We start from the raw sequence: 57,671 nt of genomic DNA, 5'->3' as shown, positions 1-57,671 counted from the left end.
TGCCATTGAGCAGATCGTTTCCTTTCTGCGGCATTCTGCACAAGGCTTAGAAGAGAGTAAGCAAGTCCTATATCTGTTGGGACCCGTGGGTGGCGGTAAGTCATCCTTAGCAGAGCGTTTAAAAGCGCTCATGGAAAAAGCATCGATCTATTGCATCAAAGGCTCGCCGGTGAATGAATCACCTTTAGGTTTATTTAATCCCGATGAAGATGGTGCGATTCTAGAAGAAGATTATGGTATCCCGCGCCGTTATCTACGCACCATTATGTCGCCTTGGGCGGTGAAGCGTCTGAAAGAGTTTGGCGGCGATATTACTAAGTTCAAAGTCGTCAAGCGTTATCCTTCCCGCTTGAACCAAATTGCCTTGTCCAAAACCGAACCGGGTGATGAAAACAACCAAGATATTTCTTCCTTGGTTGGTAAAGTGGATATTCGTAAACTTGAAGACTTCCCACAAAACGATGCGGATGCTTACAGTTATTCCGGTGGCTTGTGCTTATCCAATCAAGGCTTGATGGAGTTCGTGGAGATGTTCAAAGCACCGATTAAGGTGTTGCATCCACTCCTGACCGCTACGCAAGAGGGCAATTACAATGGTACGGAAAGTATTGGTGCTATTCCCTTTTCTGGTGTAATCCTCGCGCACTCCAATGAGTCAGAATGGCAAACTTTCAAAAACAATCGCAACAATGAAGCTTTTATTGACCGCGTATCAATCGTCAAAGTACCTTACTGCTTGCGCGTAACTGAAGAGATCAAAATCTACGAAAAGTTATTAGTGAATAGCTCGCTGGCGACTTCTGCCTGCGCCCCTGATACTTTAAAAATGTTAGCACAATTCATTGTGTTATCCCGTTTGAAAGAGCCAGAAAATTCCAATCGCTATTCTAAGATGCGCGTCTATGATGGTGAAAACTTAAAAGATATTGATCCGAAAGCAAAAACCATCCAAGAGTATCAAGATGCGGCAGGGGTGGACGAGGGTATGTCTGGCCTTTCCACTCGTTTTGCCTTCAAGATTTTGTCTAAGGTCTTTAACTTTGATGCGGTCGAAGTGGCGGCCGATCCGGTGCATTTGATGTATGTGCTGGAGCGGCAAGTGGAGAAAGAGCAGTTCCCAGCAGAAGTTCAAGCACGTTATATCAGTTTTATTAAGGAATACTTGTCACCCCGTTATGTCGATTTCATTGGCAAGGAAATTCAGACCGCTTACTTAGAGTCTTATTCTGAATACGGTCAAAACCTATTTGATCGCTATGTGACTTATGCCGATTTCTGGATTCAAGATCAAGAATATCGTGACCCTGAAACGGGGGATTTCCTCGACCGTTCCGCTTTAAATGCAGACCTAGAGAAAATTGAAAAGCCAGCAGGGATTAGTAATCCGAAAGATTTCCGCAATGAAATTGTTAATTTCGTCTTGCGTGCACGGGCGAATAATAATGGCAAAAATCCCGCTTGGACGAGCTATGAAAAATTGCGTCGAGTGATTGAGATGAAGATGTTCTCTAGTACTGAAGATTTGTTACCGGTTATTTCTTATGGCGCTAAATCTTCGGCGGAAGAACAACGTAAGCACGATAATTTTGTGGATCGGATGATGAAGCGGGGTTACACCGAGAAACAAGTGCGCTTGTTGGCTGAATGGTATTTGCGGGTACGTAAGTCACAGTAATAATGGACTGTCCAAAGGAGTGCCGTAATGGCCTATGTTGTTGACCGTCGTTTAAATAGCAAAAATAAAAGCTTAGTCAACCGACAACGCTTTTTAAAGCGCTATCACGAGCAAATCCGTGAAGCCGTCTCGGATGCTGTGAGTCGCCGCAATATTACCGATATGCAGCGGGGGGATAGTATCACTATCCCTAAGCGGGATATTTCTGAGCCAGTATTTCGGCATGGACAAGGTGGGCAACGTGATATTGTCCACCCCGGCAATAAGGAGTTCGTGCAAGGTGATCGGATTCAACGTCCGCCTGCAGGGGGCGGTGGTGGTTCGGGTTCAGGAGATGCTTCTGACTCAGGTGAGGGTGTGGATGATTTCGTCTTCCAAATCTCCCAAAGTGAATTTTTAGAGTATCTCTTTGAAGATTTAGCGCTACCGAATATGGTCAAGCGCCAGTTGGTTGGTAGTGATTCATTTGAAACCCAACGTGCTGGTTTTAGTGAAGTGGGCAGCCCGAATCAGATTAATATCGTGCGTACCATGCGTAGCGCCCAAGCACGGCGGATTGCTTTAAGTGGTAAAGCGCGGCGGCGGCGGCGTGAGGTGCTAGCTGAGTTAGCTGATTTGGAAGAGCAAGAGGAGCCGAAAAGTGAAGAGGAGCGTTTAGCCCTCGAAGAAGAGCTAAGCCGCCTCAATTTTCGCTTAAATACCGTTCCTTTCCTTGATGATTTTGATCTGAAATATAATCTGCATATTCGTGTGCCTAAGCCGTCACCCAAAGCGGTGATGTTTTGCGTGATGGATGTATCGGGTTCGATGACTCAGGATATAAAAGAAACGGCGAAACGCTTTTTCTTTTTGCTGTATTTATTCTTGCAGAAGAATTATGAGCATATTGATGTGGTGTTTATTCGCCATCACACCCAAGCGCAAGAAGTGGATGAAGAAACTTTCTTCTATTCGCGTGAAACTGGCGGTACAGTGGTATCTAGTGCTTTGAATTTAATGTCAGACATTATCAACGAACGCTATTCACCGAATGAGTGGAATATTTATGGGGCACAAGCCTCTGATGGGGATAACTGGCAGGAGGACAATCAGCGCTGTCAAAAAGCCTTAGTCGATGGCATTTTACCGAATGTGCAGTATTTCACTTATATTGAAATTGGTGATCGTGACCCACAAGGCTTATGGCATTTGTATCAGCATCTAGAAAGCGATTATGCAGATCGCTTTGCCATTCAGCGGGTGCGGGATAATTCAGAAATTTACCCCGTATTTCGTGAGTTATTTAAGAAAACTATGACGGTTGATTAATTTAGCCTAGATGATTTTTTAGGAAGCAGCGCTAGCAACTAGCGCTGTGTAAGACTCTTTGTAGGAATAAATCAGTTCGTTCAGATTGCTTGTTTAGTGCTGGTTTGAGATCATTTGTTTAAAAGTATCTTTTAAGTTAAATCCGAACTAAACGCTAAGAGAGTTAGATTTGAGCAATTTTGAGTTAGTTTTAAGGTGTCCTGCTTGCCAGTCAGGTTGGCCAAACTTTCATATTGAGCTGCAATGTGCTTGTGGCTTTCAGGTAAAAGCTATTGAAGGTATTCCTATTCTCAGGGCTACTCAAGCAAATGAGCGTCTAGATTACTATTCAGGGCAAAAACTACTTAATCGGATTAATAGTAAGAATGTAGGCATACCACGAATCAATAATGCATTTGCTAGAAACGACTTGATGCTAGAGTTAGGTGCAGGTGTCGATGTATGTAATGCGCCAAATTTGGTCAAAACAGATGCTTTTATTTACTCCAGTCAACTTGACTATGTAGTTGATGCTCATTGCATGCCTTTTGAAGATAATAGTTTTGATTTTGTATTTTCCCTCGCTGTTTTTGAGCATCTCTATGCACCTTGGGTGGCCGCGAAAGAAATATTTCGTGTTTTAAGACCCGGTGGTAGAGTTTATATTTTGACTGCTTTTATGCAGCATATGCATGGTTATCCTTATCATTATTTTAATATGACAACGATGGGGTTAAGAGAAATTTTCAAGGATTTTGAAATTATCAAATGTATGCCTAGCCCTCACTGCCCGCTGACACAAATTGGTCATATCATGGATGATTTAGGGAAAATGACAGACGCACTACCTGCAAATCCGACTGCTCAAGAGCTAAAAATGCATTTGAGCAAAGCTTCGCAGCTCATTCCAATGGTGCAAGGCCAATTAATTAAGAAAGAGAGCAACTTTGATTTATGGCAGCAAATTGCTCCAGGAGTAGAGCTATTTGCGAGAAAACCAGCAGCGGAGATCTAAGTAGTCAGCTTTCTAGAGCACCCTAATACATACAAAGCTGGCTAGAACAACTTAGCCAGCTCTAATACGTAAACTGTTAGCGAATCCCTACTGTATTGAAAGCCTGTTTAACACTCATTACCGCTATGCTATCTGCACCATATAAATCCACAGCCACTTGTTTTAATGCGCTTCTGACATCTTTAAAGCTAGCCGTTGAAGATAGATAGAATAAAGCTTGATAGTATAAGTTTGTGGTGACCTCTGCACCTAAATCTTGGCTGATTAAGTAAGCGGCACGGTTGAGAATGCCAGAGTTAATGTGCACCCCACCCATATCGTTTTCAGCCATACAACGTCTGACTCGCAGTTGCTCATTGGTATGTGCGGGTTGTCCCCAACCGGTTAAAGCAGTTTCCAGTTTATAATTGTTATAAGTATATTCATCTGAACGGAAGCTCGGATCGTCCATGCGGCGCAGAGCATAATAGCCTTCTTTGCCAGCAGTGTTTTTTATTTTCATCACCGTTTCAGCGAGCAAATAAGGATGGGCATCACCTTTTTTTAGGCTGAACAACATAGACATGACATCAGACCAAGACTCATTAATAGCCCCCGGTTCATTGCAGTAAATTAAGTTAGTGGTGGCCTCGGAAACTGCATGAGTTAGCTCGTGTGCTACGACGTCAAAAGAACCCGCTAAGGGGCTAAAAAACTGGTCTCCATCCCCATACAGCATAGCTTGGCCGCTCCAAAAGGCATTATCCACGCCTTTGCCAATTTCTTCCTGATAATGTACTACGGAGAGTATCCCATCTACTAAAGCAAAGCCTGAGTCGGCGTACCAAGCATCCATGGAACCTAATCGGCGATAGAGATTTAAGGTCGTAATCGCTTTGGTATAAGCATCCACCGCACTAGGATCTTGCCAAACATTATCCGCATCTCTAAACAGGCGGTAATTACCACGTGCAAAATCATAGGTAGCATATTTCAGCTGTGGATGCTTACCTTGGTGACTGCGTAAAACATAAACACCTTCGCTATTTCTAGTGGTTTTGAACTTTCTGAGTTTACCATCCAAACCTTGACCTTCCCCAATTACTAGTTCGACAGTTTCACTATCACTATCGGTCAAAGGGCTTAAATCGGCTTTTAAACTGAAAAAAGCAGGTAAGGTGCTGGGTTTAAAAGCTTTGGCCAACTCAACCTGAAAGTTTGGCTGGGGCTTGGCAAAGCCACTCATACGATTTTCGGTCAGGATGACTTCACCGCTATGTGCATCAACCCAAACTTGATACTGAGCGCTAGGATGGGTTTGCGGCGGAAAGCGTAAGCGCCAAGCTAAATGCGCTGTCTCTTCCCAGTTTAAATAGACTAAATCGATTTTCTCAGGCTTTAGGTTTGCTATTTCTAAAGTTTGAGTTGCTAGCTGAATAGCGGTTGTTTTCTCAACCTGGGGTAAGGGCGAGATATTTAGATCGGTGACCAACTGATTGGCAATGGTACGTAATTGACTGTGCTGGAGGCGTGCAACTAATTTGCCGCCAACGACCTCTAAACCATTATACATTTGTTGATAACTAAGTAATTGTCCATTAGGGATTACAGCACTCTGCTTTAGAACTAAGCTTGATGCAAACTCTAAGCCTAGTAAGCTGCGATTTTTCTGAATAAAAGCGGCAACCAATTGTTGAGTGCTTTTGTGTTGAATAGTACTAAGTTGACCACTTAGATAGTTGGCTTGAGTGTGGGTGTCATTCCAAGTAATTTGTAGCTTAGGATCTTGATGGACGAGTTGTTGTAGTTCGCTCGAGGCATCGGCTGTAGCAGTGCTAAAATTGGCACAGAAAATGCTGGCGATTAACCATAAAGAATGTAGCTGAGGTCGTGCTGAGATGTTCTTGAGCATGCGAGGGGACCCCACCGGTTTTAGGGTTGGCACTAAAATGAACAACTTAATATGACCCTAATTTATTTACAAGTAAGGAGCTATAGTCAGAGTAGGTTCATCTGCTTAAAAATAAGCTAAAAGAAGAACTTAGCTAGCGGTATTTAAGGAAGCTAAAACCGATTGATATTTCACTACTCTCGACCAGTATCCTTTGCTAGAGTAGTTATAACTAGACTGCGTTAGCGGTAGATGCGCAGCAATTTCCCTACCTTGTAGGACTAAAAGATGAATAAAAATTATCTCTCAACTAGCTCCGAATGGACTTTTGAAACCATCGAGGCCTATGACCGTGAAATCGCACGCATTGCGCATGAGAAGTTTCGTTTAGATACTTATCCTAATCAAATCGAAATCATTCGTTCCGATCAAATGATGGATGCTTATGCTTCGATTGGCATGCCGGTTTTTTATAATCACTGGTCGTATGGCAAGCATTTTGTCAATGTAGAGCAGAACTATTCACGTGGACGCATGGGATTGGCTTATGAGATTGTAATCAACTCCAACCCATGTATTGCCTATTTGATGGAAGAGAATACCTTGACCATGCAAGCTTTGGTGATTGCACATGCCTGCTATGGACATAATTCTTTCTTCAAAGGTAATTATTTATTCCGTAGTTGGACGGATGCTGAAGCCATCGTCGATTATCTTTTATTTGCCAAAAATTATATCGCACACTGTGAGGAACGATATGGTGTACGCAATGTGGAGCTGCTGCTCGATTCTTGCCATGCGCTAATGAATTATGGCGTGGATCGCTATAAGCGGCCTACCCCGATTTCTGCTGCTGCCGAAGCTTTACGCCAGCAAGAGCGCGAGCAATATATACAACAACACATCAACGATTTATGGCGTACTCTGCCACGTAAAGCACAGGTCGATGAAGCGATTGAAATTCAAAAATTCCCGGCTGAATCTCAAGAAAATATTCTGTACTTCATTGAAAAGAATGCTCCCCTTTTAGAGGGCTGGCAGCGGGAAATTGTGCGGATTGTGCGCAAAGTAGCGCAGTATTTCTATCCACAGCGCCAAACTCAAGTAATGAACGAGGGCTGGGCAACTTTCTGGCATTACACGATTCTGCATGAAATGTACGATGAAGGCTTAGTCAATGAAGGCTTTATGATGGAGTTTCTGACTTCGCATACTAATGTGGTGATGCAGCCTGATTTTGATAGCCGCTATTATTCGGGTATTAATCCTTATGCGCTGGGTTTTGCAATGATGAAGGATATTCGGCGCATTTGTGAAAACCCAACCGATGAAGATCAGCGTTGGTTTCCTGATATTGCCGGTTCGGATTGGATTAGCACCCTCGATCATGTCATGCGTAACTACCGCGATGAAAGTTTTATCTTGCAATTCATGTCACCGAAAATCATGCGCGATTTTCATTTCTTTGCATTGCAAGATGATGATCGGCGTAATGTGATTGATGTCACTGCGATTCATAATGATGAAGGTTATCGTCTCCTGCGCGAGACTTTATCGCAGCAGTACAATCTCAGTTCACAAGAACCCGATATTCAAGTCGAAAGTGTGAATATCCGTGGGGATCGTTCTTTGACGCTCTATCATCATATGCATAATCGTCGTCCTTTGAGTAATGATTGCTATGAAATGCTGCGCCATGTACATCGTTTGTGGGGTTATGATGTGCATTTACATTCCGTCGAAACCGATGGGCGGCGGGTACGCAGTTATCACTTACAGGAAGGGCGTGAGTAATACTCGTCCCGGGTTTGGCTTAGGGCTACCGAGTTCTTAGGTAGTTCCAAGCTGGGATCGATGAGCTTATGAATTGAGCTTACAGCTTAATCCCGTAATGGAAATTTCAGGGCATACTCAGGTGTTTCTATCCCTGCTGGTAAATCAGTGGCCGGTATGGGTTCGCCATACACATGCGTTAACGGAATCACACCTGCCCAATATGGCAAATGCACGTCATCTTTATCATCTTTAGGGCCACCAATACGTACTTTGCAAGCAGCTTCATTTAAAGTAATACGAATCAAGGATGTGGCTTTTAATTCTTCTGGCAGATGCTCGCGATAGTCATCTTTGGAACCCGGAATAAGCGCATAAGTGATCTGATGCAATAGTTCAGCTTTTTCGGCTCCGTCTACGGCTTCCCCTCTACCATGTACCACTGCAGAACGATAATTTGCTGAACAATTCATCCCCGAACGTGCCACCACAATCCCATCAATCAAAGTGAAAGCGATACAAACTTCATGGCCTGCTGTAAGGTGTTTGATAATGCGTGAGGTGCGCGAGCCGTGTAGATAAATATGCTCATCAATGCGTGCTATCATCATTGGCAAAGCAAAGGGTTGCCCATCCACTGCGATGGAAACAGTGCCTACTAAAGCTTCATCAATGATCTTGTATAAAGTCGCTGCTTCATAATCGGCTCTAGCGGCTGTCTGTTTGACGGTTGCGCGCTGACTGGGCGCTTGATCGCGAGTTCTTGCCATGTTGTGCTCCAAATTAAAATTTCAGCTAGCCTAAAGGTTTTTATGGTTTAATGAAAAGAGCCATAAACTAACTATCGCTAGACCATAAATGCCGCTTAAACTTGCTCAACTCTCGCTTGATCGTGACCAAACTATACCTTTATCCCGTCAACTCTATGTGCAATTGCATCAGCAAGTGATACACGGCGAGGTAGTTTATGGTGAACGTTTACCGGCTAGTCGTGAATTAGCTGAAAGCTTAAAACTATCACGTGGAGTGATTGTAGAGGCTTATGAAATGCTACGAATCGACGGTTTAGTGGCAGGTTTTGGCAAAGGTGGGACGCAGGTCTGTTACCAGCAAGTACCACCCATGTTGGTGAAAACTAGCAAACGTATTTTGTCTTTATCCACCCGTGGCAAAACCATCACGCAAGCACGTCAATATACGCAAGCGCCAGCTTTGCCTTTAACCCCGGGCTTACCTGATTTAAGTTTATTCCCCCATCAACAATGGTTGAGCTTGAGTCGTGAAGCTTGGCAGCAAACGCAAGGCGTATATCAACGTGCCGGTGGATTAAAAGCTCTAAAACTCAGCTTGCGAAATTTTCTTGCTCAATACCGTGGTATTCAAGTAGATGATTTGAGCTGCTTATTGATTACAACCGGTTCTCAAGGTGCATTAAGCTTATTAGCAAGCTTGCTGACTGAAACCGGAGATATTGGTGTTGTTGAGCAGCCGGGATGGGCGGGTGCAGAAGGCGCTTTACGCCAAGCAGGGCTTAATCTGCACTATACTCGTTTAGATGCAGAAGGTGCTTTAGTTCCTCAAGATACTAAAGCGAAACTGGCGGTGCTGACTCCAAATGCACAATATCCCACGGGTTCGGTGATGAGCATGCAGCGCCGAGAGGCTTGGCTGCAATATAGTCAGCACCAGCATACCTGGTTGATTGAAGATGATTATGCTGCTGAATATAGCTATCAACAATACCCCACCCCTTCTTTACTGACTCATCCACATGCTGAGCAGGTCATTCATATTGGTACTATGAGTAAATTAATGTTGCCCGATTTGCGCCTAGGCTGGATAGTTCTACCTAAAGCTATTGCTAAGGAGGTTTGTGCCGCTCTCAATACTTTGGGCTTGCAGCCTGCCTATAGTATTCAGCAACAGCTTGCTTTATTTATACAATATGGCTATTTAGGGCAGCATTTAGCCCGCACTCGGGCGATTTATAATGAGCGGCGCAAATTCTCTACTGATCATTTACAGGAACACGCCAACGGTTTGTTTAAAATTGTGCCCTCGCAGAGTGGTATGAATTTAATATTAGAGCTGATACCTGAAGTTGATGTAGCTGGCCTGAGTCGTGCATTGAAGTCGGCTGCTTTAGGTTGTGCTGTGTATGTTGAGTCTAATCCGGTAAATACTAGTTCTAGAACTAAACTTGTGTTAGGACATGCTTGTTTGCTGGGGTATGAGCTTGAAGTCTGTGTAAATAAGCTCTTACAAGTGCTGAAGCTAAGTACAAGAACATAAAAAAAATGCTGCAAAAGACCTAAATTATTAGGTCTTTCATCTTGAAATTAGGGCTGGTTAAAATAACACCTGAATCACCGCAGCAACCAGCGCAAACATTCCCCAAACCATTAAGCCTAAGACGACGAAGAAAAATGCAACTAGAGCGATTAAGGTCAGGGTACTTTGTCTGGTAGTCTCTCTAGGATTTAATACATATTTACGCATTAAGTCGACATTACGTTGATTAGCTTTGAATGCAAAATCAAACAAATCCCCAAATATAGGGATAACACCGATGACACTTTCCAATAAAACATTTAAACCCATACGAGCAATAATAGCTCGAGGGACTTTTATTTTAACGGCCTGATATAAAATATAAGTAGAAAGTAATCCTGCTGATAAATCACCAATGCCCGGAAGCAAACCTAAGATGCCATCCAACCCAATTTTCCAAGAAGTACCTGGAACTTTTATGGAGTTATCCAGTAGCCAAGCTAATTTATCCAGCTTTTTACTGAGCAGCTCATTACTCATACAAGTTTCCTTTTAAAAAATGTTTATCACCAGCAAAAATTAAGGGTGCTTATGCAGAAAAAAAGACTTGAGTCTAATTTTAGTGCAAGTTTAGTTGAGTATAGGGTCGGCTAAAGCTTGGTCGAGGAGTTCAATCCAATGCACGACCGGAGTTTTAGCTTCACTCGCCAAATGCATCTGACAGCCAATATTAGCACTGGCGATTACTTGCGGTTGATTAGTCTGTAAATGTTCCAGTTTATTCGCTAATAATTGCTGTGCAAGTGCTGGTTGCAAAATAGAGTAAGTGCCTGCTGAACCGCAACATAAATGTGCATTGGCAACGGGGGTTAGTTCAAAACCAGCCTTTTGCAAAATGCTTTCAACCATGCCATTGAGCTTCAAGCCATGCTGCAAAGTACAGGGACTATGAAAGGCCACTTTTTGTAAATGTGCTGGAATATGCGTCGAGCCAAACTTACTGTCCGCGATCAGTTCACTGAGATCCTTGGCTAAAACCGACACGCATTCGGCTTTAGCGGCATAAGCGCTATCGTGTTTGAGTAGCTGCGCATAGGCTTTCAGCATTACGCCACAACCACTGGCACTAAACATAATCGCTTCTGCACCTGCTTCAATCAGTGGCCACCAAGCATCAATATTGCGGCGCATAAAGCTCAAGGCTTCTTCCGGTGCTGCTAAATGCTGACTGACTGCGCCACAACAACCCGCTTGCGGCACACTGACTAATTCGATCCCTAGTTTTTCTAAGACACGAGCAGCGGCGGCATTGGTGGACGGTGTAAGCACCGTTTGCACACAACCATCGAAAGCGAGCACTTTACGCGGCTGAGTTTTCGGTGACCATTGATAACGCTTACCTTGTTGTGCAGGGAGTTTCTTCGCCAAACTTGTGGGTAAGGCGGGCTTCACTAAATAGCCTAAGGCTAACAGCAGGCGGAAGCGTTGTGGGTAGGGAAGAATATTGCGTAGTGCTTTGCGTTGGAGTTGTTCTAGCCAAGGGCGCTCGGTTTGTTCCTCGATAATTTCTCGGCCAATATCCACTAAACGTCCATAGCGAACCCCTGAAGGACAGGTAGTCTCACAAGAACGACAGGTTAAACAACGATCTAAATGCGTACGTATAGTAGCAGTCGCTTCAGCGCCTTCAAGGACTTGTTTAATCTGATAAATGCGTCCACGAGGGCCATCTAATTCATCCCCTAAAAGCTGATAAGTCGGGCAAGTGGCTGTACAAAAACCGCAATGTACACAAGCGCGTAAAATCGCTTCGGCTTCTTGGCCTTGCGCACTATGCTTATATTTTTCGCTTAACTTAGTTTGCATCGTAGTCCCTTTTAAAGCCCAATATACAAGCGATTAGGATTGAAAATACCTCTCGGGTCAAAGGCTTGCTTGAGCTGGCGATGATAGCGCATTAGCTCAGAACTTAAAGCTTGGAAGCTGCTGGCAGTCGTTTGCGTTGGTTTAGCTGAGCGCCGAAATAAAGTTGCATGTCCACCGGCTTTAGTCACTAGTTCACGAAGAGATGCTGCGTCTAAATTACTGACCAACCAGCGCTGAGCGCCACCCCAGTCATAAATTTGCTCACCCTCTAGGGTTAATACAGCCGTATCGGCGGGTAAGGATAAACGCCAGAGATTTTGTTCAGTTTGGAAAAAAGCTAATTGCTGTTCACGCAACTTGAACCAGAAGTTTTCATGCTCTGGCAAAGGCTCACCGCCCATTATTTTCGCAGCTTGTTTTACCGAACCCTCACTCCCCGCTAAGCGTATATAAGCTTGTCCATCTACATAAGCACAAGCACTGAGTGGCAAAGGCAAGCGTGCATAAGCATTGGCTTGTTGTAGCATGTCTTTAGCACTTAAGGTTTTGATTAAAGTGAGTGTCGTTTCAGGTTTAGGTAATACGCGTACAGAAATCTCCAATAGCAGTCCTAAAGTCCCTAGAGCGCCTGCCATTAAGCGCGAAACATCGTAGCCAGCGACATTTTTCATGACTTGGCCGCCAAACTGGAGAATCTCACCCTTACCGTTAATGAGTTTGCAGCCCAAGATAAAATCGCGTGCAGCTCCTAAGTAGGGACGCGCTGAACCAGAGAAGTTGCAAGCTATTGTCCCGCCGAGGGTAGCGGTTGCAGCAAAATGCGGTGGCTCAAAGGCTAAGCATTGATTTTCAGCCGCTAAAGCAGTTTCTAACTCAATTAAGGGCGTGCCTGCGCGTGCTGTAATGACTAGCTCGCTAGGCTCATAATTCAAAATTCCATGATGGTTGGCAACTGAGAGAACTTCGCCTTGGCTAGGATTGCCATACCAAGCTTTGCTATTGCCTGCTTGGATATTTAACGCTCTACCTTGTGCATAAGCGTCTAATACCCGCGCTTGTAAAGCTGGACTTAAATCGTGCTCCTTCATTAAAAGCGCTCCAATTCAGCATGGGGCAGTTGTCCTTGATGCACATGCATTGCACCAAATTCAGCACAGCGTTGCAAAGTCGGTACGGCTTTACCGGGATTAAGTAAACCTTCAGGATCAAAGGCCGCTTTTACTGCATGAAATTGGGTGAGTTCTAAATTATTAAACTGCGCACACATTTGATTAATTTTTTCCATCCCAACACCGTGTTCGCCCGTGATGGTGCCGCCTACCTGAACACAAAGCTCTAAAATCTTGCCACCAAAGGCCTCAGCGCGTTCGAGTTCTCCCGGCTGATTCGCGTCAAACAGAATCAAGGGATGTAGATTGCCATCACCAGCATGGAACACATTGGCAACCGCCAAGCCAAATTCTTCGGAAAACTCATTAATCGACTGTAATACCTGTGGCAAGTGTTTGCGGGGAATTGTGCCATCCATACAGTAATAATCCGGCGAAATGCGCCCCACGGCAGGGAAGGCGGATTTGCGCCCTTTCCAAAAGGTAGCGCGTTCTTGAGCATCTTTAGCCGTACGCACTTCCGTCGCAGCACTTTGGAGCAAAATATCGTGAACACGCATGAGTTGCTCAGAGACCTCGGCATTTGTCCCATCCAGTTCACAGAGGAGAATCGCGGCTGCATTGGTGGGATAGCCCGCCTGCGCAAAATCTTCAGCCGCTTGAATCGCAGGGCCATCCATCATTTCTAAGCCTGCCGGAATAATCCCTGCAGAAATAATCGCTCCGACCGTAGCACCCGCTTTAATCACATCGTCAAAAGCTGCGAGCAACACTTGTACGCGCTCAGGTTTGGGCAGCAATTTAACTGTGACTTCGACAATGACTCCCAGCATGCCTTCCGAGCCAGTTATTAGGGCTAATAGATCATAGCCGGGCGCATCGAGGCTGTGACTACCTATCGTGAGCAGCTCACCTTCAATCGTCACGAGTTTAATTTGCAGAATATTATGTACCGTTAAGCCGTATTTTAGGCAATGTACGCCGCCGGAGTTTTCCGCCACATTTCCCCCAATCGTGCAGGCGATTTGTGAGGAGGGATCAGGGGCATAGTAAAGCCCTAAGTGATCGACCGCTTGAGTTATCGCCAGATTACGCACTCCGGGTTGAACGGTCGCGGTACGGCGCTCTGGGTTAATCTCCAGAATCTGGGTGAATTTCGCCAAACTCAATAAAACACCTTGTTCATGCGGCAAAGCTCCCCCCGATAAGCCTGTGCCCGCACCCCGTGCAACGACGGGGACTTTCTGGGCATGGCAAATTCGCAAAATAGACTGAACTTGTTCCAGTGTGTCTGGCAAAACTACGACAAGAGGTAACTTTCGATAAGCACTCAAACCATCGCATTCATAAGGCTTCAGCTCTTCAGGTTTAGTCAAGATTAAAGGCTTAGGGTGAATCGCTTGTAAGGCAGCAATTAATAGCTCACGGTCGGGCTGAAAATTTGAACTTAACATAAGACTCGCTGCTGGAAAGTGGCTGTATGAGTACTTTAGCGTGGATTAAGGAACAGGCAAAGTTATTAGGCAATCATTATTCAAACTAATGATTGCCAGTTAGAGACTAGTAGTAGGTGCTTAGTGAAGTGTAGGGTTAAAAGCAGGTTCGTCGGGTGGATATGCATCCAACACAGGAATAGTAAAGGCTTGATCCTCTTCAGCCGGTATGAATTTGATCGGTTTTTCTTCACCGTTTACATCAAGACCTAATACCTCAGCAACAGCTTTTAATTTGGCACGAAGCTGTTTTTCTTGCTCATATTCATGCACTAGTTGTTCTAAGGCAGCAATATATTGGAGGCGCTTACGCAGCAGAGTAACATTTTTTTCAAGTTTACCACTAAGTGCTAAGGCTTCATCGGTCTGATGGTCTTTAACATGCTGACTAATCGTCTCAATCGAAGCGTTTAAAAAGCCGCAGTCATCTTCACTGATGGCCTTTCGGCTAAGTACAAGATTTTCTTTTTCACTAGTGTGGGCTTGTAAGCTAAACGTAGAGCGTTCTAATTCAAGGCTAGCAATTTGAATCTCATCACGTAAATGAGTGCTAGTTGCCTTTCCGTTTTCAATATTCTCTCTATTGATTTTCGAACTTGCTATTAGTTGTTCAATAGCTCGTTGTATAGCCTGCGGGTTAGTCATGGGGATTCCTTTATTAGTGTAGGTTTTTGGAAACGTCTAAATACTCTTGTAAAGTTTTGATATATATAAGTTTTGTATTTATAAACACAGTGAATAGCTCTAAAGTTTCAGCTTGCTCGATAGCTTTTGTGGTATTTTTAACTTTTGTTAATTGTTTTATAGTGCTCAGCTGATTTTTAAAAGCGCTTGCATTTTGCATAGCAAATTGATTAACCAGACTTTTTCTAGCTTCATCATTATAGTTTTTAGAGCTGATATCTATATCTTGGAAGGAGTCTTTATACTGAGCTAACTCTAGTTTGAGTGTATCAATTGTAGTCCTAAGTTGCTGCAAATAGCTCTTGGTGTATTTTGAAGGCAAACTCACACTAAGGTGAGAGGTCGTTAGTGATAAAGCTGGTAAAGCTGGCTCAAACCTATCTTCAGTAAGACCTCGGTTTGTATCTAGCCACTCCTCCACTTCCTCATGAGTACCTACAAATAAAAAAGTACAGATGTCCTCACCCTGTTGGGTGACTAAGCGACTAGCATTATGTAAATCATATTTACGGCAATATTGAATTCTATTCTCACCATGATTAGTTAAGTTGAAGCCCTGAAATACCTGAGTATCTTTAAAAATATGTTGATTTTGGCTTTTTGCCCAAGCGGCTAGAACTTTATTGGCAGCTTTACGATAGTTGCCATTTTTAAGGTAAAAATTACGTAAAGAGGGCATGAAATTAATATGGGTTTGATACTGCATTATGTTCACACTCAACTATAAAACGCTCAGTGGATTTAGGGCTGGGTTTTCATCTACCACTGATTTTTCGAATCCCTAAAGGCTTATAGGGATTCATAAATGCTTACTAAGAAGCGGCTTATTACTGGTTAACTAGCCAAGCTATCAGGCCAATCCATAAGTTCTTATATAAAATAATACTAATATTGATTAAGAAGTTTTTTGAATTCTTCGTCAGCTTGTTGATAGTAGTCTTGAAAGTAGCGCTGATTCTTATAGGCTTCCTTTAAATTTTCTAAAATCTTAATTTTTTGAGCGAGGGCTTCAATTAAATCAAGCTCAGCACGCATCGAGTCAATAATAGTAGGTAAACTATGATGTTCAGCTTGTGAAAGTTCTGTCAGGTGATTGGCTAAGTTGTTGTAGTGCTTTTCACGGATACAACTATTCATAGTGGCAAGCTGTTGGTAGGCTGAGTATTCATCTTTTGGTAAAACATCTACTTGATTTTCAATGATTTGCTCAGAAATTTGGGTTAGGCGCTGTTGATTATGCTCAATTTGTTGTTGTGCTTCAGCAATTCTAGCTTGCAGTTCTCGTTTGGATTGTGTAGCACGAATTATTGCGGCTGCTAAAATCTGATAAGAGTTACCCACACGTCTTAGTAAAGGGTCGGCAACTTCAGTGATCTGGAGTTTAGTTTCAATAGATTCAGGTAGTTTATTATATTCTTGATCATTAAATACATGATTTTCAAAGATATTGTGCTCTAGGTTAGTATCATTATTAGAGTCATCGAATGGTGTCATCGTGTTAGCCTTTCTATTGTTGGTTTTAATCAGTTTTTTAATAATAAATACTCAACTGAAACCCAGCAATTATCGAGGATGAACGGTTAAGAACAACTTAATAGGTGAAATTTAAAATTGATATTTTTAATTCTAGTATTCTTATAAGCCGGCTAATTCTTATTTAACTAAGTTTAGTCAGCTAGCTTCGATTGAACTCAGCAAGCCCTAGTCAGTTTGAGTAGTTTTAGGCAAAATAAGCCCCTCTTATCTTGCTTTAGGGCTGACTCATGGCTGATTTCCCCGGTATGTTTCCCTTAACCCGTATGCGCCGCATGCGTCGGGCTGAGTTTTCACGGCGTTTAATGCGTGAGCATCGTTTAACGACGGATGATCTGATTTATCCCGTGTTTGTACTCGAGGGCAGTAATCGGCGGGAAGCGGTCACTTCTATGCCGGGGGTAGAACGGAAGAGTATTGATTTGCTGGTGCAAGAAGCCGAGCAAGTTGCCAAATTAGGCATTCCTTTAATGGCTTTGTTTCCGGTTACACCGCAAGAAGCTAAATCGGAAAAGGCGGAGGAGGCTTATAATCCGAATGGTTTAGCGCAACGTGCCGTACGGGCTTTGAAACAAGCCGTGCCAGAGCTGGGCGTGATGACCGATGTGGCTTTAGACCCTTTCACTTCGCACGGTCAAGATGGCTTGATGAATGCTGAAGGTTATATCGTCAATGATGAAACGGTCGAGGTATTGGTTAAACAAGCCTTGTCGCATGCGGAAGCGGGCGCGGATATTGTCGCGCCTTCCGATATGATGGATGGCAGAATTGGCGCGATGCGGCAGGCTTTAGAGCGCGAAGGACATATTCATACGCGCATTATGGCGTATTCGGCGAAATATGCGTCCAGCTTTTATGGACCTTTTCGGGATGCTGTCGGTTCGGCGGGCAATTTGGGTAAAGGTAATAAATACAGTTACCAAATGGATCCAGCGAATAGTGATGAAGCCTTATGGGAAATCGCCTTGGATCTGCAAGAAGGTGCAGATATGGTGATGGTGAAGCCGGGCATGCCTTATTTAGATATTGTGCGCCGCGTGAAAGATCAATTCAAAGCGCCAACTTATGTTTATCAAGTCAGTGGTGAATATGCCATGCTCAAAGCGGCAGGCATGAATGGTTGGATTGATGAAAAAGCCTGTGTCTTGGAAGCTTTATTGGGGATGAAGCGAGCAGGAGCGGATGGTATCCTTAGCTACTTTGCCAAAGAGGTAGCGCAGTGGTTACAGGATGCTGCCTTAAATCGCTAAAGCCAGCATTCAGCGAAGGTTTCACCGTTGGTCGGGAAAATGAGCCATTAAAATGCTTAGGCTAATTGATAAAAAGTAAATGAGGCTGAACCCATGTTAGAAGTAATTATAGCAGGCGGTGTGATGATGATTCCGATCATCCTCGCCTCTATTGTAGCGCTGGCGATTATTTTTGAACGCTTTTGGGCTTTACGTCGCAGTAAAGTCATCCCAGTGGCTGATGTCGAAATGGCACGTCAATTAGCTGCAGCCGGGCAGGTATCAAAAAATGCCATTGATAATTTAGGCTCAAACTCAGTAGTCGGCAGTGTGCTGGCTACGGGCTTAGCCAGTAGTAATCTGCCGCGCCATGTGATGAAAGAAAATGTCGAAGAAGCCGGACGGCATGCAGTGCATCGTTTAGAGCGCTACTTGCCCGCACTTGCCACCATTGGCTCGATCTCGCCACTGATGGGCTTATTGGGAACGGTGTTTGGAATGATTAGTTCCTTTAGTCAAATCTCTAAAGCAGGGGCGGGTGATCCCGCTGCTGTTGCGGGCGGGATTTCTGAAGCCTTGATCACCACCGCAGCAGGCCTAGTAGTCGCTTTAGTAGCGGTGATTTTTCATCGTTTCTTGAAGGCGAAAGTGGATAATTATGTCATTAGCATGGAGCAGGAAGCGGTTAAATTGATTGAAGTTGTCAATCAGCATAATAATCGCCGTCCAACAGCAAGTGCCAATGTTGCGACTAATCCAGCGCAGTTGAGTGCGAATGAGAAAGCCGCAGCGGCCATTGCGGCTGCCCGCCAACGCATGGCCAGTGGAGCTTGAGCATGAAATTCCGCACCCGCGAAACCAGTCATGTGGATGTCGATTTAACTTCCATGATTGATGTGGTGTTTTTACTGCTGATTTTCTTTATGGTGACCACGACCTTCAATCATAATTCGGCCTTAAAAATTGCCCTGCCTACTGCTAGCAAAAATCCAGCTACGCAAAATCTGCAGAATAAAATCGAGTTACTGATTGACAGTCAGGGGCGTTATTATGTAAATGGGCGGGAAGTTTTGAATACCCAACCTGAGACTCTCTTCCAAGCCATGACTGAAGTCTTAAATAGTATGCAGGGCACGCCGGCCTTGGTCATTTCTGCAGATGCGAATGTCAATTATCAAGCTGTGGTCACTGCGATGGATATTGCGGGGCGTTTAGGTTTAACTAATTTCTCGATGGCGACTACCCAAGCTGAGCGGCAGAAGTAGCGCGCATGTCTCAATCCCCTCGAATTGCTGGTTTACAAGTCTATCGACGTTTAGCCAGCTATTCTCTGCGCTATTGGCCGTATCTGTCGTTTGCCATTCTCGGTTTATTAATTGGCGCCATCACTCAGCCGATGTTTGCTTACATTATGGGGCCTTTGCTGGATAAAGCGATTTTACAGCGTGACCCAGAGGTGATTGCTTGGCTGCCTTTAGGGATTATGGGGATTTTCCTGTTACGCGGTGTGGCGATGTTTGTCTCCGGTTATTTCATGGGGCTAGTTGGGCGCAGTGTGGTGCAACAGATTCGCGGTGATGTGTTTAATCATCTCTTACGCTTGCCTGTGCCGTATTTCCAGCAGCATAGTGCGGGCAGTTTGCTATCTCACTTAACCTTTTACACCGATCAACTCGCCACTGCAGCTACCCGTGGGATTACGGTGCTCATTCAAGAGACGGCGACCATTATTGGCCTATTAGCCTTAATGTTTTATCGCAGTTGGCAATTGAGTTTAGGTCTATTGATTATTCTACCACTCATTACTATCGTGATTTTATATGCAACCAAACGCTTACGCCGTTTAAGTCAGCATGTTCAGAACTCAATGGGCGAAGTTACCCAAATTAGTAATGAACTGGTGCAAGGCTATAAAGTGGTGCGTATTTTCAATGGCGAGCAGTATGAGTCCCAGCGCTTCAAACAGGCGAATGAGCATAATATGCAGCTTGAAATGAAGCGCTTATTGACCGAGTTATTATCAACACCTTTAGTGCAGTTTTTAGTAGCCGTGGCTTTAGCAGCGATTGTCTATATTGCTACCCGTGAATCTACCTTAGAAACTTTGTCACCCGGTATTTTCATGTCTTTTATTTTGGCGATGATTATGCTGCTGACCCCTTTACGTAATCTCACCCAATTAAATGGGCAATTACAGCGTGGCATTGCTGCCGGGGAAAGTATCTTTCAGCTTTTAGATGAACCAGCAGAGGTGGATACAGGTACGCGCCATTTAGAGGGCTGTGCGGGGCGAGTTGAGTTTAAGAATGTTGGTTTTAGTTATCCTAATATGGATAAACTCGTTTTAAAGAATATCTCATTCACGGTCAATCCGGGGCAAAAAATTGCTTTAGTAGGACGTTCGGGTAGCGGTAAAACGACGCTAGTGAATTTATTAGTGCGCTTTTACGATTATCAAACTGGACAAATTGAATTAGATGGCCTTTCATTGCCAGAGCTGCGTTTGCAAGATTTACGGCGGCAAATCGCTTATGTCGGGCAGGATATTGTGCTTTTCAATGACACGATTCGGAATAATATTGCCTATGGCGAAATGCAATCTGCGCCTTTAGCTAGAATTCGGGCAGCCGCAGAAGCGGCGCATGCTTTAGAGTTTATTGAGCAACTGCCACAAGGTTTGGATACGGTGATTGGCGATAATGGGGTTTTGCTATCGGGTGGGCAGCGCCAGCGGTTAGCGATTGCCCGCGCAATTTTATCCGAAGCCCCGATTTTGATTTTAGATGAAGCCACTTCCGCTTTAGACACGGAGTCCGAGCGGCATATTAAAGCGGGTTTAGAACATCTCTTGCAAGGCCGCACCACTTTCATGATTGCGCATCGCTTATCCACGATTGAAAATGCCGATTGCATTTTAGTGATGCATGACGGTGAGATTATTGAATCGGGCACGCATACCGAATTACTGTCGTTAAATGGACAATATGCGCGTTTACATGCCATGCAGTTTTCTGAGTCAGCACCGGTATGAGTGCTGCTCAGCAGCGTTTAAGTGCTTGGTTGGAGTCGGTTTGGTATGAAAACCGCCCGCTTGCTCGCACTATCTTAAGCCCCTTGAGTTATCTCTTCTGCTATCTTGCCCAGCAGCGGCGTACTAAATTGAGCTTGGAGCAACAGCCTTTTCCAGTACCTATCATGGTGGTTGGAAATATCACAGTAGGCGGTACGGGTAAGACGCCATTGGTGATTTGGCTGATTGAGCAATTACGGATGGCAGGTTTTCAGCCGGGCGTGGTGAGTCGTGGCTTTGGTGGCAAGCAACTGGCTGTCAAACTCGTACAAGCGCAGGATGTAGCGGCTGAAGTAGGGGATGAGCCTTTGTTAATCGTGCAACGTACTGCAGCCCCGTTAGTGATTGGTAGGGATCGCAATGCAGCAATAAGCTATTTACTTGCACAAACTGCCTGCAATATCGTCATTTCAGACGATGGTCTTCAGCATTATCGCATGAAACGCGATTTAGAAATTGCCGTCATAGATGGCGTGCGGCGCTTTGGCAATGGCGATTGCCTACCTGCTGGCCCCTTACGTGAAAAGCCAGCACGCTTACAAGAATGCGATTTTGTAGTCACGAATGGACTTGCCCAGCAAGGTGAATATGCCATGCAAATGGGTGGCAATCAGTTACAGGCTTTGGTGGGTGCAGAGCAGCGTGAGCTAAGTTTATTTCAAGGCCGAAGTGTGCACGCTGTCACAGGTATTGGTAATCCAGCGCGCTTTTTTAGTAGCCTAAAACAAGCAGGTTTAATTTTAATTGAGCATGTTTTTCCTGATCATCATGCCTTTACTGTTGAAGATCTTAAGTTTCGGGATGATTTACCGATACTGATGACGGAAAAGGATGCGGTAAAATGTCGAAATTTTCCGGCAGACCTGACTAATAAAGTTTGGTATCTGCCGATTGAAGCGCGTTTAGATAAAATATTTACTGAGCGTTTATTGCAAAGACTCAAGGAGTTAAAACAGCATGGATAAGAAATTATTAGATATTCTGGTTTGCCCGGTGACGAAAGGGAAATTAATTTATAACAAGGATGCGCAAGAGCTCATTTCAAAAGCAGCGCGCTTGGCTTATCCGATTAAAAATGGTACCCCCGTGATGTTAGAAGAAGAAGCGCGTGAGTTGACTCAAGAAGAGCTTGAGAGTTTGGCCGAATGAAGCCGGTTTTAGTCATTCCCACCCGTTATGCCTCAACCCGCTTACCGGCGAAAGCCTTACGTTTATTAAAAGGCAAGCCACTCGTGCAGCATGTTTACGAGCGCGCTATTCAAGCACAAGATCGTTTTGAAACAATCGTGATTGCCACGGATGATCAGCGTATTCAAGCAGTCTGTGAAGGCTTTGGTGCAAGCGTGTGCATGACCTCAACTGCGCATGAAACGGGAAGTGATCGTTTAGCTGAAGTCGTGCAAATCTATGGCTGGGCGGATGATCAAGTGGTGGTCAATCTACAAGGCGATGAGCCTTTAACGCCTGTCGAAAATCTCTATCAACTCGCGAATAATCTGCAAGCCCATCCAGAAGCGATGATTGCCACTTTAGCTACGCCTTTGCAAAACGAACATGAATTGGCAGATCCGAATATTGTCAAAGTGGTGAAAGATAACAATGGGCTAGCCCTTTATTTTAGTCGGGCGCAAGTACCCTTTCAGCGTGATGCAATAAAAGCGGGGGCTTATTCCGTTTCACACTATGCCTTGCGGCATGTGGGAATGTATGCGTATCGCGCTGAATTCTTGAAAGCCTTTACTGATTTACAGCCTTGTTTATTAGAGCAATTAGAAAAATTAGAGCAATTGCGGGCTTTGTATTATGGCTATCGGATTCATGTGGATATAGCCCAGACGATTCCGGGGCCGGGGGTGGATACGGAAGCAGATTTAGAATTGGTGGAAAGCTTAATTTAAATTAACCTTATAAAATACCTCCTTGATCAAAGAGATTGATATTGCATGTATCTCTTTGATTGTTTTTTGTAAAAATGTAAAATTTACCCCTCCTTTCTCTAACTCATCTTATTTCTAAGCTATATTATTGAGTCTGATTAATTTACATCCATAACGCTACAGACACTAATACCTAGTTTAAGCCCTTTAAGCTAATTAACTTTAGTTCTTCTGTCGTAGTGCCAAATTGTAGATTCTGATTTAAAGGACGAAAATATGTCGTATTTCTGCTATTGGGGTAAGGCATCAAAAGACGATAGTAGCTACCATTTACTGCCCTATCATTCGTTGGATGTGGCAGCGGTAGCCAGTGTTTGGTGGGATTCAAGCCCCCCTATCCAAAAGAGCTTCATGCAGTATGCAGGGGAATTGTCTACCGTCCAAATGAGGGCATGGGTCATCTTTTTCATTGCTCTGCATGATTACGGCAAATTCGATATTCGTTTCCAGTGCAAGGCAGTGAAGGCTTGGGCTGCCTTGCAGCCGGACTTGGTTAACACGGCTTTGTCCCTGCCAACCATTGAAGCCTGCAAAACCTATGACCACGGCAGTGCTGGATTATACTGGTTTGAGCGTGATCGTACTGCTGGGGATGATTCATCCGGTGATTTTGACTGGATGATGCATATTGTCGAACTGGTTGAGGTCGTTGACGATTCAAAGCAAGCATGGATGGCGTGGGTCAAACCGGTCACAGGGCATCATGGTTTTGTTTACGCCATTGATCATCCCGTGCCTGAAAGGTCTTTGCGTAGTGATGTTGCTATTCAAATGGCCGAACAGGATAAAGCGGCGAGGCTGGCATGGCTGGGTGAATTGGAAAGGCTGTTTCTGCAACCTGCTGGTTTGTCTCTTGACAATACACCGCCACCGCCCTCTCCTTTGCTTGCTGGTTTTTGTTCGGTTGCCGATTGGCTGGGTTCGCGCTCGGATGAGGAAAACTTCTGTTATCAGGCTCAGGAAGTAGCTGACTTACAGGTGTATTTTGAGCAGAAATACCGTGAAGATGCACCGCGAGTCTTGGCTTTGGCAGGAATTAATGGCAAACCGAAGCCATTTCTTGGTATGCAATCCTTGTTAAAGCAGGATTATCAGCCGCGTCAATTACAAACTCTCGTCAATGATTTGCCTGTTACATCAGGGCTAACCATCGTTGAAGCACCCACAGGTTCAGGTAAAACCGAAATGGCACTGGCTTATGCGTGGCGGTTACTGGCAGATAATCATGTTGACAGCATTGTATTTGCCATGCCTACGCAAGCGACTGCTAATGCCATGCTGCAACGGCTTGAAAAGCTGGCAACAAAATTGTTTGAGGATAAACCCAACTTGATTCTGGCGCATGGTCATGCCCGTTTTAACGATAACTTCCTGAAAATAAAGCAGTCGGGGAAAACGGTACAGGAAAATGAAGAGGCTTGGGTGCAGTGCAACGAATGGTTGGGGCAAAGCCGTAAACGTATTTTTCTGGGACAAATCGGCATTTGCACGGTAGATCAGGTGTTGGTCTCGGTATTGCCAGTCAAGCACCGTTTTGTACGTGGTTTTGGGGTTGGGCGTAGTGTGCTGATTGTGGATGAGGTTCATGCTTATGATGCCTACATGTATGGTTTGCTGGAGGCCGTTTTGCGGGTGCAGCATGAGGCGGGTGGTTCGAGCATTCTGCTATCCGCAACCTTGCCACAAGCCTTGAAAAACCAGTTGTTGGCAACGTATGGGGGCGATGCAGTGCTAGATGCTTCGCCTTCACCCTATCCGCTAATCTCATGGTCAAATGGTAAAGCAATTCAGTCGTTCGTGCCGTCTGAGGATGAGCAACCGCCCTTACGTCAAGTTCAAATCGAGTGTCACAAGAGTGAAAGTTTGCTGCCGGATGTGGCACTTATCCAGCGTATTATTGCGGCGGCTGAACAAGGGGCGCAGGTCGCTATCATTTGTAATCTGGTCGATGTTGCCCAGCAATTGGCAAGGCAGCTTCAGGGGCAGACCAGCATTCCGGTGGATATTTTCCATGCCCGTTATTGCTTGCACGACCGCCAGCAAAAAGAGCAAACAGTACTCAGTCACTATGGCGCAGAAGGTCAGCGGGTCACAGGGCGCATATTGGTTGCTACCCAAGTGATTGAACAGTCTTTAGATGTTGATTTCGATTGGCTGATTACCCAGCTTTGCCCAGTCGATTTGCTGTTCCAGCGCATGGGGCGTTTACATCGACATGAACGTTCTCGCCCGACAGGTTTTGAATCAGCACGTTGTACGGTTTTATTACCTGTTGGCAATGACTACGGCACGCATGGGCTGATTTACGGCAATACCCGCGTAATGTGGCGCACTGCTCAAAAACTGCAAACCTGTCCTGACCAGATCATTGCTTTCCCTGCTGCATACCGTGACTGGATTGAGCCTGTTTACAATGAAGATGCTTGGGGTAGTGAGCCAGAGGCAGTTGAAGCTGGTTTTGCTCTGTTTGAAGAAAAGTTGGCAGAAAAACGCATTCTGGCGAGGCAGATGCTCAAGTGGGCGAAAGATGTTGCCTTGCATGATACCGACGAACAAATCCGTGCTGTCACTCGTGATGGCGAGTTCAACTTGAGCGTTATTCCCTATTTGCAAACCGCCAGCAGTAAACAGTTGCTTGATTCAAGTATTCTGGAGTCCTTGAATGAATGGCAACAAGCCGAGGCGTTAGCCATGAATACCGTGGGTGTTCCCAAAAGTTGGGGAAAGCTTCTGCCCAAATCGGATGAAGAAGGGCGTATCTGGCTTGCCATGCAACGAGATGGTGAGTGTTGGAAAGCCTCTAGCAAAGATATTTGGTTCACCTATCACCCCGTATGGGGTATGGAGAAATCTGCATGAATTTATTGACCGATAGCTGGATACCTGTTCGACCACAAGCAAGTGGGGCAGCGCGACAGATCAGCCTGCAAATGCTGTTATGTGGGAGTGAGCGTTGGGAGCTGGCATTGCCGCGTGATGATATGGAGTTGGCGGCTTTGCAGTTAATAATCTGTATCGTGCAAGTATTGTTTGCACCCAAGAATGGAGCGCAGTGGTGGGAGCGGGCGAGGTTGGCACAGACCAAGCACTTGAGTGAGGACGATTATCTCGTTGGAGTTAAGCAATATCAGGCTTGGTTTCAGCTTGATCATCCTGACTATCCATTTATGCAGGTCAAAAAAGTTGCTGCCAAAGACCCCACGCCGATGGACAAGCTGTTGGCGGGTTTGAACAGTTCTACCAATAGTCGTTTTGTGAATGAGCCAGACTTGGCAAAAGGTTTGTGTTTCGGCTGTGTGGCGATTGCTTTGTATAACCTTGCCAATAACTCACCCAGTTTTGGTGGTGGATTCAAGTTTGGCATTCGTGGCAGTTGCCCTGCTTCTACGTTTGCGCAAGGGGCTGACTTACGTTCGACCATCTGGTTAAACATATTGAGTCAGGAGTCACTGGACGAATATGTTCCTGATTGGAAAGCAAAGGCTAACCAGCCGCCGACATGGGTTGAACCGATCAAAGATAAAGCCACGATTCCTGCCCGCAGCATCGGTTTCTTGCGTGGCTTGTTATGGCAACCGGGGCATATTGCCTTGTCTCCTCCCGAAACGTCAGGGCAATGCAGTTGTTGCGGACACACGGCTGACAAATTGTTTACCGGATTCAACAAGGCAAAATTCAACTACACCATTGATGGCATGTGGGAGCATCCGCATTCCCCGAAGGTGTTTACAGTCAAGCAAGGCAAACCAGAAGCGCGTTATGTTGGGTTTACCCAATCCATTCCGGCATGGACACAGTTAAGCCGCTACGTCGTTAAACGTGATTTGTCAGAACTAGGCAAGAGCGAACAGGGGCAGATGCCAGCGATGGTTATCCGGCAAATACAAAAGTACCTGCCCAACCACGCGGGTAAATTTGAGTTGCTGGTGGGTGGTTATCGTAATAATCAGGCAGCGATTATCGAGCGTCGTCACGAGGTCTTGACCCTGAGTCAGGGTTGGGAAACCCACGCGAAAGAAGTCCATGAATTGGTTGCCCACGGCCTGAAATACAAAACAGCCTTACGCAAAGTCTTGTTTGTATGTGCGGAAGGCATCAAGGAAAAAGATCGCAAGCTCAAAGGTACAGGTTTGAAATTACAGGAAGTCGGTGAAGTGCAATTCTATCGGCGTTCGGAAGACTTGATGACCAAAGCCTTAGCGGATATTGATTTCAGTAATACCTTGCCGACTTTCATCACACTGGATTCGGGGCTGAAAAAAATCTGTGAAGCCATTTTCACCGAGCTGACCACCCCTTACGAACATGACCCCGAACTGTTTCGCACATTGGCGATTACCCGTCGGAGCTTGCAAAAGCACATCAAAGAAATTCGTGTCAACCCACCTACTGAGGATGCAGCATGAGTAATGAACTCCCCAACTTTGCAGGCTTTTATGCTGCATGGGAATCACTGAACAAAAGACCGGGGGCAACTGCCGATATACGTCGGGTTGTCACAATGGATGAGTTGCTGGATTTGCCCGCTTTTTACCGTTTGGTTGAGCCTTTTGGCTGGCAAGCTGACTTGAAACCTTGGGACAAAGAGCGTTGGCAGCGGTTGGTGTTTCTCATCAATCATGTGACTGATAAGAGTGAAAACTCATTGGGAAAAGCCTTCGCTCTATCCGGCAAAATCAGTGATAAACGCTTGTTTCAGATTGTCCGCGCCGATTCACCCAATGATCTTACCCAGCTTCGCCGTTTACTGAAACAGGTAGAGCCGGAAGTAAGCTGGCAAAAAATGGCTACACAACTTTGGCGATGGAGTCTGCGGGAAAAGCGCAGCCTGTTGGAAGATTTCGTTCTGAACCAGAAAGATTAACGTATTCGAGGATTTGTCATGTCACACAATTTTATCAACTTTCATGTACTGATTTCCCATAGCCCATCTTGCTTGAATCGCGACGATATGAATATGCAGAAAAACGCAGTGTTTGGCGGTAAACGTCGGGTACGGGTTTCCAGTCAAAGCCTCAAACGCGCTATGCGTAAGAGTGATTACTACCAAGCCAATGTGGGGCAAAGCAGCATTCGCACTAAACACATTGCTGATTTGAGCAAACAGGCGATTGAATACTTGAACGGGCGTTACGATGCCGCGCTGGTGACTCAGACCATTGGCCTGATTTCCGGTAAGGATTTGAATGCAGGTGACGAAAAAGGTGATGCGGTTGCACCGTGGGCATTGGAAGAAATTGCATGGTTCTGTGAACAGGTAAAACAGGCACAAGACAAAGGCGAAGATGAGAAAGCTATCAAGAAAAAACTGAAAGATTCGACCGAAGCGATGCGCCAAGCATTAGCTAGTTGTGTAGACATTGCTTTGTCTGGGCGTATGGCAACTTCCGGCTTGATGAGTGAATTTGGCAAAGTGGATGGCGCGTTAGCTGTCGCTCACGCCATTACTACGCACGAAGTCAGTGATTCTGACATTGACTGGTTCACGGCGGTAGATGATTTGCAGGAACTGGGGTCAGGGCATTTGGATACACAGGAGTTTTCCAGCGGTGTTTTCTACCGTTATGCCAGCTTGAATATCGGGCAGTTACAAGAAAACATGGGGGGCGCAAGCCGTGAACAGGCGTTGGAAGTAGCAGCCCATCTCTTACACATGTTGGCAACCGTTGTGCCATCCGCCAAACAACAAACCTTTGCTGCCCACAATCTGGCAGATTTGGCGTTGGTGTCCTTCGCGGATTTGCCCGTTTCATTGGCGAATGCGTTTGAAAGTCCCGTCAAACTGGGTAAAGGTGGTGGTTTCCTTAAGCCTTCATTGGAATACCTGAACAATTATTGGAGCAAAACCCACAAGGGTTACAGCTTGAATGAACAATGCGCCGAATTTACCTTGGCGGATGATCTGGACATTCCGGCAGGTATAACCAAGCAGGATTCATTGGAAGCACTGAAAAACTGGGTACGCCAGAACGGAGCATAATCATGCGTGACCATTTGATCCTGAAATTGCAGGGAGTCATGCAGGCATGGGGGGAACATACCTTTGAAGGCTTACGCCCCTCTACCAACTTCCCGACCCGTAGTGCCTTGGCTGGTTTGCTGGCGGCTTGTCTTGGTATTGATCGTAATGACCGGAAACAGCAACAAGCCTTGGCAGACAGTTTTCTGTATGCCGTGCGGCAAGATGAAACGCGGTGGAGTGTCATCAAAATGACCGACTACCACACGGTCAAGGATGCACGGGAAGATTATGTTGGCCTGAAATCGCATGAAACCATCATTACCCAACGTGAATACCTGCTGGATGCTGCCTTTACCGTCGCTATTTGGAACACAGAAGGTGCAGCGTATTCACTGGATGCGCTTCAGACCGCAGTCTGCAAACCCCATTACACCCCGTTCCTTGGGAGACGTAGTTGCCCGATTACCCGCCCATTGTTTGATTGCCGGGTACAGGCCGTCAATTCGGATGAAGCATTGAAACTGGTTGAGCCAGTCGCAGGTGTCATTTACAGCGAAGATGATTTGCCAGTAATTGCGGGCAGAAATAAACAGCGTCACCGGGTGCGTGATGTGCCGTTGCCCAATCAGCCGCGCCAATTTGCCAGCCGCATGGTTTACGTTTACGGGAAGGACAATGCACATGTATCTGAGTAGGTTATTGTTGTCGGGTGAGCAATTGCATAACCCGTATGAAATTCATCGTACCTTGTGGGCGGCTTTCCCAGATACGCCGGATCAGGCACGCGATTTCCTGTTTCGGGTAGAGCAATCTTCATCCCGACAGGCGCAAGTGTTGATGCAGTCGCAACGGCAACCGATAGCAGAAGCTGAACATGCCCGTTTGTTGGCAAGCAAACTGTTTGAGTTGAACGTGCTGGAAGGTAGCCAGTTGCGTTTCCTGCTAATCGCCAATCCCGTAAAAACCATTGTGGATGAGCAGGGTAGGCTGAATAGCAAGGGCGAAGTGAAAAAATGCCGTGTTCCCCTAATCAATGAAACAGAGCAAGTTGCATGGCTGCAACGCAAGTTGGCTGATGCTGCATTGGTGAGTATGGTGGAGGTTGAAAAACAGTTGCCGCTGCATTTCCGTAAAGGTGGAAAGCCGGGAAAAATCCAGCCCTATGCATTCAAAGGTGTGTTACAGGTGGCGAATGCGCAAGCCTTGCAGGATTTACTCCAGTATGGAATTGGTCATGCTAAAGCATTTGGGTGTGGTCTTTTATCTTTAGCTAGATGATCCCAATCACCGTACTTTTACTAGTGCTGATTTGCTAGGTAAGTCGCAAGTGACGGATGCTGAGGTGTTCACTCGTGAGGTTTTGCTTAAAGGCTTGGAGCGTTCCAAAGCCTTCGGTTGTGGTCTACTCTTGGTAAAGCGATACTGACTATGGGTTGGGCGGCGCTAAACTGTTAGTGACTAGTACATGAAGGAGCTAGTATGACAAAAGATGAGATACTGTCCTTAAACTGTTAGTGACTAGTACATGAAGGAGCTAGTATGACAAAAGATGAGATACTGTCCTTTCTGCGGACGCACAAGCTGGAGATGGCTGAAACCTTTGGGGTTGCTAGCGTTGGTTTGTTTGGTAGTTATATACATCATGCCGCACGTGAAGATTCGGATATTGATATTGCGGTCGAGTTTTTACCAGAGTGTAAATCGTTGAAGAATTTTTTGGGTTTGAAGCGTTATCTGGAGACCCATATGCAGAAAACGGTGGACTTAGGCATTGAGAGTACTCTCAAACCTTCTGTTCGTGAGTCAGTCAAAAGGGATATACAGTATGCCTGATCAGTCTCAGGAGCTTTATGAGTACTTTGGTATTGATTTGCAAATTATTTGGAGTGTGATTGGCGAGGAGCTTCCTATATTGCTGAGCGGTGTTCAGCAAATTCTTACTGATATGTTTTCAGTAGATTAAGAGCCTAACCCATGGCCGATACTCCCTTCCTCCCCCTCAAACCTTTAATGATGAAAGATCGTATGTCAATGGTGTTTTTGCGGATGGGGCAGATTGATGTCAAAGATAATGCCTTTGTACTGATTGATGAGCGTGGCGAGCGTAAGCATATTCCGGTAGGGTCAATTGCCTGTATTTTGTTAGAGCCGGGGACACGGGTGTCGCATGCGGCGATTAAGTTAGCGGCAGAGGTGGGAACGCTTTTAGTGTGGGTCGGTGAGTCGGGGGTGCGTTTGTATTCTTCGGGACAGCCGGGCGGGGCGCGGTCGGATCGTTTGTTGTATCAGGCGAAGCTAGCTTTGGATGATGATTTGCGGCTTAAGGTTGTACGTAAGATGTATGAATTGCGCTTTGGTGAGCCAGCTCCAGCCAAGCGTAGTGTAGAACAACTACGTGGGATTGAGGGTGCGCGGGTGCGCAAAACTTATGAATTATTGGCGCAAAAATATGGGGTGACTTGGAAGCGGCGTAACTATGATCCGGATGCGTGGGATGTGAGTGATGTACCCAATCGGTGTATGAGTGCCGCGACTTCTTGTTTATATGGGATTACTGAGGCCGCAGTGTTGGCAGCAGGTTATGCCCCAGCGATTGGTTTTATTCATTGGGGCAAGCCTTTATCCTTTGTGTATGATATTGCAGACATTTTTAAGTTTGATTCGGTAGTTCCGATTGCTTTTAAGATTGCCGCTCAAAATCCACATGATGCGGAGCGTCAAGTGCGTTTAGCCTGTCGGGATGTGTTTCGAGAACAAAAGATTTTAAAAAAGATCATTCCGCTGATTGAAGAGGTCTTAGCGGCTGGTGAGATTACCCCGCCTGAAATGCCCCCTGAATCTGTGCCCCCTGCGATTCCTCCAGCGGAGTCGCTAGGAGAGGCTGGGCATAGGAGTAAGTAGATGGCTATGTTGGTGGTGGTAACAGAAAATGTGCCACCCCGTTTGCGGGGGCGTTTGGCAATTTGGCTGTTACAGGTACGGGCTGGGGTGTATGTGGGCGATGTATCGAAGCGCGTGCGTGAGATGATTTGGGAGCAGTGTTCTGAATTGTATGATGAGGGGAATGTGGTGTTGGCGTGGGCAACGGATACTGAGTCTGGGTTTGATTTTCAGACTTTAGGTAAAAACCGGCGTATTCCGATTGATATGGAAGGGCTGCGTTTGGTGTCTTTCTTGCCAGAGGAAGGTGAGAATGCTCTTTAACAATGTAGGAAAAATAGGCAAAATAATCGGTAGATTTTGGGTGGCCATTTTTCTTTTTTAAAACCAATAAGTTATGATTGGTATGTTCCCCGCGCTTGTGGGGATGAACCGCGTGTGGCTTTACGTCCACATCAGTAGTTGGCATGTTCCCCGCGCTTGTGGGGATGAACCGCCTCATGGTCTTTGGACACTCGATGATATTGAATGTTCCCCGCGCTTGTGGGGATGAACCGCGTTCACGCAGAAAAACGCCAACTAATACTGTATGTTCCCCGCGCTTGTGGGGATGAACCGCAGGCAAATGCGACTGCATAGGCGAGGTAGATATGTTCCCCGCGCTTGTGGGGATGAACCGATAACCTGCTGCTGCATCGCTTCCTGCTCGCGATGTTCCCCGCGCTTGTGGGGATGAACCGGCTGCTTTATGGTACCGAATCCGCCCGTTTTTATGTTCCCCGCGCTTGTGGGGATGAACCGCGTTTGATAGGCGAGAGCGATGATGCGTTTCGATGTTCCCCGCGCTTGTGGGGATGAACCGCTCACGTCATTATAGGCAACTCAAAATTGTATATGTTCCCCGCGCTTGTGGGGATGAACCGATGGTTACAGCGCCACCAGCATAAACTCCATAATGTTCCCCGCGCTTGTGGGGATGAACCGGCTTATTACCGTGTATTCTGTTTTTTCTGGCGATGTTCCCCGCGCTTGTGGGGATGAACCGGGGTTTTTGCCAACAGAACGCATCACAGCGGTATGTTCCCCGCGCTTGTGGGGATGAACCGGCATCGTTAGTAATTACTCGTAAGTTGCGAATATGTTCCCCGCGCTTGTGGGGATGAACCGCCGATTTTTTGAACGCGGAACCCTAAGCATTAATGTTCCCCGCGCTTGTGGGGATGAACCGTTGCGAATTTTCGGGCGGTCAGCAGCGCTGCCATGTTCCCCGCGCTTGTGGGGATGAACCGACTCTTGTTGAATTTTAAGCCCCTCTTGTTCAATGTTCCCCGCGCTTGTGGGGATGAACCGTGGAGCGTGCTGTGGTTGCGGCTGTGGTAGAGATGTTCCCCGCGCTTGTGGGGATGAACCATACAGTGATAAATGTTTGCGATTAATTAATTCATGTTCCCCGCGCTTGTGGGGATGAACCGCTGCCTTAAATGCAAATCATGCGGCTTTAGTGATGTTCCCCGCGCTTGTGGGGATGAACCGGGCAGCAAGGTTGACCGCGCCGAGAGTGTCAGATGTTCCCCGCGCTTGTGGGGATGAACCGTTTCCACCGGTCAGTGATGCTCCATATTGAGCATGTTCCCCGCGCTTGTGGGGATGAACCGCCTGCGCTCTGTATATCGAGCGATACGGTGATATGTTCCCCGCGCTTGTGGGGATGAACCTTCAGTTCTCATTATGCAACACCCCTCTCAGTTATGTTCCCCGCGCTTGTGGGGATGAACCGATCGACAATGGATTGTGCGTAGCCTGACGAAAATGTTCCCCGCGCTTGTGGGGATGAACCGCCCTATACAAAAATGCAACTATTTGCTATTGCATGTTCCCCGCGCTTGTGGGGATGAACCGTTTGCATATCCGGGTTATTATTAACTACCTTCATGTTCCCCGCGCTTGTGGGGATGAACCGCCCTTTCTCCCTACTCTTACCCATTCTCTTTTATGTTCCCCGCGCTTGTGGGGATGAACCGTAAATTCAACACCGAGAACTGATGCAGTACTTATGTTCCCCGCGCTTGTGGGGATGAACCTTATCAACATTAACGATTAGTTGGATGGGCGCTATGTTCCCCGCGCTTGTGGGGATGAACCGGATTTAGCCGATTAGGAATCATTCAACTATCCATGTTCCCCGCGCTTGTGGGGATGAACCGGTTCACAAGGTCAGCGTGGTGAGCAAGGTCAGATGTTCCCCGCGCTTGTGGGGATGAACCGGTGATTTTTCTATGGCGATTGATTGTGCTAACATGTTCCCCGCGCTTGTGGGGATGAACCGCGGGTTTAGTGTTGTGTGTTAATTAGGTTTAGATGTTCCCCGCGCTTGTGGGGATGAACCGCCCTTGTACACCATCAACCCCTTGAGGGCCAAATGTTCCCCGCGCTTGTGGGGATGAACCGCACGTCATTAGTATTGTTAAATCATTAGGAGTATGTTCCCCGCGCTTGTGGGGATGAACCGGTAAATAAAAATGGAACTAGAACAAATATCAAATGTTCCCCGCGCTTGTGGGGATGAACCGCCGATCTAGTCGACCAGTACTAGAGATAAGCCATGTTCCCCGCGCTTGTGGGGATGAACCGCATGTTAGCCTCTGCCTGCAACTGCTTAACCAATGTTCCCCGCGCTTGTGGGGATGAACCGCAGGCAGTAGATCAAGCTAATCGCGTTGGTAAATGTTCCCCGCGCTTGTGGGGATGAACCGCCATGCGAGACAATGGCATATCACCGCACAAGATGTTCCCCGCGCTTGTGGGGATGAACCGCTTGGGATATTTACCGAACGGCAATTCGACGAATGTTCCCCGCGCTTGTGGGGATGAACCGTCAGATTTATGACTTTCGATTAGGATTGGCAAATGTTCCCCGCGCTTGTGGGGATGAACCGTGTTGAGCACAGGTAATCATACTGGCTCTTTTATGTTCCCCGCGCTTGTGGGGATGAACCGAATGCCTGTGATAGATGATATTAATGAACACAATGTTCCCCGCGCTTGTGGGGATGAACCGCCAAATTAAAATTGTCGCTGTTAGCAGCCAAGATGTTCCCCGCGCTTGTGGGGATGAACCGAGATCCAATATCGGGCGTCGCACGCACTGCAAATGTTCCCCGCGCTTGTGGGGATGAACCGTGATGCAGCAACAGGCTCGAGCAGCTCAGCACATGTTCCCCGCGCTTGTGGGGATGAACCGCTTGGTTGCTGATCAATCGCTACATTGGCGCAATGTTCCCCGCGCTTGTGGGGATGAACCGCTCTAGATTCATCGTTATTGCTCTTACCTTTTATGTTCCCCGCGCTTGTGGGGATGAACCGCGCTCTTGCTGGTCTTTCAGCTTCGCCCAGTCATGTTCCCCGCGCTTGTGGGGATGAACCGACATGGATCAACCTAATACACTCACAGACGATATGTTCCCCGCGCTTGTGGGGATGAACCGGCGAGTATATTGTGAGCCGTGTCTCTCACAGTATGTTCCCCGCGCTTGTGGGGATGAACCGCGATTATATTTATAATTATTAGCATCTTAACGATGTTCCCCGCGCTTGTGGGGATGAACCGGCGCTAGTGGCACGATGAATGTCGTGATACAGATGTTCCCCGCGCTTGTGGGGATGAACCGTCATACCATTCATAAAGCTTGGATAGCGGCATATGTTCCCCGCGCTTGTGGGGATGAACCGTTTGACCTTAAGGCATCTGAAGAGACTGATAAATGTTCCCCTCGCTTGTGGGGATGAACCGCCGAACCACCCACGCGACGATAAATCCAGCCCATGTTCCCCGCGCTTGTGGGGATGAACCGTAAACACCCCCGGCGAGTGGGAAATGTATGAAATGTTCCCCGCGCTTGTGGGGATGAACCGCTGGATCCAACGCAGTGCTCATCAAGATGGTTATGTTCCCCGCGCTTGTGGGGATGAACCGACCTGTTCAAGCTGTGGCGAGTCTGGCATGGAATGTTCCCCGCGCTTGTGGGGATGAACCGATAGGCGATGTAACGTACAAAGCCACGTTACAATGTTCCCCGCGCTTGTGGGGATGAACCGTTGACATCATGCAATGGTACGAATGCGGCCATATGTTCCCCGCGCTTGTGGGGATGAACCGCCAAGCGGTTTTGGATGGAGTCGAGCAAACCGATGTTCCCCGCGCTTGTGGGGATGAACCAGCCGATAACACTGGGGATATTGTCACGCAGTTATGTTCCCCGCGCTTGTGGGGATGAACCAGCGGGTTAAGTATTACGATGTGCTGGCTGACGATGTTCCCCGCGCTTGTGGGGATGAACCGTCACCAGTCGCTGTCAAACCTTCCATCAACATATGTTCCCCGCGCTTGTGGGGATGAACCGGACATTATGGGCAATTTTCTAGCATTTGATCTATGTTCCCCGCGCTTGTGGGGATGAACCAGATATGTAGTCTTTACCCCAATAAATTCTCCTATGTTCCCCGCGCTTGTGGGGATGAACCGCTCATGCCACACCCCCCATTTGATGCAGGGGAATGTTCCCCGCGCTTGTGGGGATGAACCGGATGCGCTGGCACGTCTACAGGAAATCAAAATATGTTCCCCGCGCTTGTGGGGATGAACCGCCGTCCAGATTTGAGCCTCGATCAGCGCCGCTATGTTCCCCGCGCTTGTGGGGATGAACCGCGGTGGTAAGGGTTGAAGAAGCTGATTGACCCATGTTCCCCGCGCTTGTGGGGATGAACCGTAGCCGCGTCGACTTCAACTTGCAGTGCGTCGATGTTCCCCGCGCTTGTGGGGATGAACCGCTGATAGCGCCAGTGCTATCAATCGTAAAATCATGTTCCCCGCGCTTGTGGGGATGAACCGCATCTGTTAGCCCCTCGCGCTTGCCAGTCTTTATGTTCCCCGCGCTTGTGGGGATGAACCGCACAGGCTCTAAACTATATGGCAAGGTTAGAGATGTTCCCCGCGCTTGTGGGGATGAACCGGTTGCCTCTTGCATGAAGAGGGGGTTGAGCTGATGTTCCCCGCGCTTGTGGGGATGAACCGCGCTTCATCGCTATATTGACTAGTTATGGACTATGTTCCCCGCGCTTGTGGGGATGAACCGCCTAGCTAACCAAGGGCTAAGTCTCACCACAAATGTTCCCCGCGCTTGTGGGGATGAACCGCATCGCCAAGAACAAGCTAATAGAAATCACTAATGTTCCCCGCGCTTGTGGGGATGAACCGCCCGAACCATTACCCGTGGCGGGCATGCTGCTATGTTCCCCGCGCTTGTGGGGATGAACCGGCATCGGCTCACTCGAAGATTGGGTGAATACCATGTTCCCCGCGCTTGTGGGGATGAACCGCAGATTCCATGCCTCTTGTTCTGATTCTGCTTATGTTCCCCGCGCTTGTGGGGATGAACCGTAGGTGATAATCCCAGCAATTCCCGCTTTGCTATGTTCCCCGCGCTTGTGGGGATGAACCGTTGAGCGCATTAAGGCCGTGCTGATTGAACTGGATGTTCCCCGCGCTTGTGGGGATGAACCGGTAGGTCGTTTGATGAGAAGGGGATGCTGCAACATGTTCCCCGCGCTTGTGGGGATGAACCGCAATGACCGCACGTAGTTTAGTTTTATCCCTCATGTTCCCCGCGCTTGTGGGGATGAACCGCGCTTATCAACACTGAAAGACAAGCAATCAACATGTTCCCCGCGCTTGTGGGGATGAACCGACCCTTGCGATAGCAGGGGTTATCTGTGGAGTATGTTCCCCGCGCTTGTGGGGATGAACCGTTTACTGGGGTTTAGTAGTAGGTTTCACAGCTATGTTCCCCGCGCTTGTGGGGATGAACCGATCAACAGCAAAAGAGATGCGGCTATTTTTTAATGTTCCCCGCGCTTGTGGGGATGAACCGTAGTAAATATAGTTTATTACTCATCAATGGTTATGTTCCCCGCGCTTGTGGGGATGAACCGGACTGCTTATCGCTCCTCTTCGTCTTCCCGGAATGTTCCCCGCGCTTGTGGGGATGAACCGATGACTTAGGGTCAATAAGTCAATCAGTAGAGATGTTCCCCGTGCTTGTGGGGATGAACCATGCTCAGCTTAGGGCTGTCTTCGTCTTTGTCCATGTTCCCCGCGCTTGTGGGGATGAACCGGGATACAAGCAAAGCTGGTACGTTATACCGAAATGTTCCCCGCGCTTGTGGGGATGAACCGGTAGTTTGAATGACCGCATTCCCACCCGCATAATGTTCCCCGCGCTTGTGGGGATGAACCGGGATACAAGCAAAGCTGGTACGTTATACCGAAATGTTCCCCGCGCTTGTGGGGATGAACCGCAATGGGCAATCACGGGCGAATACCAAACCAGATGTTCCCCGCGCCTGTGGGGATGAACCGGGTTCAGGTCGATTTAAGCGCATGACCTTCCAATGTTCCCCGCGCCTGTGGGGATGAACCGGGCTAGATTTTCGATGCTTTAGGGTGCAGATAATGTTCTCCGCGCTTGTGGGGATGAATCGCGGGGAGGGGAGGAGGTCAATTAGCCTCTCATCAGCCAGTTAGAGATTCTAACTGACCGAGGCATATACTGATTAGCAGGAGAGGGAGCAACTAAAAAACCTCATCCTCAATAAGAACTACAAAAATTCAGTATAGCCATCAAGTACAAGGAGGCTATCATGCACAAAGAACCCTTGGCCAGTGCGCGGATGTTGGTTTATATTCTTATCATAGCCATGTTAGTGATTGTGGGTGGCCTGATTCGGTTAGTGGCTTAGAGCCTAAATTGTTTAGCAGTAACTTTTTGGAAAGGCTTGTTATTGTTAATCTAAAGTCTTTCTGAATTTTTTGATCCCAATCAGCAGCACGACTAAAATAAATACACAAAGCGGTAGTAGATGCGGCCAAGCTTCCTGCCAGCCATTACCCTTAAGCATAATGCCTCGCACTAAACGTAAAAAATGGGTATTTGGCAAAACTTCGCCAATGATTTGTGCCCAGTGTGGCATGCCTCGAAACGGAAACATGAAGCCAGATAGTAAAATAGAAGGCAGCAAAAAGAAAAAGCTCATTTGCATCGCCTGAGTCTGGTTACGCACCGTACTAGAAATGGTAATGCCGATAGTTAAATTCGCAAAAATAAACACCATTACGCTGAATAGTAATAAGCCCAAACTGCCCACAAAAGGCACATTAAATAAAATCCGTGCCATCAGTAGAATCACTGCTACTTGTACATAGCCAATCAAAATATAGGGAGCGATTTTACCAATCATCACTTCTAGAGGTTTGATTGGGGTGGCTAGGAGATTCTCCATCGTGCCTTGTTCGACTTCGCGGGTAATCCCTAAAGCGGTCATCATAATCATAGTCATGGTGAGAATCACCCCCATAAGTCCCGGCACGATATTGTATTGAGTGATCCCTTCAGGGTTATATAAGCGGTGAATCCGTAATTCAAAGCTATGAGTGGGAGGCGCTAAATAGCCTAAGGCTCCATTGAGGTCATGGCGTAAGGCTGATTGAATTAAGGATTGGAGGCTAGCAATGGCATTGCCCGTCGCCGCTGGGTCAGCCGCATCAGCTTCAAGTAATAAACTGGGGTAACCGCCACGAATGAGATCACGTTCAAAATTCGCCGGAATGGTCAAAACAAATTGCGCCTCACCGTTAGCGAGCATGTCAGCCGCTACTTGCGCATTTGCATCATTATTGACAATCTGAAAATAGCCGGAATTTTGTAAGGCCTGCGCCAGACTCCGCGTTAAACGGCCTTGATCGTAAACTACTAAAACGGTGTTGAGATGCTTAGGGTCGGTATTAATCGCATAGCCAAACATGAGCAATTGCATGATTGGAATTCCGACCATCATGGCGAAAGTCAGTCGGTCGCGGCGCAATTGAATAAACTCTTTGAGCATCATCGCCCATAAGCGTCGCCAGCTCATGTCTTGCCTGCAGTTTGAAAATTATCGGTGGCTTGCTGCATCAGATAAATAAACACATCTTCAAGCGTGGGCTGACCTTCTGACCACTGATAGTGGGGATAAGCAATTTGAAAAGGCTGTAAAGCTTGGGCTAAAGCCTGTGGATCTTTGCCGCTAATGTGCAGGGCATTACCAAATTGGGTGTGCATATCAACAGCCGATAGTGCAAGGAGTTGCTTGCTCAATTCAGACAGGGCAGCACCTGATACCGTCCAAGTTTGTAAACCACTTTGCTCGATGAGTTCCTGCGGTGTGCCGGTTGCCAACAAGCGTCCATAGGCAATATAACTTAAACGATGACAACGCTCCGCTTCATCCATGTAGTGAGTTGAGACTAAAATAGTAATCCCCTCAGTGGCTAGTTGATGAATTTGTTCCCAGAAATCACGTCGTGCTTGTGGGTCAACCCCTGCGGTTGGTTCATCTAATAACAGTAATTGAGGTTGATGTAAAAGCGCAGCAGCGAGGGCTAAACGTTGTTTCCAGCCACCGGATAAACTACCGGCTAATTGCTGTTGACGTGCGACTAAGCCTAAACGTTCTAAGGCCGTATTCACCCGCTGTTTGCGTTGATCCATGGCATAAACGCGTGCTACAAAGTCCAAATTTTCCCGAATGCTTAAATCGCTGTATAAGCCAAAGCGCTGTGTCATATAGCCGACTTCGCGTTTGATGTCGGCGGCTTGGGAGAGAATATCTAAGCCTAAAGTTTGTCCTGTTCCACCATCGGGGGTTAATAAGCCACACATCATCCGAATCGAGGTGGTTTTGCCAGAGCCATTCGGGCCTAGAAATCCGTAAATTTCCCCCTTACGCACCTGCATGGATAATTGATCAACCACCACTTTATCGCCAAAGCGCTTGGTGAGATTTGCAACTTCAATCGCGTATTCGCTGGAGCTGCTCATGGCTACTGAGTAGCTGGAGGAGTGAGCCAAATACTCACAGGCTGTCCCGCATGCAAATGGCTGGTGTCTGCGGGGCTAGCTTCAACGAGATAGACTAATTTAGCGCGTTGTTCTTTAGTATAAAGTACAGGCGGTGTGTATTCGGCTGAGTTAGCAATAAAGCGAATCGTGGCTTGTTGTATCGTTGGGCAGCCATCGCATTCATATTGGAGTGGATCACCTACTTTAAGGCTACCAAGAGCGATTTCTGGTAAGAAAAAGCGGATTTTATATTGATCGGGGGCAATCAAGCTTAAAACGGGCGTACCTGCATTCACCCATTCTTCCGCTTGGTAATAACGCTTTTCCACTTGAGCTATTTTGGGGGAGCGAATCGCTTCAGAGTCTAAGGTGAATAAGGGCTGATCTTTAGCCACTGGGTCGCCAGTATTCACATACATTTGCTTGATGCGCCCACTGGTGGTGGCGGATATGTGTAAGGCTTCGGTTTCAACATAGCCATTTAAACTCGGAGTAGCAACTTGGCAAGCGGCGAGCTGAACACTGAAGTTTAGAAGTAAGGAGCAGATACTATCCCACATCGCTGCCTCCTATTGATCGACTAACACTTGTCATGCTGCACCTGAAGAAGCTTAAGTTCTAATCCCAATCCCACGATTGAGTAGATACATACTAAAGCTAGCTAAGAGTGCAATGAAGCCCAAAATAATCAGGTAACTAATCCAAATCGGAATATCAGCAATGCCTAAGACACCATAGCGAAAGCCATTCACCATATATAATACCGGATTGAGCAGTGAAATCTTTTGCCAAATCTCAGGTAGCATGGAAATGGAGTAAAAGACACCCCCTAAGTAGGTTAAGGGTGTGAGCACGAAGGTCGGTACAATCGAAATATCATCGAAGCTTTTGGCGTAAACACCGTTAATTAAACCTGCGAGGGAGAAGAGGGTAGAGGTCAATAGGCCGATGGTAAACATCACGAAGAGATGCTCGATATACAGCTTACTAAAAATCAAAGACACCATCGTTACTGCAGCCCCAACCGCCATACCGCGTGCAATACCTCCACTCACGAAGCCGGCTAAAATAATCCAATTTGGTACGGGCGACACTAGCATTTCGGCGATATTGCCTTGGAATTTACTCCCATAAAAAGAAGAGACGACATTCGCATAAGAGTTGGTAATCACCGCCATCATAATCAGGCCGGGGACGATAAACTCCATATAAGTGAAGCCATGCATTTCACCAATTGCCGGGCCAATCAAATTCCCGAAAATAATAAAATACAATGCGGTGGTGATCACTGGCGGCAGAATAGTTTGAATCCAAATTCGTGAGAAGCGCAAAATTTCGCGAATCAGAATCGTGTAATAGGCTGTCCATTTTTGTTGAGCATTCATGCTTTATTCCCCTCGACTAAATCAAGAAAGAGTTGTTCGAGGCGATTGGTTTTATTGCGCATACTTAAGACTTGTAGACCTTGCTGATTCAGGAAGGCAAAAATTTGATTCAGAGAGAAATCTTCTTTGTGATAAGACACTTCGAGTGTAGTGGGGTCACGCAATTCAAAATGGCAAGCCCCCATCTCTTTAATCTGCTGGATGGGTTCAACTAAATCGAAAACATAAGTTTCAGTATCTAAACGACTTAGCAGACTTTTCATACTGGTATTTTCGATTAATTGACCTTGGGCAATAATGCCAATATTCCGACACAAGCTTTCGGCTTCCTCTAAATAATGGGTGGTGAGAATAATCGTGATCCCTGATGCATTCAGGTCGGTGAGAAATTCCCACATCGAACGGCGAATCTCAATATCAACGCCTGCGGTCGGTTCATCTAAGATGAGTAAGCGCGGTTCATGCACTAAGGCACGGGCAATCATCAGGCGGCGCTTCATCCCGCCGGACAAAGTACGGGCTTGTTCTTTACGTTTTTCCCAAAGCCCCAGTTGCTTTAAGAGCCTTTCAGCTCGTTCAGTGGCAATAGGGCGCTCAATTCCATAATAGCCACCTTGATTAATCAGAATTTCTCCGACTGGCTCGAAGACATTGAAATTAAATTCTTGCGGGACTAAACCAATTTGGGATTTGGCCAGCTCGCGCTGTGTATCAAGGTCATAACCAAAGATACTCACAGTACCAGACGTCTTATTGACTAAGGAGCTGATAATACCAATCGTCGTGGATTTGCCTGCGCCATTCGCGCCCAATAGCGCATAGAAGTCGCCTTGTTGTACGCTCAAGTTAATCCCTTTGAGCGCTGTAAAGCCGTTATCGTAAGTTTTGCGTAAATTGGTTATTGCTAGAGCCGCTGTCATGGATTTTCCCCAGTTGCGAGAGCGCGGATAGTAGCATGATCCCCACACCGCTGAGAAATCTTCCCCAAGGCCAAGGAGTTAAGGCATGTATTCTTATCTAAAAACCTTATTAGTAGTAGTCATGTGCTGGGGTTTACAGGCTTGTGAACCGAAAAAACAAGCGGCTATCTCTGCAAACACGCTAAGTTCAGCGCAACAAGCTCAACTTGAGCAGCAACTGCAGCAAGCCTTGATTTTGCAGCAGTTGCAGTTACAGCAGCAGATACAAATGCAAGCCATGCAGATGGTTCAGAATCATGCCAATCAAGGAGATGAGCAATTGAGGGTTTTTTCGGCGACACAGGCTTGTGCAATTGCTGGGAATTGTCGAGTGGAGACGCGGATTGTGCCGGCGCAGTGAGTGGATTAAGTAAATTTTCAAAGTAGAAAAAAGGGCGCAGAAGTTTTTTTACAGCCTCAACGTCAACATGAAGGGCGCGGCGGGGAGTAAGTCGTTAAGAATCGCGGGCTGTCACCGCATCCGTCGTCGAGCCACTTGTTGGCGCATTAATATTGTATCTGAGCCTTATTGATTAACCGATGCATCCCTGAATGCCCTCAGAACACTATTGATGCGTGTTTGATAGCCTGTCCCCTGAGCTTTAAACCACTCCAGAACATCCTGATCTATGCGCAAAGAAACAGACGCTTTAGCTGGTAAAGGCTTTAAACCTTGACGGACGATACCACGGACAACATGACGAACCTCTGCTTCGGGATGTTCTTCTGTTGGCTCACCTTGAGTACCTGACGCAAGGCGAACCCAATCAGTATTGGATTGAGTCATAATAAATCACCTCTTCTTGTTTGGTGTCTTTGCGGAAGGGTATGATGCGAATTTCATGCTCATCTTCCGTGTGGACAATGGAAACCACCACACCAGTAAGTAAACCAAGAGTAATAAAGCGCTGCTCGCTGTACTCGAACCTGTCATCTTCAAAAGTGAGGGTGAGACCCTCAAACACGCGAGGCGCATCAACAAAATCAAGCCCATGTGATTTTGTATTGATTGCACGTTTTGTCTCTGATCATGTGAATCTCATGCCTTGAAGTGTATATACATTTTGTAGTGTCATCAAGGGCGGAATTTATTCGCATTTTGTACAACTGTCTCATTTTTTCGCTGGTTAAGTAACTGATTTTCCTTCATCGCGTGTCTATGCGGCGAGATTTTCGTTCAGTTGGCATCAATTCTTATGTTTCGGTGATTGGGTTGGCGGTTTTGGCTCACCGCGCATCAGCGCGGTGTACCAGTTCTATTTTTCAGTGTTTAAATCTGGCACAGCATTTCCCGCGTTAGCGTATGACGAACCCATTTTTTATCAACTTATCAATCTGGTGACGCTTATTTGTCATAGCCCCCGCCAACGTCATGGCTGACGGGCGCGGCAGGGAGTAAGTTGTCGAGAATCGCGGGTTGTCACCGCGTCCGTCGTCGAATGAGTTGTTAGATTTCTTTAACGTAAAAATCTTTAGCTTCAGGATGTGTTTTTTCTAGCACGGCCTTTGCCTCAATAGCTTGTCCTTTTGTAGGGTAATTGCCAATCAAAATACAATGCTTGTCTTTTACTTTAAGTACTTGGGAATCATTGAAAATAGTCTTTATTTTTTGTAATTCAAGTTGGGCACTATTTTCGGAAGTGAATGCTGCTGTTTGAATTGCAAACCATGATGTTTTATTTGTTTTCTGAGGCTTTCCATTGAGATGGTCAATCGCGTATTGGGCTTTTTTATTATTCCTGTTTAATACCAGTGCTTCAACATAAGATTCTTTTGCTTCGTTTAGTAAGCCTTGTCTTTCATAATTCCAGCCAAGATAACGCCAAGACTCATCGCTTTTTCTAAGTTTTAGTGATATTAAAAAAGCATTTTTAGCTTGATCATATAGACCAAGTTCGGAAAGGCTCCATCCATAGCCGTGCCATGAGCTTGCATTATTAGCATCAAGTTCTAATGATCTTCTGTAAGCAGGTAGTGCAGCTATATGATCATTGGATTTTGCTTTTGCCCATGCCAATTGTCTAAAATCATCAGAAAGTTTTTTATTTTCGGTAGGTGGCTCGGTATTATTCTCTTTAACGGAAATCGTGTCATTTTTATATTCTATTGATTTTGATATATCTTCTTTGCTGTCAACGAAGTCTAACACCCCTTTAAAAAGAGTAACTGCATCTTCCGCTATATTTACACCTGTTTTTAGCTTATCAATTAGTTGGCTAGCATATATATTTTCTGAGAAAATGAGTGCAGCTAAAAACAGGAAGTTCAGAACAATTTTAATCATCTTTGTCTCCAAAATGATTGTTTAGGGTAGGGAGATTTAAAATCTAACGTATATTATTCTCCAGCAACGAAGTTGTCTGGAGCAATCTCTTTGTTAAGTTTAAACATTGAATCATAGGCCAGCCAAATGACCACTGGAAGCATAAGTAAAACTATAACCACTAAGGTGTAGGCAAACCTACTTGTAAGCCCAAAGGTCAATTTTAACCATTTAACAATGGCCTTAATAATTTTCCTTTTAGTTCCAAAAACTAATGAAAGATATGTCTTCTCAATAAAAAGAAGAACTCCATTATTATAGAGCCATCTAATAGGAGCTGGTGCTCTTTCTAAGCGTTTCTTAAACCAGTTGTTAGTAGCAATAATGGCATCTAAGACTACTATTACAGTTCTTAAAACTGGTACATAAAGATACTTAGAAAAATAAGGAAAAAGAAAATCATCAATAGCTACAACGGTTTGCTTTACAGAAGTAAAAGCAGATACCATAAACTTATACAATTTATTCATTTAAAATAATCCTATTAAAAGTTAAAAATCTAAAGGAGAAAGGCATCCATTTGCACCTTTATTAACGATATGCAAATAGACAGAAGTGGTCTTCAGGTCAGTATGACCCATCAGTTCCTGTAAAGACCTAATGTCATACCCATGCTCTAGTAGTGAAGTAGCAAAGGTATGTCTCAGGCAATGGGGGTAAACACTCTTCCTGATACCTGCTTTGATACCAGCACTATGAAGAGCACGTTGAACAACAGTTTCATGTAAATGGTGTCTATAACAGCCACCGGTTTGCTTATCAACAAATGGACGAGAAGCAGGCCATAGATACCTGTAGCCTAACTCCTTTTGCTTACTGACAAGCTTTGAACCTTTTAAAAAGGGTATCTGAACAGAGACCTCTATTTTCGTATCCTTCAGGTGAAGTAGTGCTACAGCAGCCACCTGATCCTTCAATTCTGAAGCAATATTAGCTGGAAGCATTACAACTCTATCTTTTGCTCCTTTCCCACTATGTATGTGAATCTCATTTCTCTCGAAGTCTAGGTCTCTAATACGGAGTGTCATGCACTCCATAAGGCGCATACCTGTTCCATAGAGAAGTTTAGTAATCAGTAAATGAGTTCCACTCAGTTGAGCAAACAGATTCTTCAGTTCCATTTTATTTAGAACCGTAGGTAGCTTAACCGGCTTAGAAGATAACTTTAAATTCTCCATTTTATCTAATTCAATATTCAAAAACTTGTTATACAGAAACATAATTCCATTAAATGCTACTCTCTGAGTAGAAATAGAAACCTGTTCTTGATTAACTAAATGATTAATGAACCCAGTAATGTGAGACGAATCCAAACCAGAAGGGTGTTTTCCATAAAAGGAATAGTATTTCCTAATCCAGTAGCTGTAAGCCACTATAGTCTTACGAGAATAGCCCTTAGTTCGCATAAAAGTAGTAATCCTACCTACCATAGTGTCTATGGATTCTAATTGAACTGAAGTCATTTTCTTCACAGATTGATTGTATTCAAACACAGCTCGTAAAGCTGACTTTTCAGATATGCGAATATCTACATGCTCAGAAGCAATATGCATAATTCTCCTTTTTAAAGAAGCTAATAACTTATTCCCCTTAGAAATTAATTCTTCTGGTAATTCAAACTTAGAAAAGAAGTAAACTTCATGAGCAACTAATTTCCATAAAGCAATAGAATCAATATTTTTATTCATTTAAATAAATCCTATAGTATAAAGTGGGTGGGGGCTAAACGAAGTGATACCCCCTATGGAGCATAAGGGTTATAAACACACCAGGTGTATAGACAAAAAGTGGAATGAGAGTCATAACTCCCAGTATTAATGGGAATATAAAAGCACTATAAACCGTGAATTTCACGGCTTTACAATTATTAAATTTAAGATAAAAGCCCCAGTAAGTGGAGCTATAAAAAAATAATTAAAAGAATAAAACTATATTCTTAAATTAAGTTAGAAAACAGACTAAAAGGGTATTGACAAATGATTAATTCTATTTAAGTTGAGAATAAGGAAGCAAAATATTATTTTAATTATTTACTTAATACAAGAATAGATAAAAAAAAGGACTAATGCTCAACAATCAGTAGTCCTTACAAAGGTTAGTGAGATTACCTTAGAAAGCAAATCTCAATAGGTATTACAATAATGAGTAATTATATCCAAAATATAAATATAAAGGTAGAAAATTATTTACCAGAAGATTTTAATCTTTCAGCAAATTGGAAAGATAATATGGTTCGGCTAAACGATATTCATGAAATGGGAAACCAAGTAAGAATAGCAAAAGGATTTCCAGAAAAAGGATTAGAACATTTTCTACGTTCTCCTTCAGTGAACGAATTCTTCCTAAGTATTCAAAGAAAAGAAAATTTAGCTAATTCTATTTCTGCGGATTCCGCAGAATTAGAAATCATAGATGGCATAGTAGCTAACCGTGATTCCTTAAACCTTACTGTTATAAAGAACAAACGTGGAAGGTATGGCGGCTCATGGGGACATCCATTAATCGCCTTAAAACTCGCAGCATGGATGGATTCAGACCTTGAAGTAGAAATCTATACACAATTCTTAGAACACAAGATTCTGGAAAAACGGATAGAATCATCAGATGCATGGAATAAATTGAGACATGCATATGCAACAATGGTAGGAGAATCCTACAGATTTTATCATTTCATCAATATTGCTAATGCTATTTCAAATAAGATAGGTGTATCAGATTGGGATACAGCTTCTGCTGACCAGTTAGAAAAAAGAACAAAAATTCAAGATACTCTATCATTTCTAATTGATTCTAAAGTCATTACAAGCAAAGAAGGATTGTTTAAAACGATAACTAAAATAACAGTTTAAGTGCTTCGGAATATAGAGAATTACACTATTAGAAAACTCTAATAATAGGAAACACTTATATACTAATAAACAAAATAGGATAAGGGAAAAATGCTTTATCCTTTTTTTTCTTTCAGAAAGGAAACAACCAAATGAAAATACCAGATTACCTAAAGCCTACTGGCATAACGTTAGGACTCATAGGACTTAGTTCCTTCTTAGCTTATAAAGAAGATAAAAGCCCAGTAAGAGAAGCAATATCATCAAGTATTGAAACTGGTGCAGGTTATGCGGCCTAAACGACAGCAAAGAAATTACCTATTCCTAATAAGATACTAAAAGAAACAGTAGCCATAGGAGCTGGCATCGGTGGATTTGCTTTAGCAGCAGCAACAGGAATCCCAGATTACATTAGAAGTAAAGGGAGCTTATCAGTTAACAGATTCTAGACACCTAATGCACTGTGCACAATGTTATAGGGCTACAACCCTTATCACATAAGGCTTTGAAGCTGATGCACCCACATAGAAGTTGTATCTTACCGTGCAGCTCAAATCTGAGTAGCTATATCACATAAGGCTTTGAAGCTGAGTGCAAACATAGATGCGATAGGGCTACAACCTATATCACATAAGGCTTTGAAGCTGAGTGCAAACATAGAGATAATGCCATAAGCTAAGTGAGAAAGGTCTAAAGACTACCTTTTATACTACCGTTCGTCGGTTTACATCGTTCTGAATCCTAATTCTATTCCTGTCGAATCGACAGAATAAGAAAAACGGCCATAACCTTCTTACTTTAAGTAAAAAATAAAACAAAAACGCCCCTTGAGTTTCCCTATAGGAAAACAAATAAATAAACCATATAAATGCTTATCTAAAAAAATAGATAACAACTTCATTTATTATCTTATATATCCCTAAAGAGATATAAAGACACTACCTATCTATATCTCCAAAGAGATATATTGATACTGTTCGTCAGAAACTTGTTGTTTTACCTCTTGACAAGATTTATAAAAACTTATCCCTCTGAAAGGGGGGAAGGAAATTAAACGAAGGAGAGAAACGACTGAGATTAATGACTGGGTTCACCACAGGAATTATTAAAAATAATTTCTGGGGGGTTTCTGAAGCTCCTTATAATCACACTTGATGCACATCCACTGATTTTCCAGTGTTCTATATTGAAGTATCCAGAATGACAACCAATAAGAAGACACTGACCAGTAAACAATAAGTCTATTTCTCCCAGTATTGCTCTCTCGAATCGTAAGAGAAGAGAGAAACTTATAGCTCTTAGAGACGTATCTTAGTTGCCTTAGCAACAAACTAATAACATCCTTTAGAAATGTATCCCTTTTACTAAAAAGAAAAAGAACTACAACATCTTCTACTCCTATAGAAAAATAATTATATCCAATAGGAAATATAACTAAGTAAAAAGAACTAATAACTTCCCGAAGGGACATGTTGCTCAAAGCAACCTAGGATATGCTTTTAGGTGAAACAATACACGTAGTGTGTTGTTGAACTGCTCTTATCTTTGTGAAACAAGACACGTAGTGTGTTGTTGAATGCTCTTATCTTTAACTCCTTGACGTAATGTAGAGAAGCGGAAGGCGAAGTCAATAATAAAGCGTAGGGAGTGAATGAGCCTGAGTTGAATGTGAAGCGATAGCGAGAACATGAAACGAAGATTAGCGAATGAACGAGTAGTTTTATTATTTACTTTGACTGAGCACTCTCGGAATGAAGACAAGGGTGCTCTATGAGTAAGACCCGAAGGGGATTACGAATGCTCTTACATGAAAAGAAGTATTGCCACAAATGGGAACTACGAAGAAAGGTAAATCACCTTAGAAGTGAAACAAACTGATATGCAAAAGGTGTATAACGAAGTGGTATTTGAAAGTATCTAAATTAAATGGGACATAGCCCTAAGGCTAAGATTTGAAGCTATATCAGTATGAAAGTAGACTTAACAGGATAGGTGTTCGTAATGTCCCAAATTTTGGGATTTGTTCTCCAGTGAAGCATCTCATGAGCTATCTCAACAGACTTAATCACGACATCTTTAACACTGCTGAAGAAGCAATAACCACTGCTTCTAGCACTACAACCCTTTTGCGGTAAGCAAAGAAAAGGCAACATTACTTAACGAAAATAGCTGAGCAGAACTGGCATAGCCAGTTTCTGACTCAGCGACTTGTTGGTTGCTTGCGAGATAGTTATAAGAACTCCGTTTATTGAATTCTACACCGACAAATCGGAATTAAAGGAGTCTGCTGCAAAAGCATCATGAATTCAGTTAAGACTAGAAATTTCTGTCAATAACTACGTTTTGAAGAATTTCTAGTCTTAACTGAATAGCATGTTTTTTTGCTTTTTTCAGCTTCTTCTTATAATCTGAGATTTGTCTTTCAAATCAATAAATTGGTCTTGCTATCGCAACCAACAGTTTATTAGACAGAAACTATGTCTAACCAGTTATACATAAAAGCTCTGTATAGTAAAACTATACGGAATTAGTGTTGTAGGGTAAGGTGCTGTATTCATATGGCTTTTTCGGCGATGCTTAGGATTTATTCAAGATTATACAGATGACCAACGGCTATTTGAAGCATCATTGAGTTTAAAAAAATAGCCATTAATCGATTCGATGAGGTAATAATTTAGGCACACTAGGTATAGTGTAGCGAGGGGTGAAGCTCTAGCCTCTTGAGGTAACTGCTGTTGTAAATTTTGTTTTGCTTGAACATCTAGGTTGAATGATAGGCTTTGGCTTATTTACAAAAAAACGACAATGATGTATATATTCATCAATTTCACTAAAAATCTAAATTTTGATAGCTATATTCATCATGTTAGCAGCACTAAGCCAAGCTATTCGCCAAGCTCGCCGTACTCAAGGTTTAACTCAGCAGCAGTTAGCCGACTTATGTGGTTTAGACCGTACTACCATTGGAGCTTTAGAGCGTAATGACTACTCCGATTTAGGCATTCGTAAGGTAGAAATGGTGCTTAATGTATTAGGTAAAGAGTTATGTTATCGGGATAAAAGCTTGCCAACCTTGGATGAGTTGCGAGGTCTGTATGGCGGATATTGATGTCTATTTAGAGCATACTGACGCGCCCGCATTTATTGGACAGTTACAAAAAGAAGCTAACCAGCATACCTTTAGTTATCAGGCTCGCACAAGCGATGCACTATCACTTACCATGCCTTTGCGGGTAGCCAGTTATCAATACCCTGAGTTACATCCCATTTTTCAAATGAATCTACCCGAAGGTGCTTTGCGTTGGGTTTTGGAGCAAATGACGGCGAAGCACTATGGTAGTGATGATTTAAGTTTATTGGCTTTATTAGGCCGTCACCAAATTGGACGTTTAGCTTATAGTGTGGCGGGTCAGCCCTTGGCCTTTCCAAGAGACCAGCCGCTCACCTTAAATCAATTAGTGAGCAGCACGGACGAAGATCTATTTGCGCAATTACTTGTGCGTTATGCGACGCATTCAGGGGTCGCTGGGGTACAACCTAAAGTACTCATGCCCTTGCAACAGCATCTCACTCTGCCTTTGAGACATTATATTGTGAAAACCTGGGCAGAGGATTATCCGCATTTGGCTTGCAATGAATATGTGTGCTTAAGCATTGCACGTGCAGCAGGTTTGGAGGTCTCTAATTTCTATTTGAGTGATAATGCCCAATTACTGATTAATGAGCGTTTTGATTTAACCTGTGAAGGTGTTGCATTAGGTTTTGAGGATTTTTGTGTTTTGCAGGGAAAGCCTACCAGAGCTAAGTATGATAGTTCTTTAGAGGCTTGTACTCACACTATTCGTCAGTTTGTTTCCCCTAATCAACAAACTCAAGCCTTAGTTGATTTTTATAAACTCACTTATTTGAATGTGCGAGTACGCAATGGGGATGCACATTTAAAAAATTATGGCGTCTTGTATTCTTCACTAGCCGATTATCAGACTGGAACTTTGCCTGAAGTCGAGCGTAAGTTAGCACCAGTATTTGATATTGTTAGTACAGTGCCTTATTTACCAAAAGACTCTATGGCTCTGTTATTATCAGGTTCTAAGCGCTGGCCTAAGCGTAAAATATTGCACCAGTTTGCTCGCCAGCATTGTGGCTTGAGTCTAAAAATGATTGAGCAAATCGACTCAGAGGTAGAGTCAGCGATTGAAACTCAATTCGGCTTATTATCAAACCTTGCGACTCAGCATCAAGATTTTGCTCCCTGCGCTGAGCAAATGGCTTTATTATTGAATACGTCTTTGCGGTAGTGTGGTGACACAGCTTTGGTAAAAGCACCGATTGTCCCCACGCAGTGAATTGGTTAGAGTGTCTATTTTTCTAGGATAAACTTCGGCTTTGTTGGCATTACCTCGCTTTAAATTAACTTATCTGCATTGGTTATGGCGGATTCCACTTTTATTGTTTCTGCTCGTTGTCCTGCTGTTGCTCATTTTTCGTGTAGCCCCAGTACCCACTTCATCTTTTATGTTGCAACAATCGGTAGTATCTTGGTTCGATGACTCAGTGCCAAGCGTGCATCATCATTGGGTGAGTATGGAGGAGATTCCGCCACAAGTAGCACTCGCTGCGGTGGCTGCAGAGGATCAGCTATTTCCTGAGCATTGGGGGATTGATCGTGGGGCAACCGAGCGCGCAATTCAAGCCGCTTTAGAGGGTGAGTCGAATGGTGGTGGTAGTACCATCACTCAGCAGGTGGCGAAGAATTTATTTCTCTGGGGTGGACGTAGTTATGTGCGCAAAGGCATGGAGTGGGGTTTAGCGGTTCTCATTGAAACCCTATGGAGTAAGGATCGCATTCTTGAGGTTTATCTAAATATTGCCCAATTCAGTGCAGCGGATTATGGGGTAGGAGCTGCTAGTGATTTCTTGTTCAAAAAGCCTGTTGCAAAACTATCCGAAGCCGATGCAGCTTTATTAGCGGCAGTGTTGCCTTTGCCCGAAGTATATAGTGTAGTGAAGCCCTCACGCTATATTCAAAAGCGCCAACGCTTCATTTTGCGGCAAATGCGGCAATTAGGTGGTGTAGCCTATTTAGAGCGTCTTTAAGCTTTTTATTGCGAACGAGTCAGTGCTGCAAGTCAAGCAGGTTTTTACGAGTTTCATTAGGCTTATTTATGGATTTGCTCAGTTTATTTACAGCTTTATCAATACGATAGGTTTAGAATAAAACTGCCACAGTGGCTTAGGAGATCAGTATGAGTGAGGAAAGATTGGATGATGATGCCAAGCTGTTAGCGAGTATCGGCTATAAGCAAGAGCTATCTCGGCGCATGAGCGCATTTTCAAATTTTGCGATTTCATTTTCAATTATTTGTATTTTAGCAGGCGGTATTAGTGCCTTTCCTTCAGCTTTAGGGGCTGGAGGAGGCGCAAGTATTGGTATTGGTTGGTTAGTGGGGGCTTGCTTCGCAGGTTTAGTCGCGGCAGGCATGGCGCAAATTGCTTCTGCTTATCCCACTGCAGGTGGTTTATATCATTGGGGTTCGATCTTAGGTGGGAAAGGCTTTGGTTGGACAGCGGCTTGGTTTAATTTACTCGGCTTGGTATTTGTTACTGCTTCAGTCAATTTCGGGGTCTATGACCCGTTTTTTAAATCCCTGTTTTTACCCACGCTGGGTGTAGATACCAGCGGCTTTGGTTTCTGGCATCAGACGTTATTTATTGCGGCGATTACCCTCTCGCAAGCCTTGTTGAATCATTTTGGAATACGTTTGACAACTCGCTTAACGGATATTTCAGGCTATTTAATTTTCGTAGTAGCCATCTTACTAATTGCGAGTTTGTTGATCTATTCGCCGGTTCCATTAGAGTTCGGGCGCTTATTCACTTTAACTAATTTCACGGGTGCTGAAGGCAGTGTTTGGCCACAACATCAATCGGTGATAGTGGTGTTTTTGCTAGGTTTATTACTCACTATCTACACCATCACGGGCTTTGATGCTTCTGCGCATACCGCAGAAGAAACGAAGCAGGCTGCTGTCAATGTGCCAAAAGGGATTATCAATGCTGTGTTTTGGTCAGCCTTATTCGGTTACATCATGGTCTGCACTTTCGTATTAGTGATGCCAAACCTAGCTGATGGTGTGAAGCAGGGTGTGGGCTTTCTGGATGCTCTGTTAGGTTCAGTGCCGTATTGGTTAAAATTAATCTTGGCAACCGGTATTTTAGTATGCAATTACTTATGTGGTCTGGCCTGCGTGACTTCAGCTTCACGGATGACTTATGCCTTCGCGCGTGATGGTGGTTTGCCTTTTTCTAATAGCTTAAAGCAAGTACATGATACGTATAAAACTCCAGTCAACGCGATCTGGACGGCGGCCGTTGCAGCGATTATTGCCACGCTATATGGCGATGCTTTCTTAGTTTTAGCCACAGGTTGTGCGGTGCTGTTATATATCTCGTATATCATGCCAACCGCAGCAGGTATTTGGGCAGAAGGTCGCACTTGGACACATAAAGGACCGTTTAATTTAGGGGCTTTATCTAAAGTTGTAGCGGTGCTAGCGACTATCGGTGGTTTAGTGCTGGTTTGGGTGGGTGTACAACCGCCTAATGATAAAGTGTTGTATCTAATTGTTGCTTTAGGTTTAGTTTTATTGGTTTTGTGGTGGGGCTTAGGTGTGCGCAAGAGCTTCCAAGGGCCTCCAAGTTTAACTAAAGCGATGCGTTAATTAGTGTTAAAGGATTTGGGGCAGATTACTATTACTCTGCCCCAAGTTTTGAACTTGAACTAGAGTACTTAAAAACGTTTAGCTGACAGCTTTCTTTTTCTTCTTTAAACCGCAGTTTGATTCAGTATCCGCAATAAAAGTCTCAAAGGCTTTAATCGCATCACGTCCACCACCGGCATCTCGAAAGGCCGCTGCTCGCTCGCCGGAGGTTTTGCTCATAACTGCCAAAGTACTAGTAGCCACGAAATTAGCATAAGGAATTTTCTCAGCGATTTTGTCGATGGCACAGACACAGCTATACATATGATCATAATTTTCGCCGCCATATTTATTCATACAGCCAAACACATATTCAACACGTGCTTGGGTCGGATAATCATTTGCTGGTGGCGTGGTGTCTGCAAGGGAGTTGCCAACTGTGCAATAAGTTAAAGCTAAAGCACCCAATAGACGGCTAGTAATTGTTTGGATTTTATGAGCACTGAATGACATTGGCTTACTCCTTGTTAGGCTAAGGCAGGAAAAGAATTAGGCTGCTCCAGTATTGACAATTTCTTGCAGGATTTGGTTAATTTCATCTACAAAAGCTTGTTCGGCAGCATTATTCGGTAGTAATAGAGTTTCAATCACAACTTGATTATTTATTTGGCGCACACTAATGCGGCAGGGCATGTGTAAAGGTGAGGCAATATTTTTTTCCAATAGCGCTTGCGCATAAGTGAGGTTACAAAAATGTAGGACAGTTAGTTTTGGAAAGCTTTTTTCTTCGCGCGCAGCAATCGCTTGTCCAATAGTGGCTTGTTCGGTTAAGCGAAAATTGTGTTGGCTAATGGCAAATAGTAAATCATCAATAACGGTATCAAAGTCTTTTAACGTATTTTTTTGATAAATCGGTGCACTAAAGTTTAAAGATGCTTTCTGATTGGTAGCGGTAGCCTCAGGCAAGATTTTAGGGATTTCAGCCGCAATTTGCAGTAAAGCGCGGCGAGTGGCTCCCATTGTCTCGCCTTTAGCTTCACGGCTGAATTCGACCAATGGTTTACCGGTTTTAACCTCAATCACTTGCACTATTAAATAGGCAAATAAGAAGCTGGGTTTTTGCACGCGCCCCACTAACACATAATCAGCTTGTAAGGCTTTACCAAGCTCGGCAGCTTTAGCGGGGTGATTAACTAAATAACCGAACCCTTGATTAGCTTGGGTTTGTAGCTGCTTGTCTGTGGCTACCAAGTGATAACCTGCAGCTTGTAAGGCTTCAGCTAAGATGTTTTGTGCTGCCTGAGTACGCTCCAATTCTTCAGGAGGGGTAGGCAATTGTGTGAAATCATGCAGTTCAAATTCTAGAACCGCGATTTTAGGCGGTGCAGACGCACTAGCAGGAAAGCTAAGCGTCTGCAAAGAGCAAAAGGCGAGCAGCAAGCTAAGCAGCCAAAGTTTTAAACTTAAGCTAATGCGCATGCTGATCTTTCTCAATTTAACTTACCCCTGTTTAAGGAGGACAGTGGAAGCTTCTCTTAACGATTTAAAATATATAGATTGATTTCAAAGCCATAACGCATATCTTTGTAGCTGGGTTTAGTCCACTTTTTCATTACAAGTTCTCCTAGTTAACTTACAAGTATGACCTAAATAGGTCGGTTTATTGCTGTTCCTTAGGGAGCACGCAGCAATAATTCTTTATGCGCGACGGGTTGATCAGCGCTCGCGCCAGGTACATCAGTCACGATTTTATAAATGCCTCCCGGTATTTCGGCAGACACAATAAATTCATAATGTTTATTCACGAAAGCTTGGTTATTAAATTTGCCTTTATCTGGATCATTTAGATAAGGTTGAATACTGACTTTTTTACCTTTTAGGGTTTTGCCAGCATAGTTAAAACTCATTTCACTTACATCGGATTTCTCGAGTGCAAACTTGATATATTTTTGAAAATGTCGCCATTGCCCCCCATTAATGCGCTCCATATCGTGAATGTCCGTTTGCAGAAATAGCATTAAAACCGGATTACCTTCGGGATCAGTAAAAGGTGGTACCCAACGATTACGCTCACCAGTCATAAACTCAATTGTGGTTTCCTTATGACTTGCATCTTTTGCAGTTAATTTCATAGTGACGGTGTCTTTAATGGCTTCAACCATACTGCCCGATTGTTGCAGGTCATAAACTAGGGTTTGCTCTGGTTGCACGGCTTGCATGTGATTAGTAGCAAATAATAGGGTGTTAGCAGGTGAGAAAGCACCAGAGTCTGTGCTGGCACTAGTATTGTCCGCTTGGAGAGGCCAAGACAATACTAGCGCAGCACAGGTAAACAGTTGTAACCCGATCCATTTCAGCTTAGACGACTTGTTCTGTTGGCAAACGAGCTTCATTAGAAACGCTCCAGATTGCCCGCTGGAATAACATTATCGGAACGTGCTTTCAGATACGCATAGAGGTTCTCGATATTATTCATAATGTTCGGATTGTCTTTCCAAGTGGGCATTACGCCAATTTGGCCTTTATAGCCATTAGTCACACGATCTATAAAAGTAGCATGATCCAGTTGTTGTAATTTGAGCAACAAGCTAGGGGCAATGGTACTGCCGCCGCCATCAATCCCATGACAGACTTGGCATTGACCAAAAGTACGAAAACCTTTGAGTAGGAAACTATCGATTTTACAGGTACTGCCTTCACATTTGACATGACCTTCGTACGGCTTTCCACCTGCAGGGGTAACTGCTACTTGGGTAGGAGTGGCAGCAGGTGTTTGCTGAATAGAAGCTGCAGTTGGGGCTGTTATAACCGCTGGAGCCATTGTAGTCTGCGCTGCAGGTGCAGGTGCAGGTGCAGGTGCAGGTGCAGGTGCAGGTGCAGGTGCAGGT

52 protein-coding genes, 2 pseudogenes and 1 CRISPR repeat array (1 of these 55 running past the window's edge) are annotated in these 57,671 nt (G+C 44.9%); of the genes and pseudogenes, 30 read left to right on the top strand and 24 right to left on the bottom strand.

The annotated features are described in order from the left end of the window. The 3 genes from Q0307_RS16745 to Q0307_RS16735 form a co-directional block, all read left to right on the top strand. On the top strand, positions 1 to 1,675 hold the 3' portion of the coding sequence (locus Q0307_RS16745) for a PrkA family serine protein kinase (protein WP_298662162.1). The gene continues 248 nt to the left of window position 1, outside the view; 1,675 of the gene's 1,923 nt are visible here — the last part of the coding sequence; its start codon lies off the left edge, out of view; the stop codon is at positions 1,673 to 1,675. A gap of 27 nt (positions 1,676 to 1,702) precedes the next feature. Continuing rightward, entirely contained in the window at positions 1,703 to 2,983 is a 1,281-nt protein-coding gene (locus Q0307_RS16740) for a YeaH/YhbH family protein (protein WP_298662161.1), read from the top strand. A gap of 169 nt (positions 2,984 to 3,152) precedes the next feature. Beyond that, positions 3,153 to 3,977 (top strand): class I SAM-dependent methyltransferase, encoded by an 825-nt coding sequence (locus Q0307_RS16735; protein ID WP_298662160.1) that lies wholly within the window; start codon positions 3,153 to 3,155, stop codon positions 3,975 to 3,977. Between the two features lie 76 nt (positions 3,978 to 4,053). Here the strand turns inward: Q0307_RS16735 and Q0307_RS16730 are convergent, their stop codons facing one another. After that, the gene (locus tag Q0307_RS16730; protein ID WP_298662159.1) at positions 4,054 to 5,868 is read right to left on the bottom strand and encodes a M4 family metallopeptidase; all 1,815 of its coding nucleotides are present in this window, start codon (positions 5,866 to 5,868) and stop codon (positions 4,054 to 4,056) included. A 267-nt stretch (positions 5,869 to 6,135) separates the two neighbouring features. Here Q0307_RS16730 and Q0307_RS16725 point away from each other — a divergent pair, with 267 nt between their 5' ends. After that, positions 6,136 to 7,641, top strand: a complete 1,506-nt coding sequence (locus tag Q0307_RS16725; protein ID WP_298662157.1) for a SpoVR family protein — start codon at positions 6,136 to 6,138, stop codon at positions 7,639 to 7,641. Between the two features lie 86 nt (positions 7,642 to 7,727). On the opposite strand, the gene Q0307_RS16720 is transcribed toward Q0307_RS16725, so the two are convergent. Further along, the gene (locus Q0307_RS16720) at positions 7,728 to 8,390 is read right to left on the bottom strand and encodes a pyridoxamine 5'-phosphate oxidase family protein (protein ID WP_298662154.1); all 663 of its coding nucleotides are present in this window, start codon (positions 8,388 to 8,390) and stop codon (positions 7,728 to 7,730) included. Between the two features lie 88 nt (positions 8,391 to 8,478). On the opposite strand from Q0307_RS16720, the gene Q0307_RS16715 reads away from it, so the two are divergent. Continuing rightward, positions 8,479 to 9,912, top strand: a complete 1,434-nt coding sequence (locus Q0307_RS16715) for a PLP-dependent aminotransferase family protein (RefSeq protein ID WP_298662151.1) — start codon at positions 8,479 to 8,481, stop codon at positions 9,910 to 9,912. Positions 9,913 to 9,969: 57 nt separating this feature from the next. On the opposite strand, the gene Q0307_RS16710 is transcribed toward Q0307_RS16715, so the two are convergent. The 7 genes from Q0307_RS16710 to Q0307_RS16680 form a co-directional block, all read right to left on the bottom strand. Next, positions 9,970 to 10,431 carry a DUF4112 domain-containing protein gene (locus Q0307_RS16710; protein WP_298662149.1) on the bottom strand — a complete coding sequence of 154 codons (462 nt, stop codon included), beginning with the start codon at positions 10,429 to 10,431 and terminating at the stop codon, positions 9,970 to 9,972. Between the two features lie 90 nt (positions 10,432 to 10,521). Then, positions 10,522 to 11,757 (bottom strand): glycolate oxidase subunit GlcF, encoded by a 1,236-nt coding sequence (gene glcF, locus Q0307_RS16705; protein WP_298662148.1) that lies wholly within the window; start codon positions 11,755 to 11,757, stop codon positions 10,522 to 10,524. Between the two features lie 11 nt (positions 11,758 to 11,768). Then, on the bottom strand, positions 11,769 to 12,845 hold the full coding sequence (glcE, locus tag Q0307_RS16700) for a glycolate oxidase subunit GlcE (protein WP_298662147.1): 1,077 nt from the start codon (positions 12,843 to 12,845) through the stop codon (positions 11,769 to 11,771). Next, on the bottom strand, positions 12,845 to 14,320 hold the full coding sequence (locus Q0307_RS16695) for an FAD-linked oxidase C-terminal domain-containing protein (protein WP_298662145.1): 1,476 nt from the start codon (positions 14,318 to 14,320) through the stop codon (positions 12,845 to 12,847). The genes glcE and Q0307_RS16695 overlap by 1 nt, the downstream gene beginning before the upstream one ends. 120 nt (positions 14,321 to 14,440) lie before the next feature. Next, on the bottom strand, positions 14,441 to 15,004 hold the full coding sequence (locus tag Q0307_RS16690) for a hypothetical protein (protein ID WP_298662144.1): 564 nt from the start codon (positions 15,002 to 15,004) through the stop codon (positions 14,441 to 14,443). 13 nt (positions 15,005 to 15,017) lie between these two features. Continuing rightward, a complete protein-coding gene (locus Q0307_RS16685) occupies positions 15,018 to 15,749 on the bottom strand; it encodes a hypothetical protein (RefSeq protein WP_298662143.1) in 732 nt (243 codons plus the stop codon). Positions 15,750 to 15,928: 179 nt separating this feature from the next. Beyond that, positions 15,929 to 16,537 carry a hypothetical protein gene (locus Q0307_RS16680; RefSeq protein WP_298662142.1) on the bottom strand — a complete coding sequence of 203 codons (609 nt, stop codon included), beginning with the start codon at positions 16,535 to 16,537 and terminating at the stop codon, positions 15,929 to 15,931. Positions 16,538 to 16,806: 269 nt separating this feature from the next. On the opposite strand from Q0307_RS16680, the gene hemB reads away from it, so the two are divergent. The 18 genes and pseudogenes from hemB to cas2e all read left to right on the top strand — a co-directional run bounded on the left by hemB (position 16,807) and on the right by cas2e (position 31,978). Beyond that, positions 16,807 to 17,826, top strand: a complete 1,020-nt coding sequence (hemB, locus tag Q0307_RS16675) for a porphobilinogen synthase (protein WP_298662140.1) — start codon at positions 16,807 to 16,809, stop codon at positions 17,824 to 17,826. A gap of 93 nt (positions 17,827 to 17,919) precedes the next feature. After that, positions 17,920 to 18,639, top strand: a complete 720-nt coding sequence (locus Q0307_RS16670) for a MotA/TolQ/ExbB proton channel family protein (RefSeq protein WP_298662138.1) — start codon at positions 17,920 to 17,922, stop codon at positions 18,637 to 18,639. Positions 18,640 to 18,641: 2 nt separating this feature from the next. Further along, entirely contained in the window at positions 18,642 to 19,070 is a 429-nt protein-coding gene (locus Q0307_RS16665; RefSeq protein ID WP_298662136.1) for a biopolymer transporter ExbD, read from the top strand. A gap of 5 nt (positions 19,071 to 19,075) precedes the next feature. Next, positions 19,076 to 20,836 (top strand): lipid A export permease/ATP-binding protein MsbA, encoded by a 1,761-nt coding sequence (gene msbA, locus Q0307_RS16660; protein WP_298662135.1) that lies wholly within the window; start codon positions 19,076 to 19,078, stop codon positions 20,834 to 20,836. Beyond that, positions 20,833 to 21,840, top strand: a complete 1,008-nt coding sequence (lpxK, locus tag Q0307_RS16655) for a tetraacyldisaccharide 4'-kinase (RefSeq protein WP_298662134.1) — start codon at positions 20,833 to 20,835, stop codon at positions 21,838 to 21,840. The genes msbA and lpxK overlap by 4 nt, the downstream gene beginning before the upstream one ends. Next, positions 21,833 to 22,024 (top strand): Trm112 family protein, encoded by a 192-nt coding sequence (locus Q0307_RS16650; RefSeq protein WP_298662132.1) that lies wholly within the window; start codon positions 21,833 to 21,835, stop codon positions 22,022 to 22,024. Before lpxK ends, Q0307_RS16650 begins: the two co-directional genes overlap by 8 nt. After that, positions 22,021 to 22,773, top strand: coding sequence for a 3-deoxy-manno-octulosonate cytidylyltransferase (kdsB, locus tag Q0307_RS16645; RefSeq protein WP_298662130.1), 753 nt, complete (start codon positions 22,021 to 22,023; stop codon positions 22,771 to 22,773). The genes Q0307_RS16650 and kdsB overlap by 4 nt, the downstream gene beginning before the upstream one ends. Positions 22,774 to 23,028: 255 nt before the next feature. Continuing rightward, a complete protein-coding gene (cas3, locus tag Q0307_RS16640) occupies positions 23,029 to 25,671 on the top strand; it encodes a CRISPR-associated helicase/endonuclease Cas3 (protein ID WP_298662128.1) in 2,643 nt (880 codons plus the stop codon). Next, positions 25,668 to 27,218, top strand: a complete 1,551-nt coding sequence (gene casA / locus Q0307_RS16635; protein ID WP_298662127.1) for a type I-E CRISPR-associated protein Cse1/CasA — start codon at positions 25,668 to 25,670, stop codon at positions 27,216 to 27,218. The genes cas3 and casA overlap by 4 nt, the downstream gene beginning before the upstream one ends. After that, positions 27,215 to 27,676, top strand: coding sequence for a type I-E CRISPR-associated protein Cse2/CasB (gene casB / locus Q0307_RS16630; protein WP_298662126.1), 462 nt, complete (start codon positions 27,215 to 27,217; stop codon positions 27,674 to 27,676). Before casA ends, casB begins: the two co-directional genes overlap by 4 nt. An 18-nt stretch (positions 27,677 to 27,694) precedes the next feature. Then, complete coding sequence (gene cas7e / locus Q0307_RS16625; protein WP_298662124.1) at positions 27,695 to 28,792, top strand: type I-E CRISPR-associated protein Cas7/Cse4/CasC; 1,098 nt, start codon at positions 27,695 to 27,697, stop codon at positions 28,790 to 28,792. A gap of 2 nt (positions 28,793 to 28,794) precedes the next feature. After that, on the top strand, positions 28,795 to 29,469 hold the full coding sequence (gene cas5e / locus Q0307_RS16620; RefSeq protein ID WP_298662122.1) for a type I-E CRISPR-associated protein Cas5/CasD: 675 nt from the start codon (positions 28,795 to 28,797) through the stop codon (positions 29,467 to 29,469). After that, positions 29,456 to 30,052: a type I-E CRISPR-associated protein Cas6/Cse3/CasE gene (gene cas6e / locus Q0307_RS16615; protein ID WP_298662121.1), complete on the top strand. Its 597-nt coding sequence runs from the start codon at positions 29,456 to 29,458 to the stop codon at positions 30,050 to 30,052. The genes cas5e and cas6e overlap by 14 nt, the downstream gene beginning before the upstream one ends. Positions 30,053 to 30,074: 22 nt before the next feature. Beyond that, positions 30,075 to 30,200, top strand: a pseudogene (locus tag Q0307_RS19105) (type I-E CRISPR-associated protein Cas6/Cse3/CasE); the annotation flags it as partial. A gap of 113 nt (positions 30,201 to 30,313) precedes the next feature. Next, entirely contained in the window at positions 30,314 to 30,607 is a 294-nt protein-coding gene (locus Q0307_RS16610) for a nucleotidyltransferase family protein (protein ID WP_298662119.1), read from the top strand. After that, positions 30,600 to 30,737, top strand: coding sequence for a hypothetical protein (locus Q0307_RS16605; protein ID WP_298662118.1), 138 nt, complete (start codon positions 30,600 to 30,602; stop codon positions 30,735 to 30,737). The genes Q0307_RS16610 and Q0307_RS16605 overlap by 8 nt, the downstream gene beginning before the upstream one ends. An 11-nt stretch (positions 30,738 to 30,748) precedes the next feature. Beyond that, complete coding sequence (cas1e, locus tag Q0307_RS16600; protein ID WP_298662116.1) at positions 30,749 to 31,675, top strand: type I-E CRISPR-associated endonuclease Cas1e; 927 nt, start codon at positions 30,749 to 30,751, stop codon at positions 31,673 to 31,675. Then, entirely contained in the window at positions 31,676 to 31,978 is a 303-nt protein-coding gene (gene cas2e, locus Q0307_RS16595) for a type I-E CRISPR-associated endoribonuclease Cas2e (RefSeq protein WP_298662114.1), read from the top strand. Positions 31,979 to 32,060: 82 nt separating this feature from the next. Beyond that, positions 32,061 to 38,191: direct repeats of the CRISPR family, unit length 29 nt; unit sequence ATGTTCCCCGCGCTTGTGGGGATGAACCG. A 303-nt stretch (positions 38,192 to 38,494) separates the two neighbouring features. On the opposite strand, the gene Q0307_RS16590 is transcribed toward cas2e, so the two are convergent. Genes Q0307_RS16590 through Q0307_RS16570 form a run of 5 tightly spaced genes read right to left on the bottom strand, consistent with a single transcriptional unit; the run spans position 38,495 to position 42,892 of the window. Beyond that, complete coding sequence (locus Q0307_RS16590) at positions 38,495 to 39,619, bottom strand: ABC transporter permease (RefSeq protein WP_298662112.1); 1,125 nt, start codon at positions 39,617 to 39,619, stop codon at positions 38,495 to 38,497. Next, a complete protein-coding gene (locus tag Q0307_RS16585) occupies positions 39,616 to 40,566 on the bottom strand; it encodes an ABC transporter ATP-binding protein (protein WP_298662111.1) in 951 nt (316 codons plus the stop codon). Before Q0307_RS16585 ends, Q0307_RS16590 begins: the two co-directional genes overlap by 4 nt. A 2-nt stretch (positions 40,567 to 40,568) precedes the next feature. Continuing rightward, positions 40,569 to 41,147, bottom strand: a complete 579-nt coding sequence (locus Q0307_RS16580; RefSeq protein ID WP_298662110.1) for an HlyD family efflux transporter periplasmic adaptor subunit — start codon at positions 41,145 to 41,147, stop codon at positions 40,569 to 40,571. A gap of 51 nt (positions 41,148 to 41,198) precedes the next feature. Beyond that, complete coding sequence (locus Q0307_RS16575; RefSeq protein WP_298662108.1) at positions 41,199 to 41,972, bottom strand: ABC transporter permease; 774 nt, start codon at positions 41,970 to 41,972, stop codon at positions 41,199 to 41,201. Beyond that, positions 41,969 to 42,892, bottom strand: coding sequence for an ABC transporter ATP-binding protein (locus Q0307_RS16570; protein WP_298662106.1), 924 nt, complete (start codon positions 42,890 to 42,892; stop codon positions 41,969 to 41,971). Before Q0307_RS16570 ends, Q0307_RS16575 begins: the two co-directional genes overlap by 4 nt. Before the next feature lie 85 nt (positions 42,893 to 42,977). On the opposite strand from Q0307_RS16570, the gene Q0307_RS16565 reads away from it, so the two are divergent. Continuing rightward, positions 42,978 to 43,292, top strand: coding sequence for a hypothetical protein (locus Q0307_RS16565; RefSeq protein WP_298662105.1), 315 nt, complete (start codon positions 42,978 to 42,980; stop codon positions 43,290 to 43,292). Between the two features lie 165 nt (positions 43,293 to 43,457). On the opposite strand, the gene Q0307_RS16560 is transcribed toward Q0307_RS16565, so the two are convergent. From Q0307_RS16560 to Q0307_RS16540, 5 genes and pseudogenes are all read right to left on the bottom strand, one after another. Continuing rightward, the gene (locus tag Q0307_RS16560) at positions 43,458 to 43,718 is read right to left on the bottom strand and encodes a BrnA antitoxin family protein (RefSeq protein ID WP_298662104.1); all 261 of its coding nucleotides are present in this window, start codon (positions 43,716 to 43,718) and stop codon (positions 43,458 to 43,460) included. After that, positions 43,699 to 43,944, bottom strand: a pseudogene (locus Q0307_RS16555) (BrnT family toxin); the annotation flags it as partial. The pseudogene Q0307_RS16555 and the gene Q0307_RS16560, both read right to left, overlap by 20 nt. 434 nt (positions 43,945 to 44,378) lie before the next feature. Continuing rightward, positions 44,379 to 45,215 carry a tetratricopeptide repeat protein gene (locus Q0307_RS16550; protein ID WP_298662103.1) on the bottom strand — a complete coding sequence of 279 codons (837 nt, stop codon included), beginning with the start codon at positions 45,213 to 45,215 and terminating at the stop codon, positions 44,379 to 44,381. A 53-nt stretch (positions 45,216 to 45,268) separates the two neighbouring features. Next, the gene (locus Q0307_RS16545; RefSeq protein WP_298662102.1) at positions 45,269 to 45,724 is read right to left on the bottom strand and encodes a hypothetical protein; all 456 of its coding nucleotides are present in this window, start codon (positions 45,722 to 45,724) and stop codon (positions 45,269 to 45,271) included. Between the two features lie 21 nt (positions 45,725 to 45,745). Further along, positions 45,746 to 46,942, bottom strand: a complete 1,197-nt coding sequence (locus tag Q0307_RS16540) for an integron integrase (RefSeq protein ID WP_298662101.1) — start codon at positions 46,940 to 46,942, stop codon at positions 45,746 to 45,748. Between the two features lie 453 nt (positions 46,943 to 47,395). Here Q0307_RS16540 and Q0307_RS16535 point away from each other — a divergent pair, with 453 nt between their 5' ends. The 6 genes from Q0307_RS16535 (at position 47,396) to Q0307_RS16510 (ending at position 54,804) form a co-directional block, all read left to right on the top strand. Then, on the top strand, positions 47,396 to 48,103 hold the full coding sequence (locus Q0307_RS16535; RefSeq protein WP_298662100.1) for a KilA-N domain-containing protein: 708 nt from the start codon (positions 47,396 to 47,398) through the stop codon (positions 48,101 to 48,103). Positions 48,104 to 48,234: 131 nt separating this feature from the next. Then, positions 48,235 to 48,381: a hypothetical protein gene (locus Q0307_RS16530; RefSeq protein ID WP_298662098.1), complete on the top strand. Its 147-nt coding sequence runs from the start codon at positions 48,235 to 48,237 to the stop codon at positions 48,379 to 48,381. A 2,564-nt stretch (positions 48,382 to 50,945) separates the two neighbouring features. Then, positions 50,946 to 51,191, top strand: coding sequence for a helix-turn-helix domain-containing protein (locus tag Q0307_RS16525; protein WP_298662096.1), 246 nt, complete (start codon positions 50,946 to 50,948; stop codon positions 51,189 to 51,191). Beyond that, positions 51,178 to 52,380: a type II toxin-antitoxin system HipA family toxin gene (locus Q0307_RS16520; RefSeq protein ID WP_298662094.1), complete on the top strand. Its 1,203-nt coding sequence runs from the start codon at positions 51,178 to 51,180 to the stop codon at positions 52,378 to 52,380. The genes Q0307_RS16525 and Q0307_RS16520 overlap by 14 nt, the downstream gene beginning before the upstream one ends. A gap of 88 nt (positions 52,381 to 52,468) precedes the next feature. Next, positions 52,469 to 53,179, top strand: coding sequence for a monofunctional biosynthetic peptidoglycan transglycosylase (mtgA, locus tag Q0307_RS16515; RefSeq protein ID WP_298662093.1), 711 nt, complete (start codon positions 52,469 to 52,471; stop codon positions 53,177 to 53,179). Between the two features lie 149 nt (positions 53,180 to 53,328). After that, positions 53,329 to 54,804 carry an amino acid permease gene (locus Q0307_RS16510; RefSeq protein WP_298662091.1) on the top strand — a complete coding sequence of 492 codons (1,476 nt, stop codon included), beginning with the start codon at positions 53,329 to 53,331 and terminating at the stop codon, positions 54,802 to 54,804. 78 nt (positions 54,805 to 54,882) lie between these two features. On the opposite strand, the gene Q0307_RS16505 is transcribed toward Q0307_RS16510, so the two are convergent. The 5 genes from Q0307_RS16505 to Q0307_RS16490 form a co-directional block, all read right to left on the bottom strand. Further along, entirely contained in the window at positions 54,883 to 55,296 is a 414-nt protein-coding gene (locus Q0307_RS16505) for a hypothetical protein (RefSeq protein ID WP_298662089.1), read from the bottom strand. A gap of 36 nt (positions 55,297 to 55,332) precedes the next feature. Further along, positions 55,333 to 56,262 (bottom strand): DUF2380 domain-containing protein, encoded by a 930-nt coding sequence (locus tag Q0307_RS16500; RefSeq protein WP_298662088.1) that lies wholly within the window; start codon positions 56,260 to 56,262, stop codon positions 55,333 to 55,335. A gap of 56 nt (positions 56,263 to 56,318) precedes the next feature. Then, complete coding sequence (pqqA, locus tag Q0307_RS19100; protein ID WP_366936788.1) at positions 56,319 to 56,396, bottom strand: pyrroloquinoline quinone precursor peptide PqqA; 78 nt, start codon at positions 56,394 to 56,396, stop codon at positions 56,319 to 56,321. A gap of 60 nt (positions 56,397 to 56,456) precedes the next feature. Beyond that, positions 56,457 to 57,176 (bottom strand): hypothetical protein, encoded by a 720-nt coding sequence (locus tag Q0307_RS16495; RefSeq protein ID WP_298662086.1) that lies wholly within the window; start codon positions 57,174 to 57,176, stop codon positions 56,457 to 56,459. Continuing rightward, the coding region (locus Q0307_RS16490; RefSeq protein ID WP_298662083.1) for a cytochrome c at positions 57,176 to 57,671 on the bottom strand (496 nt) is incomplete at its 5' end. The genes Q0307_RS16490 and Q0307_RS16495, both read right to left, overlap by 1 nt.

The organism is uncultured Thiothrix sp. (genome assembly GCF_937873765.1).
Classification (GTDB): domain Bacteria; phylum Pseudomonadota; class Gammaproteobacteria; order Thiotrichales; family Thiotrichaceae; genus Thiolinea.
Note: the sequence above shows the minus strand (reverse complement) of the source record. Positions and strands in the feature narration are given on the sequence as shown.

Bases quoted from the DNA above. Each gene is read 5' to 3' on its own strand.
- Q0307_RS16740 (WP_298662161.1), top strand. From the start codon at position 1,703: ATGGCCTATGTTGTTGACCGTCGTTTAAATAGCAAAAATAAAAGCTTA.
- Q0307_RS16730 (WP_298662159.1), bottom strand. From the start codon at position 5,868: ATGCTCAAGAACATCTCAGCACGACCTCAGCTACATTCTTTATGGTTA.
- Q0307_RS16725 (WP_298662157.1), top strand. From the start codon at position 6,136: ATGAATAAAAATTATCTCTCAACTAGCTCCGAATGGACTTTTGAAACC.
- Q0307_RS16720 (WP_298662154.1), bottom strand. From the start codon at position 8,390: ATGGCAAGAACTCGCGATCAAGCGCCCAGTCAGCGCGCAACCGTCAAA.
- Q0307_RS16715 (WP_298662151.1), top strand. From the start codon at position 8,479: ATGCCGCTTAAACTTGCTCAACTCTCGCTTGATCGTGACCAAACTATA.
- Q0307_RS16710 (WP_298662149.1), bottom strand. From the start codon at position 10,431: ATGAGTAATGAGCTGCTCAGTAAAAAGCTGGATAAATTAGCTTGGCTA.
- glcF (WP_298662148.1), bottom strand. From the start codon at position 11,757: ATGCAAACTAAGTTAAGCGAAAAATATAAGCATAGTGCGCAAGGCCAA.
- glcE (WP_298662147.1), bottom strand. From the start codon at position 12,845: ATGAAGGAGCACGATTTAAGTCCAGCTTTACAAGCGCGGGTATTAGAC.
- Q0307_RS16695 (WP_298662145.1), bottom strand. From the start codon at position 14,320: ATGTTAAGTTCAAATTTTCAGCCCGACCGTGAGCTATTAATTGCTGCC.
- Q0307_RS16690 (WP_298662144.1), bottom strand. From the start codon at position 15,004: ATGACTAACCCGCAGGCTATACAACGAGCTATTGAACAACTAATAGCA.
- Q0307_RS16685 (WP_298662143.1), bottom strand. From the start codon at position 15,749: ATGCAGTATCAAACCCATATTAATTTCATGCCCTCTTTACGTAATTTT.
- Q0307_RS16680 (WP_298662142.1), bottom strand. From the start codon at position 16,537: ATGACACCATTCGATGACTCTAATAATGATACTAACCTAGAGCACAAT.
- hemB (WP_298662140.1), top strand. From the start codon at position 16,807: ATGGCTGATTTCCCCGGTATGTTTCCCTTAACCCGTATGCGCCGCATG.
- Q0307_RS16670 (WP_298662138.1), top strand. From the start codon at position 17,920: ATGTTAGAAGTAATTATAGCAGGCGGTGTGATGATGATTCCGATCATC.
- Q0307_RS16665 (WP_298662136.1), top strand. From the start codon at position 18,642: ATGAAATTCCGCACCCGCGAAACCAGTCATGTGGATGTCGATTTAACT.
- msbA (WP_298662135.1), top strand. From the start codon at position 19,076: ATGTCTCAATCCCCTCGAATTGCTGGTTTACAAGTCTATCGACGTTTA.
- lpxK (WP_298662134.1), top strand. From the start codon at position 20,833: ATGAGTGCTGCTCAGCAGCGTTTAAGTGCTTGGTTGGAGTCGGTTTGG.
- Q0307_RS16650 (WP_298662132.1), top strand. From the start codon at position 21,833: ATGGATAAGAAATTATTAGATATTCTGGTTTGCCCGGTGACGAAAGGG.
- kdsB (WP_298662130.1), top strand. From the start codon at position 22,021: ATGAAGCCGGTTTTAGTCATTCCCACCCGTTATGCCTCAACCCGCTTA.
- cas3 (WP_298662128.1), top strand. From the start codon at position 23,029: ATGTCGTATTTCTGCTATTGGGGTAAGGCATCAAAAGACGATAGTAGC.
- casA (WP_298662127.1), top strand. From the start codon at position 25,668: ATGAATTTATTGACCGATAGCTGGATACCTGTTCGACCACAAGCAAGT.
- casB (WP_298662126.1), top strand. From the start codon at position 27,215: ATGAGTAATGAACTCCCCAACTTTGCAGGCTTTTATGCTGCATGGGAA.
- cas7e (WP_298662124.1), top strand. From the start codon at position 27,695: ATGTCACACAATTTTATCAACTTTCATGTACTGATTTCCCATAGCCCA.
- cas5e (WP_298662122.1), top strand. From the start codon at position 28,795: ATGCGTGACCATTTGATCCTGAAATTGCAGGGAGTCATGCAGGCATGG.
- cas6e (WP_298662121.1), top strand. From the start codon at position 29,456: ATGTATCTGAGTAGGTTATTGTTGTCGGGTGAGCAATTGCATAACCCG.
- Q0307_RS16610 (WP_298662119.1), top strand. From the start codon at position 30,314: ATGACAAAAGATGAGATACTGTCCTTTCTGCGGACGCACAAGCTGGAG.
- Q0307_RS16605 (WP_298662118.1), top strand. From the start codon at position 30,600: ATGCCTGATCAGTCTCAGGAGCTTTATGAGTACTTTGGTATTGATTTG.
- cas1e (WP_298662116.1), top strand. From the start codon at position 30,749: ATGGCCGATACTCCCTTCCTCCCCCTCAAACCTTTAATGATGAAAGAT.
- cas2e (WP_298662114.1), top strand. From the start codon at position 31,676: ATGGCTATGTTGGTGGTGGTAACAGAAAATGTGCCACCCCGTTTGCGG.
- Q0307_RS16590 (WP_298662112.1), bottom strand. From the start codon at position 39,619: ATGAGCTGGCGACGCTTATGGGCGATGATGCTCAAAGAGTTTATTCAA.
- Q0307_RS16585 (WP_298662111.1), bottom strand. From the start codon at position 40,566: ATGAGCAGCTCCAGCGAATACGCGATTGAAGTTGCAAATCTCACCAAG.
- Q0307_RS16580 (WP_298662110.1), bottom strand. From the start codon at position 41,147: ATGTGGGATAGTATCTGCTCCTTACTTCTAAACTTCAGTGTTCAGCTC.
- Q0307_RS16575 (WP_298662108.1), bottom strand. From the start codon at position 41,972: ATGAATGCTCAACAAAAATGGACAGCCTATTACACGATTCTGATTCGC.
- Q0307_RS16570 (WP_298662106.1), bottom strand. From the start codon at position 42,892: ATGACAGCGGCTCTAGCAATAACCAATTTACGCAAAACTTACGATAAC.
- Q0307_RS16565 (WP_298662105.1), top strand. From the start codon at position 42,978: ATGTATTCTTATCTAAAAACCTTATTAGTAGTAGTCATGTGCTGGGGT.
- Q0307_RS16560 (WP_298662104.1), bottom strand. From the start codon at position 43,718: ATGACTCAATCCAATACTGATTGGGTTCGCCTTGCGTCAGGTACTCAA.
- Q0307_RS16550 (WP_298662103.1), bottom strand. From the start codon at position 45,215: ATGATTAAAATTGTTCTGAACTTCCTGTTTTTAGCTGCACTCATTTTC.
- Q0307_RS16545 (WP_298662102.1), bottom strand. From the start codon at position 45,724: ATGAATAAATTGTATAAGTTTATGGTATCTGCTTTTACTTCTGTAAAG.
- Q0307_RS16540 (WP_298662101.1), bottom strand. From the start codon at position 46,942: ATGAATAAAAATATTGATTCTATTGCTTTATGGAAATTAGTTGCTCAT.
- Q0307_RS16535 (WP_298662100.1), top strand. From the start codon at position 47,396: ATGAGTAATTATATCCAAAATATAAATATAAAGGTAGAAAATTATTTA.
- Q0307_RS16530 (WP_298662098.1), top strand. From the start codon at position 48,235: ATGAAAATACCAGATTACCTAAAGCCTACTGGCATAACGTTAGGACTC.
- Q0307_RS16525 (WP_298662096.1), top strand. From the start codon at position 50,946: ATGTTAGCAGCACTAAGCCAAGCTATTCGCCAAGCTCGCCGTACTCAA.
- Q0307_RS16520 (WP_298662094.1), top strand. From the start codon at position 51,178: ATGGCGGATATTGATGTCTATTTAGAGCATACTGACGCGCCCGCATTT.
- Q0307_RS16510 (WP_298662091.1), top strand. From the start codon at position 53,329: ATGAGTGAGGAAAGATTGGATGATGATGCCAAGCTGTTAGCGAGTATC.
- Q0307_RS16505 (WP_298662089.1), bottom strand. From the start codon at position 55,296: ATGTCATTCAGTGCTCATAAAATCCAAACAATTACTAGCCGTCTATTG.
- Q0307_RS16500 (WP_298662088.1), bottom strand. From the start codon at position 56,262: ATGCGCATTAGCTTAAGTTTAAAACTTTGGCTGCTTAGCTTGCTGCTC.
- pqqA (WP_366936788.1), bottom strand. From the start codon at position 56,396: ATGAAAAAGTGGACTAAACCCAGCTACAAAGATATGCGTTATGGCTTT.
- Q0307_RS16495 (WP_298662086.1), bottom strand. From the start codon at position 57,176: ATGAAGCTCGTTTGCCAACAGAACAAGTCGTCTAAGCTGAAATGGATC.